General features: G+C 33.4%; 62 protein-coding genes and 2 riboswitches (1 of these 64 running past the window's edge). Of the genes, 4 read left to right on the top strand and 58 right to left on the bottom strand.

The window, feature by feature from the left end; genetic code table 11:
- From AC3WOM_RS04750 to AC3WOM_RS04550, 41 genes are all read right to left on the bottom strand, one after another.
- Positions 1-504 carry the 5' portion of a hypothetical protein gene (locus AC3WOM_RS04750; protein WP_427546160.1) on the bottom strand. The gene continues 258 nt to the left of window position 1, outside the view, so the window shows 504 of its 762 coding nt (coding positions 1-504); the start codon lies at positions 502-504; its stop codon lies off the left edge, out of view.
- Between the two features lie 245 nt (positions 505-749).
- Positions 750-932, bottom strand: a riboswitch (cobalamin riboswitch).
- A 148-nt stretch (positions 933-1080) separates the two neighbouring features.
- Positions 1081-1842, bottom strand: coding sequence for a hypothetical protein (locus tag AC3WOM_RS04745; protein WP_492445298.1), 762 nt, complete (start codon positions 1840-1842; stop codon positions 1081-1083).
- Between the two features lie 330 nt (positions 1843-2172).
- Positions 2173-2568 carry a hypothetical protein gene (locus AC3WOM_RS04740; protein ID WP_492445296.1) on the bottom strand — a complete coding sequence of 132 codons (396 nt, stop codon included), beginning with the start codon at positions 2566-2568 and terminating at the stop codon, positions 2173-2175.
- A 13-nt stretch (positions 2569-2581) separates the two neighbouring features.
- The gene (locus tag AC3WOM_RS04735) at positions 2582-2815 is read right to left on the bottom strand and encodes a hypothetical protein (protein ID WP_492445294.1); all 234 of its coding nucleotides are present in this window, start codon (positions 2813-2815) and stop codon (positions 2582-2584) included.
- A 73-nt stretch (positions 2816-2888) separates the two neighbouring features.
- A complete protein-coding gene (locus AC3WOM_RS04730; protein WP_492445292.1) occupies positions 2889-3989 on the bottom strand; it encodes a siphovirus ReqiPepy6 Gp37-like family protein in 1101 nt (366 codons plus the stop codon).
- Position 3990: 1 nt separating this feature from the next.
- On the bottom strand, positions 3991-4734 hold the full coding sequence (locus AC3WOM_RS04725; protein WP_492445290.1) for a hypothetical protein: 744 nt from the start codon (positions 4732-4734) through the stop codon (positions 3991-3993).
- A gap of 42 nt (positions 4735-4776) precedes the next feature.
- On the bottom strand, positions 4777-6360 hold the full coding sequence (locus AC3WOM_RS04720; protein WP_492445288.1) for a DUF6273 domain-containing protein: 1584 nt from the start codon (positions 6358-6360) through the stop codon (positions 4777-4779).
- 1 nt (position 6361) lies between these two features.
- A complete protein-coding gene (locus AC3WOM_RS04715; protein ID WP_492445286.1) occupies positions 6362-7336 on the bottom strand; it encodes a hypothetical protein in 975 nt (324 codons plus the stop codon).
- Positions 7337-7413: 77 nt separating this feature from the next.
- Positions 7414-8271 (bottom strand): phage tail domain-containing protein, encoded by an 858-nt coding sequence (locus tag AC3WOM_RS04710; RefSeq protein ID WP_492445284.1) that lies wholly within the window; start codon positions 8269-8271, stop codon positions 7414-7416.
- Positions 8272-8284: 13 nt separating this feature from the next.
- Positions 8285-11032, bottom strand: a complete 2748-nt coding sequence (locus AC3WOM_RS04705; RefSeq protein ID WP_492445377.1) for a phage tail tape measure protein — start codon at positions 11030-11032, stop codon at positions 8285-8287.
- A gap of 5 nt (positions 11033-11037) precedes the next feature.
- On the bottom strand, positions 11038-11391 hold the full coding sequence (locus AC3WOM_RS04700; protein WP_492445282.1) for a hypothetical protein: 354 nt from the start codon (positions 11389-11391) through the stop codon (positions 11038-11040).
- 23 nt (positions 11392-11414) lie between these two features.
- Positions 11415-11753: a hypothetical protein gene (locus AC3WOM_RS04695; protein WP_492445280.1), complete on the bottom strand. Its 339-nt coding sequence runs from the start codon at positions 11751-11753 to the stop codon at positions 11415-11417.
- 63 nt (positions 11754-11816) lie between these two features.
- A complete protein-coding gene (locus AC3WOM_RS04690) occupies positions 11817-12413 on the bottom strand; it encodes a hypothetical protein (RefSeq protein WP_492445278.1) in 597 nt (198 codons plus the stop codon).
- Positions 12414-12434: 21 nt separating this feature from the next.
- Positions 12435-12821 (bottom strand): hypothetical protein, encoded by a 387-nt coding sequence (locus AC3WOM_RS04685; protein WP_492445276.1) that lies wholly within the window; start codon positions 12819-12821, stop codon positions 12435-12437.
- 4 nt (positions 12822-12825) lie between these two features.
- Entirely contained in the window at positions 12826-13167 is a 342-nt protein-coding gene (locus tag AC3WOM_RS04680) for an HK97-gp10 family putative phage morphogenesis protein (RefSeq protein WP_492445275.1), read from the bottom strand.
- Positions 13164-13589: a hypothetical protein gene (locus tag AC3WOM_RS04675; protein ID WP_492445273.1), complete on the bottom strand. Its 426-nt coding sequence runs from the start codon at positions 13587-13589 to the stop codon at positions 13164-13166. The genes AC3WOM_RS04680 and AC3WOM_RS04675 overlap by 4 nt, the downstream gene beginning before the upstream one ends.
- A gap of 15 nt (positions 13590-13604) precedes the next feature.
- Complete coding sequence (locus AC3WOM_RS04670) at positions 13605-13928, bottom strand: hypothetical protein (RefSeq protein WP_492445271.1); 324 nt, start codon at positions 13926-13928, stop codon at positions 13605-13607.
- A gap of 6 nt (positions 13929-13934) precedes the next feature.
- A complete protein-coding gene (locus AC3WOM_RS04665; protein ID WP_492445269.1) occupies positions 13935-14282 on the bottom strand; it encodes a phage head-tail connector protein in 348 nt (115 codons plus the stop codon).
- Entirely contained in the window at positions 14282-14416 is a 135-nt protein-coding gene (locus AC3WOM_RS04660) for a hypothetical protein (RefSeq protein WP_492445267.1), read from the bottom strand. Before AC3WOM_RS04660 ends, AC3WOM_RS04665 begins: the two co-directional genes overlap by 1 nt.
- Positions 14417-14521: 105 nt before the next feature.
- On the bottom strand, positions 14522-15325 hold the full coding sequence (locus AC3WOM_RS04655; protein WP_492445265.1) for a N4-gp56 family major capsid protein: 804 nt from the start codon (positions 15323-15325) through the stop codon (positions 14522-14524).
- Between the two features lie 117 nt (positions 15326-15442).
- Entirely contained in the window at positions 15443-16063 is a 621-nt protein-coding gene (locus AC3WOM_RS04650; RefSeq protein WP_492445263.1) for a hypothetical protein, read from the bottom strand.
- 62 nt (positions 16064-16125) lie between these two features.
- Positions 16126-17043, bottom strand: a complete 918-nt coding sequence (locus AC3WOM_RS04645; protein WP_492445261.1) for a phage minor head protein — start codon at positions 17041-17043, stop codon at positions 16126-16128.
- Positions 17030-18493, bottom strand: coding sequence for a phage portal protein (locus AC3WOM_RS04640; RefSeq protein ID WP_492445259.1), 1464 nt, complete (start codon positions 18491-18493; stop codon positions 17030-17032). The genes AC3WOM_RS04645 and AC3WOM_RS04640 overlap by 14 nt, the downstream gene beginning before the upstream one ends.
- Positions 18494-18510: 17 nt before the next feature.
- On the bottom strand, positions 18511-19797 hold the full coding sequence (terL, locus tag AC3WOM_RS04635) for a phage terminase large subunit (protein ID WP_492445257.1): 1287 nt from the start codon (positions 19795-19797) through the stop codon (positions 18511-18513).
- Between the two features lie 246 nt (positions 19798-20043).
- Positions 20044-20679 (bottom strand): recombinase family protein, encoded by a 636-nt coding sequence (locus AC3WOM_RS04630; protein ID WP_492445255.1) that lies wholly within the window; start codon positions 20677-20679, stop codon positions 20044-20046.
- 183 nt (positions 20680-20862) lie between these two features.
- Complete coding sequence (locus tag AC3WOM_RS04625; RefSeq protein WP_492445253.1) at positions 20863-21330, bottom strand: terminase small subunit; 468 nt, start codon at positions 21328-21330, stop codon at positions 20863-20865.
- Between the two features lie 149 nt (positions 21331-21479).
- Positions 21480-21623 carry a hypothetical protein gene (locus AC3WOM_RS04620; protein ID WP_492445251.1) on the bottom strand — a complete coding sequence of 48 codons (144 nt, stop codon included), beginning with the start codon at positions 21621-21623 and terminating at the stop codon, positions 21480-21482.
- A gap of 1 nt (position 21624) precedes the next feature.
- Positions 21625-21837 carry a hypothetical protein gene (locus tag AC3WOM_RS04615; RefSeq protein WP_492445249.1) on the bottom strand — a complete coding sequence of 71 codons (213 nt, stop codon included), beginning with the start codon at positions 21835-21837 and terminating at the stop codon, positions 21625-21627.
- Complete coding sequence (locus AC3WOM_RS04610; RefSeq protein ID WP_492445247.1) at positions 21838-22098, bottom strand: hypothetical protein; 261 nt, start codon at positions 22096-22098, stop codon at positions 21838-21840. It abuts the gene before it with no gap.
- Between the two features lie 282 nt (positions 22099-22380).
- A complete protein-coding gene (locus AC3WOM_RS04605; protein WP_492445245.1) occupies positions 22381-23229 on the bottom strand; it encodes a hypothetical protein in 849 nt (282 codons plus the stop codon).
- A gap of 175 nt (positions 23230-23404) precedes the next feature.
- Positions 23405-23683: a hypothetical protein gene (locus tag AC3WOM_RS04600; protein ID WP_492445243.1), complete on the bottom strand. Its 279-nt coding sequence runs from the start codon at positions 23681-23683 to the stop codon at positions 23405-23407.
- On the bottom strand, positions 23676-23918 hold the full coding sequence (locus AC3WOM_RS04595; protein WP_492445241.1) for a hypothetical protein: 243 nt from the start codon (positions 23916-23918) through the stop codon (positions 23676-23678). The genes AC3WOM_RS04600 and AC3WOM_RS04595 overlap by 8 nt, the downstream gene beginning before the upstream one ends.
- Positions 23919-23985: 67 nt before the next feature.
- Entirely contained in the window at positions 23986-24210 is a 225-nt protein-coding gene (locus tag AC3WOM_RS04590) for a hypothetical protein (RefSeq protein WP_492445239.1), read from the bottom strand.
- Positions 24210-24464, bottom strand: a complete 255-nt coding sequence (locus AC3WOM_RS04585; RefSeq protein WP_492445237.1) for a hypothetical protein — start codon at positions 24462-24464, stop codon at positions 24210-24212. The genes AC3WOM_RS04590 and AC3WOM_RS04585 overlap by 1 nt, the downstream gene beginning before the upstream one ends.
- Positions 24465-24494: 30 nt before the next feature.
- Positions 24495-25454, bottom strand: coding sequence for a hypothetical protein (locus AC3WOM_RS04580; RefSeq protein WP_492445235.1), 960 nt, complete (start codon positions 25452-25454; stop codon positions 24495-24497).
- Positions 25455-25531: 77 nt separating this feature from the next.
- Positions 25532-26041, bottom strand: a complete 510-nt coding sequence (locus AC3WOM_RS04575) for a hypothetical protein (protein WP_492445233.1) — start codon at positions 26039-26041, stop codon at positions 25532-25534.
- A complete protein-coding gene (locus tag AC3WOM_RS04570) occupies positions 26028-26228 on the bottom strand; it encodes a helix-turn-helix domain-containing protein (RefSeq protein ID WP_492445232.1) in 201 nt (66 codons plus the stop codon). The genes AC3WOM_RS04575 and AC3WOM_RS04570 overlap by 14 nt, the downstream gene beginning before the upstream one ends.
- 326 nt (positions 26229-26554) lie before the next feature.
- On the bottom strand, positions 26555-29401 hold the full coding sequence (locus AC3WOM_RS04565) for a hypothetical protein (RefSeq protein WP_492445230.1): 2847 nt from the start codon (positions 29399-29401) through the stop codon (positions 26555-26557).
- Positions 29402-29814: 413 nt separating this feature from the next.
- Complete coding sequence (locus AC3WOM_RS04560) at positions 29815-30609, bottom strand: hypothetical protein (RefSeq protein WP_492445228.1); 795 nt, start codon at positions 30607-30609, stop codon at positions 29815-29817.
- Positions 30610-30940: 331 nt separating this feature from the next.
- Entirely contained in the window at positions 30941-32461 is a 1521-nt protein-coding gene (locus AC3WOM_RS04555) for a DEAD/DEAH box helicase (RefSeq protein WP_492445226.1), read from the bottom strand.
- A gap of 721 nt (positions 32462-33182) precedes the next feature.
- Positions 33183-34061: a hypothetical protein gene (locus AC3WOM_RS04550; RefSeq protein ID WP_492445224.1), complete on the bottom strand. Its 879-nt coding sequence runs from the start codon at positions 34059-34061 to the stop codon at positions 33183-33185.
- Between the two features lie 332 nt (positions 34062-34393).
- Here AC3WOM_RS04550 and AC3WOM_RS04545 point away from each other — a divergent pair, with 332 nt between their 5' ends.
- Positions 34394-34756, top strand: coding sequence for a helix-turn-helix domain-containing protein (locus tag AC3WOM_RS04545; protein ID WP_492445222.1), 363 nt, complete (start codon positions 34394-34396; stop codon positions 34754-34756).
- Positions 34757-34797: 41 nt separating this feature from the next.
- On the opposite strand, the gene AC3WOM_RS04540 is transcribed toward AC3WOM_RS04545, so the two are convergent.
- The 15 genes from AC3WOM_RS04540 to AC3WOM_RS04470 form a co-directional block, all read right to left on the bottom strand.
- Positions 34798-35451: a hypothetical protein gene (locus AC3WOM_RS04540; protein WP_492445220.1), complete on the bottom strand. Its 654-nt coding sequence runs from the start codon at positions 35449-35451 to the stop codon at positions 34798-34800.
- Between the two features lie 85 nt (positions 35452-35536).
- Complete coding sequence (locus AC3WOM_RS04535) at positions 35537-36331, bottom strand: hypothetical protein (RefSeq protein ID WP_492445218.1); 795 nt, start codon at positions 36329-36331, stop codon at positions 35537-35539.
- 170 nt (positions 36332-36501) lie between these two features.
- On the bottom strand, positions 36502-37410 hold the full coding sequence (locus AC3WOM_RS04530; protein WP_492445216.1) for a tyrosine-type recombinase/integrase: 909 nt from the start codon (positions 37408-37410) through the stop codon (positions 36502-36504).
- A gap of 131 nt (positions 37411-37541) precedes the next feature.
- Positions 37542-37724: riboswitch (cobalamin riboswitch) on the bottom strand.
- A gap of 240 nt (positions 37725-37964) precedes the next feature.
- Entirely contained in the window at positions 37965-41162 is a 3198-nt protein-coding gene (locus AC3WOM_RS04525; protein WP_427546158.1) for a hypothetical protein, read from the bottom strand.
- A complete protein-coding gene (locus tag AC3WOM_RS04520) occupies positions 41162-41827 on the bottom strand; it encodes a hypothetical protein (RefSeq protein ID WP_427546156.1) in 666 nt (221 codons plus the stop codon). The genes AC3WOM_RS04525 and AC3WOM_RS04520 overlap by 1 nt, the downstream gene beginning before the upstream one ends.
- The gene (locus AC3WOM_RS04515; RefSeq protein WP_427546154.1) at positions 41781-43190 is read right to left on the bottom strand and encodes a hypothetical protein; all 1410 of its coding nucleotides are present in this window, start codon (positions 43188-43190) and stop codon (positions 41781-41783) included. The genes AC3WOM_RS04520 and AC3WOM_RS04515 overlap by 47 nt, the downstream gene beginning before the upstream one ends.
- On the bottom strand, positions 43172-44377 hold the full coding sequence (locus AC3WOM_RS04510; protein ID WP_427546152.1) for a DUF2399 domain-containing protein: 1206 nt from the start codon (positions 44375-44377) through the stop codon (positions 43172-43174). Before AC3WOM_RS04510 ends, AC3WOM_RS04515 begins: the two co-directional genes overlap by 19 nt.
- A 668-nt stretch (positions 44378-45045) precedes the next feature.
- On the bottom strand, positions 45046-46290 hold the full coding sequence (locus AC3WOM_RS04505) for a methyl-accepting chemotaxis protein (RefSeq protein WP_492445213.1): 1245 nt from the start codon (positions 46288-46290) through the stop codon (positions 45046-45048).
- Between the two features lie 144 nt (positions 46291-46434).
- On the bottom strand, positions 46435-47856 hold the full coding sequence (aspA, locus tag AC3WOM_RS04500) for an aspartate ammonia-lyase (RefSeq protein WP_492445212.1): 1422 nt from the start codon (positions 47854-47856) through the stop codon (positions 46435-46437).
- Positions 47857-48089: 233 nt separating this feature from the next.
- Positions 48090-48719, bottom strand: a complete 630-nt coding sequence (locus AC3WOM_RS04495) for an NAD(P)-dependent oxidoreductase (RefSeq protein WP_427546146.1) — start codon at positions 48717-48719, stop codon at positions 48090-48092.
- A 69-nt stretch (positions 48720-48788) separates the two neighbouring features.
- Positions 48789-49202 (bottom strand): Rrf2 family transcriptional regulator, encoded by a 414-nt coding sequence (locus tag AC3WOM_RS04490; protein ID WP_427546144.1) that lies wholly within the window; start codon positions 49200-49202, stop codon positions 48789-48791.
- A gap of 403 nt (positions 49203-49605) precedes the next feature.
- Positions 49606-49812 carry a thymidylate synthase gene (locus tag AC3WOM_RS04485; RefSeq protein WP_427546142.1) on the bottom strand — a complete coding sequence of 69 codons (207 nt, stop codon included), beginning with the start codon at positions 49810-49812 and terminating at the stop codon, positions 49606-49608.
- 44 nt (positions 49813-49856) lie between these two features.
- On the bottom strand, positions 49857-50051 hold the full coding sequence (locus AC3WOM_RS04480) for a hypothetical protein (RefSeq protein WP_492445209.1): 195 nt from the start codon (positions 50049-50051) through the stop codon (positions 49857-49859).
- Between the two features lie 218 nt (positions 50052-50269).
- Positions 50270-51247, bottom strand: a complete 978-nt coding sequence (locus tag AC3WOM_RS04475) for a thymidylate synthase (protein WP_492445208.1) — start codon at positions 51245-51247, stop codon at positions 50270-50272.
- Positions 51248-51336: 89 nt separating this feature from the next.
- A complete protein-coding gene (locus AC3WOM_RS04470; RefSeq protein WP_492445206.1) occupies positions 51337-52257 on the bottom strand; it encodes a hypothetical protein in 921 nt (306 codons plus the stop codon).
- Between the two features lie 207 nt (positions 52258-52464).
- On the opposite strand from AC3WOM_RS04470, the gene AC3WOM_RS04465 reads away from it, so the two are divergent.
- The 3 genes from AC3WOM_RS04465 to AC3WOM_RS04455 all read left to right on the top strand — a co-directional run bounded on the left by AC3WOM_RS04465 (position 52465) and on the right by AC3WOM_RS04455 (position 55715).
- Complete coding sequence (locus AC3WOM_RS04465; RefSeq protein WP_492445204.1) at positions 52465-54657, top strand: ATP-binding protein; 2193 nt, start codon at positions 52465-52467, stop codon at positions 54655-54657.
- Complete coding sequence (locus AC3WOM_RS04460; RefSeq protein ID WP_492445203.1) at positions 54650-55276, top strand: response regulator; 627 nt, start codon at positions 54650-54652, stop codon at positions 55274-55276. Before AC3WOM_RS04465 ends, AC3WOM_RS04460 begins: the two co-directional genes overlap by 8 nt.
- A gap of 238 nt (positions 55277-55514) precedes the next feature.
- Entirely contained in the window at positions 55515-55715 is a 201-nt protein-coding gene (locus tag AC3WOM_RS04455; RefSeq protein WP_054771532.1) for a cold-shock protein, read from the top strand.
- Positions 55716-55785: 70 nt separating this feature from the next.
- Here the strand turns inward: AC3WOM_RS04455 and AC3WOM_RS04450 are convergent, their stop codons facing one another.
- Both AC3WOM_RS04450 and ccsB read right to left on the bottom strand, forming a co-directional pair.
- Complete coding sequence (locus AC3WOM_RS04450; protein WP_427546130.1) at positions 55786-56214, bottom strand: hypothetical protein; 429 nt, start codon at positions 56212-56214, stop codon at positions 55786-55788.
- A gap of 11 nt (positions 56215-56225) precedes the next feature.
- Positions 56226-57395: a c-type cytochrome biogenesis protein CcsB gene (ccsB, locus tag AC3WOM_RS04445; RefSeq protein ID WP_492445201.1), complete on the bottom strand. Its 1170-nt coding sequence runs from the start codon at positions 57393-57395 to the stop codon at positions 56226-56228.
- Positions 57396-57671: the final 276 nt, after the last annotated feature.

Raw genomic sequence — 57671 nt, 5'->3', positions numbered from 1 at the left:
ATCCTGAGCGATTCGTGATAAATCGTCCAAATAAGTTTCATAAAAGCGCATAACAATCGAGCACAATAAATCATTGACACGAGCAGCACTTAATATAGGCTTAGGCTCTATAGAAAGGCGTTCTAGATTTGGTTTGGCACGGGTTGAATCGATACGTGTAATCAAATGATAAAGTTCACCATCTACCTCATACACAATTGGATTCGTGGGCATATACATCTTAAAGCTATTTGTTTTCGTTTTCAGGTTTTCTGTTATCTCTGCCTTTGCGAAAAGATGTCCATTATATTCTTCATTTTGAATCCAAATAATATCCTTGTTATATAAAATTTGTTCAAATAGTCGCTGATTACTTATAAGACTGGTTGCAAGTAATTGATCAATAAGAGATTCCACAACCATTCTTGTCTTTGCTTGCTTGGCAACTTCAGTGCGTGGTTGCTTACAAATTTTCATATCCTCAAAGTGCATTTCCTGTGCTGGCCATACATGAATATTCGTCATATGTGCATCCTCTTTTCGTACATATTTTCAAAACGGAAGTTATCAGTAAAAAAAGGATTTCCTTCAATTCGAGGAAATCCTTCAATTTATTGTTATCGTTCATCACAAAAGGTCAAACAGTACCCAAATCTAAATGTATGGGAATTTATCCACATACCTTTATTTAATTTGGGCGTTTGACGTACTGTGACAAACAGAGCATTCTGTTTTGTCAACATGCCACCTCCTATTCCTCGTAGGGTTATGGTGTGTACTCATAATAGGCAGGTATCCTGACTCATGGTCATCGCTTCTTTTCCCCTTCCCGTTGAAAACAGTGGTATTTGAAAAGTCGCTCACATTTACAGTTGCGGGACAGTGTCGGAATTGCACCGACTTCCCTTTTCAGCAAATTGCACGCAATTTACACCTATTATTACACGCTATTCAGTTGTTAATTTAGTCGTTTTAAAGATGTCAGAAATAGTAGAGTAGCTATTCCTTACTAACTATCAAACTAAATTGTAATATGTATTCTATTTATTGTCAAAATGAAAAACTGCAAATAAAAAAAAGAGGGGAATTATCCCTCAAATTCTAATAGCTATTCATCTCCATTTTCACATAGATACTACCTGCTTCACTAGTCGATATTCCAAACTGCTTACTTGCTAATTCAGCGACTTGTGGATCGTGTATTTCAGGAACATAATTATCACCGAAGTTGGTAATTTGATTATAAGCATCCTTCATATACTGGTACACTTCTTTTTCAAAACGCTCTTTTTCCCATTTTTCATGTTCAACTTGTCTTTTTTCTTCAACTTCTTGGATGGCTGCTAATATGTCATCTGTATAAAGTCGGTTCTCTAAATCTGGATTGAGTAACTCTTTTTTAATAGATAATAATCTTCCTATACTTAATTCTTCTATATGAAAGTTTAATGATTCAGTGGAATAATTACCGTTAATCAAATTTTCATGTTTTAATTCTAAAGAATCACTATACACACGTTTTATTTTTTTCAATTCTTCATTGGAGAAATATTCATTGTAACTCCAATTACCTATATGAGTTTTGTTTTTTTCTTCAGTATATTCATCAACTAGGTAGATTGGATAGTCTCCAACCATTGACCATCCAGCTTCTTTTGTACAATCGCTATAAGTATTATAATTTTTTTCATATTCTTGTATACAATATACTAGTCTTTCTTCGTCATTTAATGATGCTAAATATTCGCTATGTTTCTCTGCTTTTATATCTTTATATTTATCATATAATCCTATTATTATAAATGGAAGCAATATACAAGCAATTATGAATACTGATTTATTGGATTTTTGTTTCTTTTCCACCTTATCTTCCCCCTATGTTAAAAACATTAGTAAAAGAGCAACTAATGCCACATTCCACTAACCCCGAATTTCGAGGTTCGTTCTTAAAAATTTTTAAATCTTCTTTCTTTAGTTCTACTTTCTGTTTACTATTTTGTTTATTTTTATCAAATAAATTAGCAAACCCAATATATCCAAACACTAACAATAATACTATTTGATATTACCACTATTTATTAAGTCATCCCCCAAATTAATGTTCTATAGTATTATTTTACCATAATTACATAGTATAACAATAACGGATTTACACAAAAAAAAAGAGCGTACTCAAAAGTACCCCCTACTTAATTAATCCTCTATTTTATTATCTTTTTTCCACTTATAATAGTAAAGGAACATATTTGCTAATACTTCTTCTAAATTCTTTCTATTTTCCTCTGCTTCTTTTAATTCTTCTTCAGTTATTGGAAATTTATAAACCATTTCACCCAGACTTACCCCATTTCTAACTTTAATGTCACCAACCTGATATATCTTTTTACTTACCACTGGGATTTCCACTAACCTAATGAAACTTTTAACGGTATGACCTGTTTCATTTTTAATTTCTCTCGCTAATATCTTAGCAATCATATTTGGATTGGATGAATTATCATATTGCTTAGGTGACTTATATTCAGTTGTCTTGACTTTGTCTTTTTCTTCGTAAGTATAATCACATTTCCAATACGCCTTATCCTCCATACAAACATCCTTTTTATTTTTTAAAGTACCCTCTCTTTTTCATTTCATCGTAAAGGAACTTAGCTAATATATCTAAATTTGGCTCTCCTGATGTATAGTAAATTTCTCCATGGTCATTTAAATGTGCTCGAAAAACTTGACCATTTTCTTCTGCTTGCTTTTTACTTTTTTCGTAAAACCATATAGCAGTCGCATCTGTTAACTCTCTTTCAATATCTGTATTATGAATCTTTATAGTTATACTCATTCATCCATCCTTTCAACTAGTGTTATCATTAAATAAATTAAACTGAAACATACCCACGTTTGTGGGCTATGTATTATATTTCATATACTCTATTTTTACGTTTTAACTTATCGATAATGCTTAAGATTCTACTTCCAAAACGTGCATTTATAGTACGTCCGTTGTTGTCATATGTCTCTGCAATACTGATAATACGCATGTTTTCTTTCATATTCCAATACTCATTACAAACTGTTACCTCATCACCAAGATCATAGTCTTCTTCAAACTTAAACATTTTACAATTACGTATTTCAGCATCTACAGTGTTAATTTTGCTATATTCTTTTAGCAAAGCATCCGTTCTTTCGGGTACGTCTATATACTCTTCATCTTCTTGTGAAGCAACTTGTAACGTAATTTCTTTTCTATCAAATCCACTCACTCTATTAGATTCATATAATTTACGTCCTGCACCTGTACCATCTGATAAAGTATAAGCAAATGTTCGTTCATCATTATTATCTTGTATGTATTCCATGCTAAAAATATTCTCAAATTTTCTAGAAAATATTACAGGACTATTACCTTCTTCATTGTCTATGGTTAGATTTCTACCTTTGTAAACGTCATAAATTAGTTCACCACTATCAATATCTACTTTAATTTGCCAACCATATTGATAAATTTCAGATATGATTTTAATAGTATCTAACAATGTAGAACTTTTAGTTGTCCATCTTATACTTTTGCCTGTTTTATTGTCTTCTGATGCTTTCAATAGTGGAAATTTACGTGCATTGTCAAAAGGATTAATACAGTGATTATTGACGTAATAATACAAAATTGACTCAACATTAGATGTATAAGTAATAGCAGTTTCATTTTCGTGTAGAATTATCTCTCGCCAATCAAATAGCATTCCTAATGTTTTACCAGTGAATACGATCTTGCTAGTACCGTCTGTATTATCTCTCATTTTTTTATTAGTTATTAATCCAATTTTACGTTCGTCTGTTCCGAGCATAATAAAAACGCCCATACCAAGCGAATGAGCTTGATTGGACGTTATATCAGCAGTTAATACGAATTCCCCTACATCATTATATTTACGTTCAAAGTACAATGACTCGTACTCGTCTAATACTGTTAATCGGCTTAAATCATGATTTAAAACGTTAATCTTTACTTTCATATTACACCTCGTCAGGCTTCAACGCATATTGTACGTCATTTATATTTACAAATTTACTTGAATCATCTCGAATAGCTTCAATTTTTGTATGTAAAATATCACCGATACCATTCTTCACTTCATACATTTCCTCCACTTTTCCATCTACAAATACAGATTTAACAAAATTCATTGGAAGCATTGTTGGTGTTTCATTGTAAAAGGAAAGGCTTGCGTATGGAATAGTCGTAAATGAAGGTGTTTCAACGAATGATGAGATCGGAACGTCACTTAATAACGGATTATCTAAAGTAACAGAATCACCATTGCTTGATGTCACTTGATATTTCTTACCTTTAATATGTATAGTTGCGTTATTTTTTATTGAATTAGTAGATAAATTCTTGTTCACCTTAAACATCTTCAAATGCTCTATTTCATCACTATCTACGACAATAATTCGTAATAAATTCTCACCTATATTTAACATGGCAGGATTAAGATAATAAATGCATTCATGCTCTGTAATACTCATTTCACTAATTTCAATGTCATTTAGGATGAACTTAGCTTTATACATAAGCTGATTGAATACTAGCTTCAGATGAAAGTCATCTAATGCAGTTACTACCAGTGCAGGTACTTCACCAGATTCAAATTCCACCGTACTATGTGCACTAATCGATTTCATTTTAAAGTGAGATGATTCGGTTACAGTGTAATCAAGTGAGACATCAAAAATGCTTTGCACCTTGATATTAGGCATTTTTATAGTCACATTTTGAACATAAGATACCAATTACCTCACCTACATTTCATCTTTGAATTTATAATTTTGTGCAATTGATTTCAGTACAATTTCATCATGTGCTGATTTCCTCTTGATATCTACTTTTGTCTTACTGTATACTCCGTCACCTTCAAATACCCACGTTTCTCTGACTGTTCCATCTAAATTAGAAGACATACTTTTAAATTTCATTTCTTGATATGACGGTGCAGAGTGATAATTTTCTGTGAAATGTACTCTAGGTTGATAGTTGAATGTTAAAAGTTCAATTTTCTTATCATCTTCTATTCGATATTTTAAATTACGATCAACAATTAATGTTACTGTACCGTCATTATTATTATGGATATCAGCTACATCAAACGTTTCATTGTGACCACTGACCTTATCCCCTACTTTTACAAGATCAGTTTTAATGTCTAATTTAAAAGTTTGGTGTCCCTGTAAATTACCATCATCTTTTGTAATGAAGATTATTTCATTTTGTAACGGCTTAACAGAATCGAATGGAATAGTAGTGATTAAAGTTTCATCTAGGTTAGATGTAAATGTGTCCAATAGGATTCCATTGAAATACGTTTCAACGCTAACGGGTTTCCCCTGCATATCTTGTACGTTGAAATGAACATCTAGTACATCAACTTTCTTCACTTCGACTACAGGAGGGACATCTGCAACAATCGTATAAAACCCTTCTTCATCTGGATTCATACTAATTAATGTCTCGCCATCGATATTACACATAGGACGTAAACCAAATATGTTGTATGGGCTTCCTGCTACTTCTAATTTCCCACTACTCAAATGGAACTGGACAGGAGAATCTAAACGTGAAGAACGAGTCATGTAATAATAAATCAATGCATCATGTGTGTAATTAGATTGAACATTGTTATATTTAGAGTTAATGAAACAATTTTCATCCATCGCTGATTTTCGATTTCCCTCTACTTCAAAGTAAGGAATTGGTACACCTTCTGCAATCCCTTTACCATCTGGTGTATTGTATTGATTTTCTCCATACCCTAACTCTGTAACAGAAGGTAAATAGAACTTATCATCTAATAAATCATATCGTTCTAAACCGTCTACTGTTGGTGCATAGTCGTATGTTTCATTTACACCAACTTTAATTTTTGTTGGTAAGATAGAATCTAACTCATAGTCTCTAAACATGGTAGCAAAGCCATTTAAATTATCGTATGGTTCATGTCGCCAATCTTGTTTAATGAATTCTAATGAAGGTGGAGTATCTCTGTCGTTGTAGTGATATGCTCCAATAATGTTTTGTGGCTCATACCAGTGACCATCTCCAAGAGTAGAATTTAACCATTGACGGACATTAGATAAACGATAACGGTTATTTCCTAGCTTAGAACGTGATTCATTTGCGTTTTCTGGCTCTTTAGCATCATAAGACATTGTATAAATTACTTTATCAGCAATTAGAGTAACTGCATTAACAGGGTAATTAGGATCTAAAGCGTGGTGATTAGTTGAGATAACTCGCCAAATGATAGGATAATCTTTTTTATGAGATTGAAATTTACCCATTTTGATCTTTGCATCTAATGGCAAATCCTTAATACGTTGTACATTCAAACTAAATCACCTCCGTTAGTGTCACTTCAACATTTTTAACCTTAATTTCATTTGATCCACCATAAGCCGTTTCAACAACCTCTAGTAGCTGTCCAATAGGTCTTGTGTGGAAATGTTCAACTTTACTAGCCACAAAGCCAATAGGATGTGTTTTCCATGTCACATGTCCATTTAAAGCTGTTGGATTTAAATTAATACTCATGTTTTTCGTATCAATGATTGCTGTTGTATTTGTTGTATCAATCTTTTTACTGTCTGCTAAATTATCATAAAAGAACCCTCGTTCTCCTGCTCCAACTTTGTCTTCTAAATTCCGTTGCATAATTAATTCAGTATAATTACGCTTCAGTAATTCGAAGTCTTTTCGTAAGTCTGGTACATCTAATCCTTGCTCAATATCTTGAATCCAATCATTAAACTGAGTATTTAATTGATCCTTAAAACCTGCAAAATCACCCTTCATTTCATCAAGTGGAATACTGAAACGAGAATGAGATAATCCACATACAGATTCGTCAAAACGTTCATCAATAATATCTACTGTATTATTAGTTTTTACGCTAATTTGACATAATGAAATCTCATAAATTTCATCTGAACGTGTTAATGTTGGTGGAGTTGGATTAATCGAAGGTATACCCTCAATAATGAAAGCATTAATAGATTTAAACTCTTGTCGTTCATCACAACGCAAGACTAGACGGTCAATACGAGTAAATGAAGTTTCTAATGGTTTGATATCGAAAAATAAATCATCAGTATTCTTATACATATGACCATTAATCATTGCGATTCCTTTTGATAAAACCACCTTTAAAGCATCTTGAGTATCTTGTATTACATTCAGTATTGGAATGTTGTTTGCATGTACTAAACCAGTTGAGACAAATGTAGAAAACATCTCACTGAAATCTTCAGCAGAATACTCACGAATATGATATTCCGATGAGTTGAAGAAACTAGATATTTCAGTCATATTAAACCTCCTTATATTTATAATTACGAATATGTTTACATATACTTAAACGTATACATAATACTTAATAATTCTACTTATACACCTAAGTAATTAGTTTCCCATTTAATTTTAACTAATCCTTTTACAGAATCGGATTCAGCAGTAAACTGTATAATATTGCTTCCTTTTTCAAGATGTATATATGTTGAACAATCAAATGATATTAAACCATATCCATTTTTATTTTCACCTTTAGTGTTAATAATACTTATCTCTTTTTGTCCTGTTGTTGAATTGATGATTAACTTTTCATTACTATTCAATTTCTTTTTGAATTCAATCCATTCACCGTTTGTTTTATTAATAAACTTTACGTTTTTAACTCCACCTTCAAATTCCAATATTAACGGTGTGCGTTCATTCCCTTTATTGATAAATGTTTGAGTATCAGTATGGAATCCCATTTGAGAGGTGGACGTTTGAGGGAATCTAAATAAAGATTGAAAAGGAGTCGTAAACGTATGTTCATATAATTCTAGATCATGCCAAAACGGATTATGAGAAACCATATTAATAATAAAATTAACTGAATTCCCTATGTAATCACTGAAGATGGGAAGTTCTTCAGCAATAGCGTATACAAATTTAATACCTGCCCCTGCATCGTATGTAAGCTTCCCATCCTTTAAAGATGGATTAAATATTTCACTCAATTTCTCTTTATGTAAGGCTAATTCACTTCTATTGGCACCGATTAATGAACCACGCAAAACCATATATCTAGGATTAAGTGTAGATGATGTGCGTTGTGATCCATGAGTCAAAGGGATATCCGATGTACGATGATTAGCTGATACGCTACCAGTACCTTCAATTCCACTTAAAATGAATGGTGAATGAATATTAAAATCAATTACTTCATTCAATTCATTTGTAAATGTTACAAGTTGCAATTATCTCACTCCCTTACCAAGCAAATCCTAGTTGTTCTAGCGATTTCTTTGTTAGTCTTACAATCTCTACTTCATTTGGTTGCTTATTCACATAGAAATTTTGTTCTATATTGACGTTGCCTTTACCTTTTTGACCCATTACATCAGTTACAGCTTCTTTAACATATCCAGTTAATGTGTCAATCGGTGCAACTGCTTCTGCTCCTGCTTCCCCTACTCCTTGTAGACCTTGGTTGGCTGTATTAAAGATAGTAGGACTATTAAATATCGCACCCTTCTTATTCCATTTGATGGATGGCATATCTATTTCTTTACCGAAAATAGTCTTTTTAGTAGTTCCTAGTTCAATTTTAGGTAGCTTAGGTAATTTGATTTCTGGTAGCTTCAACTCTAAACCAGTGAAGAAACCTTTAATTTTATCAATTCCATCACCAACCCATTTAACTGCACCATCGATACTATCTGTAATTGAATCGGAAATATCACCCCACCATTTATCAGCAGACTTCCACATATTCTCCCATTCTGTACCTACATCATTTTTGAAAACTTGCCACTTACTAAGGACTTCACCAGTTTCCCAATCAACCTGTTCAACATGCTCACCGGCTTGAGTTTTCGCTTCACCGACAACTTTTTCATGCATCTCTTCAGCATTTCTAATCGATTCATCACGCTTAAATTTAGCATCATCAATGACTTTCTGTGCTTCTTCAGCAGACATAGCTCCTGTCTCATCTCTTTGACGAATTGCCCATTCAACAGTTTTGTCATACTGTTCATTAGCTTCTTTTACAACTTCATCTTTTTGTTTTAATGAATTTTGAACGACTTCTGAAGCTTGCTCTGCTGTAATCTTAGATGCTTCATTTTTAAGATTCTCAAGAATAACTCTTTGCTCTGCTTCACTTTCAGTCATATGCTTAATAGCGTTATTCTTCATAGTCTCTTGAATCATATTAATTTCTGATTGTTCATTTTCCGTAATAGCTCTATTTTCTGCTGAGGCATTAGCAAATATTTCTTTAATTCTATCTGTACCTGCTTTAGTAGCTTTTTCACGTTCCGCATGATGAGCCTGAGCACGTTGAATGATAGCTTGCTCCTCTGCTTGACTTAATGCAGATGTATCAGCAAAGTGTTGTTTCATTGTTTCTATCTCAGCATCATGATCAGCTTTCATTTCATTTAAAACTTGATTGCCCATCTGACTATATATTTCAGTCATCTTAGTAGCCATATCTTTAGTAATGGCTTGACCAGACCAAGATAGTTGATTCAATGAAGTAGTTGCTTTATCCGATAAATCCATAAAGCTACCTAATGCTTTTGCAGTTGATTCAGAAACTTTATCTTTCCATGATTCTATTTCAATTGAAGATCCACTCAACTCTTTAGTAATTGCATAGACACCAACACCTAATCCTGCTAATGCGGCAATAGTTAACCCTACGGGACCCGTTAAGACAGCTAATGCACCTGCGAATATCCCTGCTCCTGCACCTGCTCCTGCGAATAGTGGGATTATCGAACCGATTGCTCCAATTACAGGAGATAAAACAAGTAATAATCCACCTAATGCACCGACAACTGCACCTACTGTTACAACTGTCTTCTGCGTTTCTGGTGACATGCCCGACATAAAACTAGTTAGTTTTTCTATCCCAGATGAAACATACGGCAATATCTGCATACCTAATTTCATCATCTCAGTTGCTAATGGCACTAAAGAGTCTTTCATTGTATTCCACGCTGAAGCCATTTGTTGTGCAGGTGTCTGTGAAATAGTATCAGTTAGTGCTTGCGCTTTACCTGTTGTATCACCTATTGAGTCACCTGCACTTCGCATAGCTTCCATTACCTTTTTACCTACGTCCTCTGATTGAGTACCGTAAAGAGCAGTAGTGATGGCAGTACGTTCAGTTTCACTTTTTAGACCTCCAATTGCCATATTGACCATTGAATATGCCTTTGATGCACCTTCTCCGCCACTGTTAATCATGTCCATAATTTCTTGAGAATTTAATCCTAGTGCTTTGATGGCATCAGCTTCACCTTTACCCATATCCGATAAACGCAGGAAATTTTCCTTAATAGCATCCCCAATTTTATCTAGTTGGAAAGCTCCATTATCCATCCCTGCAACCATGACATTTAGCATATCATCAGCACTTAAATTCATATTATCAAAGTAGATTGAATATTCAGCGAGAGAGTCAATAAATTCACCAGAATAGTTCAATCCTTTTTGGAAACCTACTGTGACTTTATCCATTGCTTCTTCGGCAGTTATCCCAAAAACTTTCATAAGCGTATCTGCACCACGAGCAACTTGACTACTATCTTCATCAAAGGTTTTCGCAATAGACGTGGCTTGTTGAGTGATCTTTGATAAATCAGCATCATTTAATTGCGACATCTGTTGTTTTACTGCTAAAACGGCATCAGATGCTTCTTCCATCGATCCTGTAAATCCTGCTTTCCAAACCGCACGTGCTTGGTCTGCTACTACCTTTGTTTCTTCTGCTGTTGCACCTAATGTAGCTTGAATCTTGCGGTTGGCATTATCAGCGTCTGACGCTATAGAATACATTGCAGTACCAATTGCACCTACTCCTAACGCAACTGCACCACCAACTAAAGCCATACTTTTACCCACTGATTTAAATTTATCCCCTGCCTGTTGCGCATGATTCTGCAACTCGTTTAAAGAGTTCCTAGCTTCCTCATCTTGAAGTACAACAGACATAAATAGGCTCATTAAATTCAATTAATTTTCACCTCAACTTGGTGTACCTTTCCAATATCCATACTCAAAATACTTCTAGCGTCCTGTAACAGTTCTTCTTCAGTCTTATTGCTGTATTGAATACTATTGTCAGTCTTACTACTATTTGTATTTGAATTATTGGAAGGATTAGCATAAATTTTTCTTTTATATTCGTTAAATGAGATGTAACTTTCATTAGACATATGAGGTACTAAGTTAGTCCATAAATGATAAAGTCTATCGTCATCTTTTTCTTCATTTGCTTTTTCGTAGTATATAAAAACCTCACGAACACTACCTTTTATAATTCTGTCAGCATTACTACCATAAGTTTTGAACAGTACATGCATGACATCATATTTGTTAGGTAACTCTATTCGGTTGGTTTTTGTGTAAAAACCGTAGACAGGGACTCATTAAAGTTAGCGTCTTTTAGCAAGTCATTAAAAACATCGATAATAAATTTGATTCCTTTTTTCTTAGTATCATCTACTGATAATCCAGTTAAATCAGCAATCAAACTTAATATTTCATTTTTAGCTTTATGAAATTTGCGTAAAAGAGTATTAACTAAAAGAGTCTTAACTGCTTCAGCATCCATTCCTTCTGTTTCCTTTGGATTAAAGTTAATATCTAATTTGTCGTAAATTTCCGATAAGGTAAAGAAATCCTCTAATTCAAATCCACGTACAGTTACTTTATTTTCAGCCATAATAATTCCTCTTTTCATATTTATTTAATTTAAAAAAGCCTAGAGGTTATCTAGGCATGATAGTTAAGGTGTTACTGTTTTTTCTTTTGGATAGTAAATTTTATATGGTTGAGTACCATTTAAAACTTGTTGCTCTGAATAGTGCCCAGTGAAATTAAGTGCTAATACTACTTCACCTTTATTAGTCGTTTTGATAGAAACTGGATCTAATTGAAGAACGTTTTCGATTACGATAATTACAGGTTTATTTTCACCAGTAGTTCCTAATCGACCTACGAAAGCAATGTTATCCAGATACTCTTCTAATTTAATTGAGTCGTTACCTGTTAGAATGTCATAAGCTTCATCTGAAGTCGTATCTAAATTACTTCCTGCGATTGCCATAGCTAAATTACGAGCAGTGATTTCAAGTAAATTTACTTTCAATTTTGGATTTGCTGATTCGAGTACGTTTAAACCCTTTGCTCTACCTTTTACGCCATCAACTGCAATTTGTCGGATTTCTGATTCAATCGTAAATTCATTACCGCCCTGTGTACCACCTAACTCCGTACCTGTGAATTCACCGTTTTCTAATTTTAAATTCAAATAAATAGCTCCTGCATCTAACATGATACGATCAACAATTTTATCTGAATAATTACGTGTATTTAATGTCATTTATGTATGTCCTCCAATTCGTTAATAGCGATTGTACGCTTTAACGTAATATTTTAATTTTCTGTGTTGTATTTTTTTGTCTTCGTCTGGAACACGTATACGATTCATTTGATTAATTACATAGCCATGCTCTAAATCATTGTCACGCAAATATTTCAACCTATTTTCAACCTCATCAGCGATTACTTCAGTATCGTAAAATACGTCACCATTGATCATTTTTGTCTTATTCCATACGTCAACATCGAGAAATAACTCATCCTTCAGATAATCCAACTCGTTTTGAGTTGTAAAATCTATAATTATGTATGGATACTTAGCACTTGTAGGCGCTTGAACAATGTAGACAGGTGCAATATCTGATAACTTATCCATAATGAAATCATATTTAGATACCATACTACCCATTTAATCAACCTCCCTCGTAAATACTCATAGCTATTTGTTTTAGCTTTTGAGTGTTTCCTTGGAGTGCAGGTGCTAAAAATGGTTGTGCTTCCATTTTTGAAGTACCTAGTTCAACATGAGGTGCATATGGTGCTAATTCTTTATTGCATCCAATATCAACTTTACTTTCTGGAAGATCAACATGATACTGAATTGATCTTCTCAGGTCGCCTGTATCAACTGGTGTACGAACTTTAGCTTCAGATGTACCGAACTGACCAAATGCTTCAAGACATGTCTCTTTCTTGTTGCTTAATTCACCAAGAATGGTATCTAAATTATTCTCGATTCTGATTGTAATGCTCATAAAGTTTCACCGATATCAAGGTTCATTGTGTAGGTTAATATGTCTGAAGCCGTTGCTATATCGACAATAGTATCTAGGTTTTTCTTGATTCGAGCATTCTTATCATGTGAATTTGTATTAATCAATTCGACTGTAGCAATCTTAGTAGGAATCGTTAATTCACTACCTAGCACTTGAACACGTAAAATCATGTTAGGATTAGTCTGCACATTGATAAATCCTGTGATTGGTTTACCGTTTAAGTCTGTACCAATTACTACTTCAGTTCTTGTTGTCGTATGCATCCATTTAATTCTTGTACCGTTGGGGATCGGCTTAGAATAGACTTCCTCACCCAAATCATTTAAGAGCCGTACCCTGTTCCAGTTTTCAACTACATATTGCCGAAAATCTATATATGCCAAATCTTGTAGTTCTGACAATTCATCACCTTCTTATCATTCCTCAATTGCTTTATCTGGAAGGAATTTTAATTCAACTTCAAGATGATGATTTCTATTCATGGGATTATCTACGAATACAACCTCATAAACACGTTTATTATTTTGATTGCATGTAACATAATCACCAATTTGAATATCGACTACACCACAAATTAAAATGTGTGTAGATTCCTCAACCATCTTCATAGTTTTCAAACTAACTCCACCAGACAACAAATCAATTACTCCACTTGTTGGACAACTTTTATTGAACTCATAACGAGGTCTACCACTAACCACCGTTTCTGTAGCACGATAAATTTCTATTAAATCATTCATCTTTAATTACCGTAATGGAATAAAGTTAATGGATTTTCCAGAACTATTACTGTCCACTACATAAGGTTCAAGAAGTGATAATAAATACTTTGGAATTTCATCAGAATATGTACTTGATTCTCTTGATAAACTGTAGCTTTTTAGACCTGCATTTAGCATGAAATATTCAATGAATTTAGAAACAACAAAAGCTATTCCTTCATCTAAATTGAATAAATCTAACTCTAAACTGGTCTTCTTTTCTACAAATTTAACTGTGGCAGGAATAAGCATACTAATCTGTTCATCTTTCTCGTTGCCTTTTATGTTTAAAAAGGATTTAACGGATTCTTTAGTAAATAAAGTATCTGTCATTACTTATCACCCTTTTCAGTTTTCTTAACCTGTTTTGGTGTTTCAGTAATTTTTTTAGTAGTACTTGTTTGATTCTTTGAATCTTCTACTTTTACATCTTCAATTTTTGTTTTACGATGTCTATTTAATAACATAAATACACCTCCATGTTAATATTAAATAGAAGGGATACGAATACCCCTTCTATTACTTTTTATGTATTACTATTTGTTTACATATATGCTTACGTAAACGTTTAATTATTTAGTTGTAATTAATTTAACTGCTTTTGATTCATTTTTAAGTGCTACTACATAATGCTGATTAGCAACAAGTACATCTGTGCCAGAAAGGATGTCACGATCTTTCTCTACATTTGCGTCACGTTTAAGGTAAATTCCTAAAGCACCTTCTTTGATAATAAAGTTAGTGTAATTAGTTCCGTCAAAAGGCACTTTATTTGATGTAACTACTTGCGCTCCTGCAATCTCTCCAATTACACCAGTCATAAACGCTTTTTCTACACCTTTGATATATTCTGGACTTTTGCGAATGATTGTCTTTTGATTTGGGTGAATGAATAATACTTTTACTTCATCATCTTCTTCGCCAAATTTGTCAATTGCATCAACAATTGCATCATATGAAATTTGCGTACTTGCGGTATGTTCTAAAGTTGCATTTTTAAGAGCAGTTACACAGTCAGAGTCCACTTTATCTGCAAGTGATTTTTCTAATTGCGTATATGTTTCATCTACAGGATTACCGTGTGCTGAAAGCATTGCTTCATCTGTCAATTCTACTGCCTTAACTGCCTTTTTAACTTTTACCTCTTTTGAATCAGTAGTTAGTTTTGTAGGTGTAGCAGCTACACCTTCTGCAACGTCTTCAGCTTCACCGATGTATACGAATGAAGGAATTGTAATAGTATCCCCTGCATTGTTTACTAAAGTTTGGTCAACTGTTGCAAAAGGTGCGAACTTTAATTTAGATGGTAATTCAGCCGATAACATGTCAGCCATTACCTGTGGATTAATTTGATCTGCTAATTTTGTTTGTGTCATATTGAATATGCACTCCATTTCTTTTTGTTTTTTAGTATTTTTATCTTTAATGTCTTAAAATCCAAAACAAGACAAAATAAAAAGGATAGGTAAATTACCTGTCCTAAAATTCTGTAATTATATATTTAGCTCGTTGTACAACTCTGGGTTTGAGTTATATAGCTCTGTACGCTCTTTTAAACCTAATGCTTTAAATTCTTCTTTAGTCATAGCACCGACCTTTTCCGAACCTTGCTTATGCTCAGTTCCTTTATTGCGGTACAGTTCACTTGCTTTAGCTGCTATAGCATTATCAATAATAAGCTTTAACGTTGATACTTTCTTTACAATTTCCTCTTCATTCTCACCATTAATTAATTCTGAGGCTTCTAATGGTAGTGATTGTTTAGCCAATTCAGTTTGAGCAATAAAACCTAACTTCTCTTGTTTGAGCAATTCATTCTCTTGTTTAATCTTCTCAATTTCATGTGCCTTTTGTTCTTCTTCAGACATCGTATCGAGCTTAAATTTCTCTAGTTCTTTATCTTTGTCTTTTAACTTCTTATTGTAATCATTAGTTAGTTTGTCTGTTTCAGACTGAATCATTTTTTGAACATCTTCCATAGTAAGCGCTTTGGTTTCTTGTTCCTTTTCATCAGTAGTATCCGTACTTGTTTCGGTATTTGTTTCAGTAGTTTGTGTTTCTTCTGCAAAAAATTGTAAGTCTAAATCTAGTAAATTTTTAAATGGTTTTTTCATATTAATAATTACTCCTTTTTATTTACATATTTGTAATACTATATTGTTTACGTTTACGTATACTATTTCAAATTCTGTTTCCATTTATCAAAATTAGTATACGTAATTATTTCACCTTTATTTTGAGCATCCCTTGCTCTACGCACTTCTGGTTCTAATCCTTTAAAGATAGCAAGAGTTGTACATCTACAACCCATATCTTCTTTTGGATCGCCAAACTTCTTTGGTGCTTGTGCTTTACGACCACTTTTTGAAATAAAATAATCATCAATTCCAACAGTTTGACCATCTAAATGTTGATGCGTTTTTCTGGTCTTACTATCTAAAGTTGAGAGCCATCTTTTTTCCATGATGACACCTTTATCTCTAGCATCTTGCATGACCTTTAAATTAGCATCTTCACTCGCTCGATGTGTCTCTTCTTGTACAATTTGTAACGCTTTATTTTTACCAACATTTACACGCTCTTTAACATTGTCTATTGTCGTTTTGTAATCGTCACCTTGAATAAGAGCAGTCCTAATTGTATTTTTTACGCTTTTAATTAGAACATTATTATCATCATTAATAGACTCATTCCACTTAGTAGCTAACAAATCATTATAGACAAATGAATTAACCACCTGTGGCGAAAGTAATGTAAAGATACTCATAGTTGCTACTGCTTCAATCGCAAAGCCTCTATAATAATACGATTCAGTAAATGTATTTGTTATAGCTTCTTTTGTAATTGTTTCCTGTTGCCTTGAAAGTACCTTAATACGTTCTACAAATGCATCCTCTAATGATTTCAAATAACCAAACTTCTCTACAGCTTCTATAGTTACAGAACCGTCTTCACCATAGTCTTCATACATTTTGGAAATTTGTTGACGTAACGCATCCAATTCATTCAGATACAACTCAGCTATTCTACGCTCATTTTCATTTTGAATGGTACGGATCATTTTGATAAATTCTTTATACCTACTTTGATTCATCTGCATTACCTTCTTCTAAATTTCCAACATTATATAATTCCTCTACTGGTGTATTGGGATTAGTTAGTTGAACATAAGATGCTTGCTCTTCTCTTTCTAATTCCAGTAATTCATATTCAGGATCATCAACAGATGTCATCATATTTAAGATTGTACGATGAGACACTATTCCTTTTAACTTTTGTGCAAATCCTGCTTCGTAATCGATATCAGGAGGCACGTTCCGTTTAAATTTAAAGAAGATATCAAGATAGTCAATATTGATATTAATTTTATTCCACGCACTAGTAACAATTTTAAATTGTTCTGTTAGGGAACGTTTGAATTTAGCTTCTAAAGAAATACACTTATCATTTAAGTTCTGCAATTTGTATTTCAATGCGATACCACTAAGGTTTCCAAACTTCTCATCATTAAAATTTACACTTTGTGAAAATTGGAAAATGTTATCTTCTACCCTATCCAAGAATGAATCACCAAACTCTGGACTTAATGTTTTTGTTAGGAACTTAACAGTATCTTCTTTACCTAAGTCTAATGCACCTAACTCTTTCATCTTCTTAACAGTATCTTCGTTAAGTGTTTTTTCAGAGTTAAATAATAATAAAGACAATGCGAATCCATTCAATTCATTATTGTTATTCGATACTACTCCATCATACGAATCAATAAGAGAAAATACCTTTTCCCCATCAGACATGGATTCTTCGTTATTTTGGAAATATACGAATGGACAGAAATTAAACACATGCTCTTCTGGATTAACCATATATTCTTGATTCAATACGAATCGCTTTTTACTCTTATGTTTCTTATCAGCATTTTCAATAAAGTATGTAATTCCAAATTCGTCATAAAACTCTACGTATGTAACTAATTCATCATCATCGTTGTAATCCTTAAAGAATCGTAAAGCATATTCAACTTCTTTATGCTCATTGAGAAGCACAATTACTTCATTCATTTTAAGGTTTACAACCCTTGTATAGCCTTGTTTATCGGTATAATACTTGCGTACACCATCACCTGCAATAGCTAAGATTTTAGTCATTTCACTGTCTAAATCATGCATGTTATTACGTAGTAAAAAATCAGAAAGAATATTACTATGTGCTTTATGCTTCATTTTAGCCATTTCTGAAATGTCTTTCACACCTTCACTGTATGAATTCTTATCAATACTGTAGTTTACAGGTATCCCCGAGAAATATCCGACTTTCGAATTAACTATTAATGAAAAGAAATCATTTGCAAGCTTCTCATTTGAAAATGAATATTCTGGTAGCTTACGCTTCTTAATTGGAACTTCGCCCTGATACCTATTGAAGAGATTATCGACTTCTGTAATTCTTTTTTTATGATCGTGTAATAACTCATCAATCATTTCAGAATTGATTGGGATGCCTTTTCTAAGCTTCCTTAAAATTTTATTTTGAATCCTTGTATTCAATTGTTCACCTTCTTTTTTTAATATGAAAATATTGATTTAATAGCTGTAATTGGTTTGCTTGTGTTGTCAATTAGTTCGACCAACCCAGTAATACAATCGGCTGAATCGTCATAGCGATTCTTCTTCATGTCAGATTGAAAAGTAATAATTGATAAATAAAATTCACTCCACCGACTATTCCAATTTGAAGGGAAATAAACCAATCGCTCAACTGTGCTACTCATAGATAAAATACGAGATGATTTGTTTTTAGACTGGTGGAATGTTTTTATATTGATAAAATTATTATTCTTTTCTTCACGTAAAATTCGTGTTACCGAACGAGCGTATCCTTCTCCGCCATTATTTGACTCAATAGTTACATCATTTACTTTATTGTCATGAAGCATATCTGCTAATTTCTTTTCAGTAATAGACATACCGTCTTTCGTGTAAAGTACATCTAATACGTACAGCTCTTTCTCATATAACCCTGCGATAATTGAACATAAAAAATCATTTCCTTTATCGGCTGTATCTGTGTAGCAAATAATTTTTTCGAATATAGGTACACCATTTTCATTACGTGGAATACGTGAATAGGTTTTAAAGTCACCATATAGTCTTCCGAACGAATCAAGGGGGATTTGTAGCCAGTTGGCTGAGAAGATAAGAGGGGATTGTGTTTCTCTTAAATCAACATAAGTTTCCCAATTACAATTTTCATCACACAACATTTCTTTTGTTTCTTCATTTAAACAGGCAGGCATTGTAAGAACGTACCAATCGTCGGGTTTCTTTTCGATTAAGCGACCACATACATCGTTGGTTGCCCACCTAGTCGAAATCATAATCGTTAGTCCCCCTTGAAGCTTACGAGAATAAAAAGTATTAACGTACCAGTTATAAAGTTTCTCTAGTTCTTTTTCGTTGAATGCTACTTCTGCTGATTTAATGAGATCATCGATAATGTGAATATTTCCTCTTTTACCTGTTGAAGATCCGTTTGGAGAAGTAGCGACAAAGTTCATATAATTCCCTTCTAATGCCCAATCAGATGAACGATTGCTACCCTTCTTAAATTTCACATTATCGAATATGTCATTGAATCCTATTCCTAATCCATCTTCTGATTTATTAATAAATTCACGAACATGATTAGAAAACTCTGATGCAAAATCCTCATTATACGATGCAACCATAAATTGATTCTTTACATCTTTAGCTAATGCCCATGATGTAAATAACTTTGCAATAAAGCTTTTACCGAATGAAGGAGGTAGGTTAATGGATATATTTTTATAAGGCTCACCATTCTCTTTCAATAACTTACCTTCATAAATATTCTGCAACGTATTACACAATTTAATGGTGTATGCTTCCCTTCCTTTGGTGAAAAATTCTGGGAACATTACTTTACAAAAGGTATAGAATGATTCCTGAGCTTCCTTAATTTTGATAATCCTATTCAGCTTGATTTTGTCTAATTCAATTTGCTTTAATTCTTCCTCTGTCATTTTCTTCAGTTAATATTCACCTCAATACACACAAAATAAAAAAGCCATATCGGTTTAGATAGGCTTTAAAGTTTCTTCATATTCTTTTACTATTTTATAAAACGTTGTCTTTGTCATTTCCAATTCAGTAAACGTCTGTACGGCTGTTTTATTACCTTGTTTCCATTCATTGTAATGTTGGATAAAGGATTCACGCTCAACGTCTGACATTGTACTGTACGACTTCTTAGGTCTACCAAACTTAGTACCACGTTTCATTGCCGACTCAATACCTTCTACTTGTCTGGTTTTAATACGTGTTCTTTCATCCTCTGCTATCCATGACAGAACTTGTAAAACTAAATCAGCAACAAATGATCCGACTGAATCTTTATACTTTCTTGTGTCTAATAAAGGCATATCCAGTACCACAATATCAGCACCCTTAACCTTAGTAATGTAATGCCATTCTTCCATGATACCGTCTTTATTGCGTCCTAAACGGTCTAGCGAGTGAATAAAAAGCGTATCACCTTCACGAATGTCATACTTTAATGCTTGCCATGCAGGACGGTCAAAGTCTTTACCACTTGCTTTATCAATTTTTATATCACGCTCATCTATTCCTAATTCTAACAATGAATCTAATTGTCTAGCTTCATTTTGATCTTTAAACGATACACGTATATATCCATAGTTACGCACTCCCATACCTAATCCCTCCAACTGGTTTAATTGTTAGATTAAGTATATCAATAGAGTTCGTAAAAGTCAATGTATATATACGAACGTTCATATTGATTATAAACACTTTTACGAACAAAATAATCAACGTAGAATTAAGGATAACGAGTCTATCAAAAAGCGTTCCAGAAAGTATACTTTTATGAACTGCTATTGTTCAATATCTAAGCCGTATTGTTGACGATATGCTTTTAATTCATCTAATGACATATCCTTTGTACGTTCTGCTAATTCATCCATTGTATGATGAACCTCTTGCTTACTTGGTGCATTCCATCCAGTCATATTGTTTAGAATCTTAATAGCTTCCATCTGTTGCCCTACTGGATGCTCACCACCGAATGCAATCTGAGTAAGTTTATTAATAACGTCCTCACGATTAACTTCAAAATGATTAGATGCTAATTGCTGAAGAATGCTTATGTATTTTTTAATCTTATCATCCTTTAAGAGTCGGCTCGCTTGGCTATAACTTGACTTCTCACTATACCCTGCTAATTTAGCCGATAATGTACCATTTCCACCACTTTTATGATACTCTTCAGCAAATTTAATATGGTTAGGTTTCATTTTATCCCTTAGCATATCTAACTCTAATCGTAACTCTTTTTCTTCCATTATGTATCACCGCCTTAACACTTTTTCAACATATTATTTATCTGTATTTACTTCACCAACAACCTGTACGATTCCATATTTATCAACTGTATACTTCATATCCTCACCCCTTTATGCATAATAAAAAGGCATTGCATAAGCAACACCCTTTAATGTTTTAATGATATCCCTATAGGTTTTGAGGAAATCACTATACCTTTAGAATTTTTAGTAATGATTGAATCACCTTGTCTTTCAACTGTAAATAAAATTACACCATGATATTCAAATTCAATTGCTTGACCAAAATTCATACTATGCTCTCTCCCTCATTACCTTAATCATCTCTGGAAAGCTAAGTCCAGATTCCTTAAAATAACTGCTGTATTCCATTAAATCTTCTAACATAGTCCCTTTACGATTCAATCCAATTTCAGAAGCTTTGTTAAGTCCTTCAAATACTTCTGTTTCTTCAATATCAAAAACCTCTACAATATAATCCACAACATTACTCGCTGTATATTTCATTCAATAATTCACCTTCTCAAATTTGATTTCATCACCTGTTATCGATACTTTGTATTCGTTAGGTTGACATCCTTCTTCTACCACGTCAAATAATGGTGAAATAGCATGATATTCAAAATGATTGTTATAAAAATGATGAGTACATTCCACTACAACTACATTGTTCAATATTCGATTCACAATATCATAATTATCAAATAATAATTTGTTTGAAATATAAAACTTCCCAATACGTTTATTTAAATTTATATAGTTATTCATTTCTATTCCCTTTCTTTCTTCCGAAGTTTTTTTGAAAATCCTACTCGTTTTGTACATATTCATTAGTGATATACCAATCCATACTGTATATAAACCCAATGCTATATAAGCAGGATTAGTACTGACCACCAAGACCACGCAATTAAACCTGTTAGCTTCAATACTACGAATATAAGCGTTAATAATTCGAGTAACCCCATTGTGCTACCCCCTGTATGAATAAGAAAGAACCACACCTATTTCAGATGCAGTTCCTTAAATATTCATTATGTATTTTATTCATTAATCTTCTTTACTTGAAAATAAATCGATAAAAGACTCACTAAAAGACGATTCTACAACTTCTTTAATTCGATCATTTACATCAAGAATGCCTGTAACAATATCGTATGCTTGATATGATGCTTCAATAAAATTATCATCTCCCCAATGCTCATGACCTTCACTATAAAAATAGTCCTTACATTTAGTTAGATTAACAAGACAAACATCTTCAGCTTCGTGATTATAAAGTACACCATGCACTGCTCTTAGTCCATCAACTACATCATCTACAAACGTAATCAGTTTATTGATGTCCGAATCATGATATTTAAATATACTCATAGCTTCATTTTCACTATTAGTAATTGCTTTTAAAATATCGATAGTCTCGCTCATCTTATCTAATGTTATTACACTTCGTTCGACCTGTTCTTTTACATTTAAAAGTGCTTTTTTGTATGCTTCAGATGTATAAATTGACTCTTTACTTTTACCGTCCGTAATATGCTCAAACTCTTCTCCAAACAACACAGCGCAAAAATCTTTTAATGCAGTCTTATCAAACTTTTCTTTGTTCAGATAGCTGAATATTTCAACAAACGAAACTGGAAAAATTGGATCATCATAATAATTACTGCAACACACTGCTATATTATCTAAATAGACGTTTTTGAAATTATCAATATCAAATGCTTTACAATGTAATTCTAATATTCTATCTAAATACTCATCCAATTTTTCAGTAAGTAACTCATATTCACCTTTATATTGTTGCATAAAAACTGAATGCTCATTTGCCGAACTAACAAAATTCCATAAATAATCTGAAGCTTCTTGATACTGCTCTGCTAATGTTTTTGTACTCATAATTATTTCCCCTTTTATCCTTATAATTTATCTAATTGGCAATTAAACCTTTAATGTTAACTAAGTAGGTAACTAAACCAAAATTATGTAATTATTACTTTTTCTCATTCATTTAATTTTTATTGCTATATTTATGTATTACAAATATGTTTACATATACGTTTACTTAAACATATTATTTTAACTTGTCATTATCCTTATTAATAAAACATTCTATTGCTAAGTATTCAAAATAGTCTTGTACTTTTTCAAACCCTTGTCCATAACCTGTAATATAAAATAATACATTATCTTTTTCGTATTCATCTAAAATCCCTTCATACTCCCAAGGATCAATTAATGCACGTCCTACTTGCACCTTATTAATCCCTTCATGTAATGTACCGAATTTTAACTGAATAGATTTACCACTTTTAATTCGCTTTATTAATTCTTCTGTACTCAATTTAACCATGCAAATTCACTCTATCAATTTCTCTTTCAAGATAATCAACTAAATTACCATCTCGCCATTTTAAATCATCCAATGAATGTGCAATTTCATCATTCATTGCTCGTATTGCGATATTTGTAACAACATAATTGGAATCAATATGCTTATCAATCTCAACAGATACGACTCTATTATTCTCTTTATTATTACAAGCGAAATTCTCTAATTTATGCATAATATTTTCTTCATCTTTCATAAGTGCTACTCACTTTCTCTGTGTAATTTACCTTACCTCTTTATTAATCCCTTTTCTTTGCCTATATTCACTTCTCATTATTGAATTCTTCAACAATCAATAACTTATTTACTTCTGCCTTCTTCATGTCGTAATGCTTTGATATTTCATTTACCAGTGCCGTTTTAACTTCTTTAATATCTAAAAACTCTGTTTTAACTCCTGCATATAGTGGTTCACCGTTTAATTCATCCAGACCGTCAAATGTATCTTTCAACATTTCCATATAGTTACTAACGTATCTTTCTAACATCAATAGACCCCTTCCCAATTAAAATTGATGTTCGCATCTTTAATTACAATGCTTTTTATCTTCTCACCGAATGTAGATGCGGTAATAATGTAATTTGAAACAATATCCTCTATTGCGGAATTATTTACGATGATCCTACAAGGTTTATCTACATAGAGGCTACACTTTTCAAATCCTTCATTACTGTCACTTACAACAACTTCTACAAATCCATTTTTACTATTTTCACATTTATCGTTCCAAACATATTTCATTTAACCAACCTTCTCTCACTTATATAACTTTCACACACCAAATTTAACGATATCTGGTTTTACTGTCGAGAAAAAGTTGTATAAATTATTATCATTATTCAAAAATACGTCTGCCAAACCTGCTCCTAATCGAGTAACAATCTCTTCCTCCATTAATTTATCTTTATCTACTTCTTCTCCTTCTTGTAGTTGTGTGCGTTTGTAGATTTCAGAGACATTAATATCCCACTCTTTAAAGATAGCATGTATGATTTCATGCAAGATTGTACTTAGCTGTACAGCACTACTGTTTTTACGGTTCAAATCAATACTTTTACGTTGTTTATAGATTTCTCCCATAGAGCCATCGTCTAAATCTCTAAAATTCATTTCATAACTATTTAATCCGATATTAATTTTACTGATTCCTACTTCGTCAGATGTTTCGAAAAACTCTTTATCAATGCCATTTTGAACAAAGATAGAAAGAATGGAGTATCCATTAAACTTGTGTACATATTTGGGTATATGACAATATGCCGTCTCGTACATAAGGATGTCATGTATTGCCCTACTGATATCCTTAATGAGTAAGCTGATATGCTCCATGCTTGAAGATTTTACATTTAATTTAGCCCTATTCTCATCTAACTCAAAAGAGTCAGTATCATCACTTACAATTGAATACTCAATTCCTAAAAATTTAAATTTCTTATTTTCGAAAATAGATTCGAACGACTCGTTTTCCTTAAAAAATTTTAAATAACCAATTTTAAGCTGATTAATCCAGTGCAATAGAGCCATTCCTTTAGCTTCTTTGCGCTTCTTACTTCTATCATTATCATCTTCATACATGATATTATTTTCGATAATTATTGAAACGATTTCCTTTTTAAAGGACTCAACTTCCCTTTCATAAGACACAATATCTGCATATTGTTCTTGACTCCAATTTAGAGGAATCACTTTATTATCCATTTTAATTTCTTTTAAATCTTCTAATTTAACCATAATATTTCCGTCTCCCTTTCCACTTGCATATTATTCATTTTGTTGATATGATATTAATGGATTGCTATATGCATTATCTAATTTTGTGTATACATATTTCGTAATTTAATCTGCATTCCTTCATATTTATCAACATCTTCTAACTTAGCAGCAGTCATAAATTTAACAGCGCCAACTCCACCAACATGCACCTGATTGAATAAAGCTAGTAATCGATCAACAATTTTAGCTAATGCAAATCCTGTATTCTGATATTCCTCATGGACATAAGCATCTAAATTGACGTATTGATAAAAACTCGTAGGATTTACTGTCCCTGTATTTACCATTACAGAGTTTTCAAATTCACCTAGATAAATGTATAAGACACATTGAGCATTATCTGGTAACAAATCACCTTTGTTTGGTCTACGCATCTTAACAACTTGATTGATCATATCAAAGTTACCAACAATATTAGGTCTCGCATCCGTTTTGATAGTTACGTCATCGTCCCTATGCTCTGCAACATAAAATAACAACCTCATTAGTTTCTCATCTGTGACCGCATGTTTATACATTTTGTTAAAAATATCATACACACTCATTATCTTCACCAAACCCATTTATGTATCTTTTTAAATTATTTTCATTTTCAATATTCATGTTCGCCTTTCCGCTGAAGAACTGGCTTAATAATGAAGCAGATACTCCGATCTCTTCCGCAATCGTGCGAGCCTTCAATTTCTTCTTCCTCATAAGTAGATATAACTCATTTCGACTATCAATTGACACTTTAATCATCTCCTTTCTGTATTGTGTATTTATTTTATTAATTGAATTTATTTAACGAAAGAAAGTGGGACTTATCGCTAAATCCCAAAGTGGAGAAATTAAATAATAAGAGGTAAACTATACACAAAAAGCATATAGCAACTAAAGCATTTAAAATCATTTACATAAACAATATTAATGAAATGAGAAATTAAAAGTTTTAGAATTATATTAGTAAAAGAGTGAATAAATTCATTTCCTCTACTATATAGCAAAAAAAGAAAAATCTACAAACCTAGTGATACCAACTGTTTAATGGCTTTAAATTTAATTAATCATGAAAAAAATTAACTTTTTTCACAAAAAACCTTGCGAAATTCACCATAATGAGTGTATAATATAATGTTTAATAATGCACTACTTTCTGGGATACTTAAATCAGAATCTTTATCCTCAATATACATTCGATTAATCAAACTCATAATAGTCGGTGCATATATCACTAACTTTGACAATTCCTCCTTATACTTACTCGTTAATTCATTTGCTTTCAATAACCGTTCTTGCACTTCTTCTTTTGGCGTTTCCTTTTTAATAGTAATAAATTCAGAATTCAAGTTTAATGCCATTTCTTGCAGTCTTGGAAGTTGGTGATTATTCGCATCATTCAATTTTAATTCCTTGTTTAATAAATCTTTCATAGGAATAGTGATTGTTCTATCTGAATTTCCTATTTTTCTTATTTCTTTTTGAAGATAATCCATCGGAGTCTCAAAATCTTTATAAATCACAGGTATTTTGCGTTCTATTCCCTTTTTGCGTTCATCTTCATTCTTCTTCTTTTCAATTTCACTAAAGAACTTTGGTTTATGAATTGCCGTTACTACTGTTTTCTTTACGCCATCTTCATAGTACGTGTCTTTCTCTTGGATATATGTATTTAAGGTCTTTCTTATTGAGGAAATTTCAGATTCAATTTTTACTTTAAATGATTTTTTAGCTACATCTATGCAAACGGTTGATAATGCACAAACCAATGACACAAGATCATGAACCTTCTCCGCATCCTCATTTTTACCTTTTGCTTTTAAATCTTGATAGATGGATTGAGCGAGTTGCCCGAGATTTGCTACCATCCCAATTGTTTTGGAACTTCTCGATATTTTTTCATCTGCTGAAGCCATTTGTTCTGGCATATATGTATATGTATTTGCTTTATCTGGCTTAATACCACTCACAACAGGAGCAAAGTGTTTTTTTATGTCTTTAGTTGTATAACGAATACATTTATTAATTGATAATACTTGGCTGTCACTATCATAGTCACAACCACTTAATGTCTCCATGATTAACGTTTCAATAGAATTTACAATTACGACATTTTTACTTATTTCCCCCATATACTTTTCAATTAACGGATGATGAGTGTTCCTAGATTTATAATAATTAGATGTTGCTGTATGCGGATTTCTCCATCCTACAACACTTTCGTCAAACGGGAAAAGCTTTGTGTAAATTTGATCATCTTTTAATGTAATTGTTTTTAGATTTTCAGAAGTAAAATGCTCCACCACTGAATGCATCATCTCTATTGGGTTACTGCACATGACACAATACTCAATATCCTTTATTCTAATGTTCCCACGCTTCATTTTAGATTTGTATTTGTTTATCTTGGTTGATTTAAATTCTTTAAACATGGTAGTGTACTGGAAATCATTATTGATATTGTAAAGGTTCACATATAAATGATTGGCGTTTAAATCACTACTTGTTTTCTCAAGATAATCAATGAATGCGTTATTTTCATTATCTTGTAGCTTTTTAACATAGTTACGTTCATCATTCATCAGTATTGAGATAGACTTTTTATCAGCAGGTAAGGTATTTATAATTTGATAGGACAATCTATGTACTGAGTCTTCTTCATCTTCAAAGAATCCATGAGTGGACTCTTTTTCATGCTTACATACTCCAAAAACTTGACCATCCTTAATTACTTTTTCTCTCCAATGTTTGTACATGGCTTTTTCAGCCTTGAATTTCTCTTCATCTGAAATTTCTTCATAGTCTGTATAAGATTCACCTTTAGTCATCAAGTATGCAAATTTAAGGAATTTACATGAATTAGGAGTAGTTACAACCAATATATTTTTGGCTAACATAGGATTCCCAAACATGTCCTTTAGTTGCCAATCATCATAATGTTCCGTAGGCTTATTTTCTTTGTGATAGTCACGTAAATAGCCTTGAATATCGAATGAAAACCCTGCACTTTTAAACATATGATTTCTAAGTAACATGAACGAATAATCCTTACCTTTAAAGAAAGTTTCATGATTCATCAACGATTGTCCATCAAAAATATCGTTTGTGATTTTATGATTTTTTTCTTTTATAACTTCCAATTTCCCTTTATTATCAGTTCGTACAACTTTTATTTCATCTTTTACTTTGAACTTAGATTCTAAATCATTCGTGATAAAAATGTTCTCAACATCAATATCAACAGTAAATTCAATTTCACTACCTATTAGTGATTCGTAGGCTCGTAAACTTACAAGATCGACTGGCGCACCTTCTTTAATCGAAAAGCCCATTCGTATCCATTTTTGAATTTTCTCCAATAGTGTTTTTTTGATGAAAAGTACCTCACCTTTACGGCTTTTTGATGATGATCTTGAAAATTGAAAATATTCCACTCCATTAAGTGTAAATCCGTTAGTGTATAAGTATGTACGTAAGTATCCAGTGGATTTCTCTTCCCATTCTTTATTTTTAGATATGTCTATATCCTTTATTTTTTCATACCGTTCATTCTTTGTTTCTAGTATTGTTGTTAGTTTTTTCAACTTCTTTTCATTAGTCACAACAGATATACGTTTTTCAATTCCTTCAATATCCGATAGTAATTGTTCAATAACCATTTCCAATTTCAATACCTTATTATCAAATTTAACATTTATTAAATCGTCACTTAGATATTTCCATTTTATTGGATTCTTCTTTGTACCTTCTAAAATAACAGTACGCTTTTTAAACTCACGCATAGTGTCTAATTTCATTGATAATAATGAGTATGGCATCATACCAGTGTAATCTGATTTTACATATTCTCCTCTCTCTGAATGTTCAAATGCTTTACTTGCTTGAATACTTCTAATATGAATCCCTTTGTTTTCCTCTTTTACCATGTAATACTCCCTTTCTATATTTATTTTTGGAAGGGACATAGTGTCACTTCTAAATCATCTTTATTTTTAAGTGTGAGATTATGTCACTGTTAAAACTAAAATACCCCTGCTTAAAATTTTAAGTGCCCTTTTGTTTGGTTTCTGTTTTTTCTGAAACCAATTTAGTGTTCCCATTTTCGGGATTGCTAGTGACCTGCTCTTAGTTGGTTTGTCTTTTTTGACTAACCAATACAACATGTCATTCTCAGCGACACGTCTGTTGTACCAGACATATTTTATTTCGCAATCATGGACGGTGACCGCAATTATGCTCATTTAACTCCGACATAATGCCTGAGTTAAACATGTGTCATCATAAACAGTTCTAATTGGACGGTTAACAATTGTAGTTACTTTATTAAAATGAGCAGTACCTACAATCCCCATTGCTCCTTTAACTTCGTAAGAAACTTCATTTTCCCACCATTATCACCTGTTATATCTGGATGAAACTTCTTCGATGCCATACGATAGATTTCATGCAGCATCTTTTTTTCTTCTTCAGTGTAGTTACTTTGTGAAGTAAATGAGTAACTACTGCTACCTCCACTTGAATAATTACTGTAGGTACGCTTGAAACTTTCCTCGTAACTACGTCTTGCATATTCCTCTTGAGCTTTCTTCTTAATTGTTAATTCTTCCAAGTACTCAGGATTGCGAAGCTTTCCAAATACGTCATAACAATACTTATATTCTCCATGACCATACTCTTCATCAAATTCTTTCTCTTTCCTTCTGTGTTTGTCTAATATAACTTTTTGTAGTATTTTGGCTTTATACTCCTCAGTTTGCTTAAACTCCTTTTCAATTTGTTGTGTTAATGGATTGATTTTTTTATTTAAAATCTCATAAAATTCATCTTCAGTAATTTCCATTTCCTTTAACCACTTATCCAATTTATCTTGCATATAGTAGTCACCGTACCAACTATTAAGAAAATCATAGTAGCCCATTGTACAGATAACCCATTGTTTCTTTTTGACCTTTCCATTCTCTCGATAGCTGTGATGAATACTAATTTTATAAGCATCTAAAACAGGACGTTCAAAGCGTTCATCACTATATGTATAACCATATGATGTTTTACTCTCACCATTAAATGACCAAGTTGTCTCTGTAACTTTGATTTCTTTTCGTTCGCCATATTGGTTAGGCTTCTTCTTTTTCACTTTTTGAATCACACAATAAATAAAAATTCCTCCTTTTGTAGTTACCTCTTCTATTTGTCTAGTAACTACGTTTTGTTATTATGGTGAAAATCTAAGTTCAAAACATGGATAATACTTTTGATTTGTAAGTATCGCTAAATTCGCTATTCGCAAATTTGCTCTACTAACAACTAAAAACTATTATCTTCGACTATTTAATTTCCCAATGTTCCCTATTCGGTCACATAGTAAAATTAAATAGTCGTATATGTATTTATTCTTTTATTTGGGTAATCCTCGTCAAATTATGTAATTATCTATATATAAGAAAAATGTATGTTTTGACGAGATTTTAATGTTCTATGTTATTAACGATTTCCCAATATCGTACAGTTACAGTTTTACCATCCAACCATTTATCACTTCTTTTTGAAAGGATATTATAAGGTAATTTCCGGTCTTTTAAATTACCATTTAATGTATTTATCCCTAATGTACGAGCATTCAAGCCATTCTTTTTAAAGACTTCTTTTAATTTTGCTTGCTGCTCTTTCAATAACCTTTCACCAACAACAGATTCCAAGTACTGATCTAGAGTTTGTTCTTGCGTTTCCTGTTTGATAACTTCATATTCCTTTACCTTTTCAACTGGAAGTTTTAATTTATCTACCACAAAACGTTTATAACCTATACCTTTAATTTCATTTTTATTTCTATTTATTCCGATCACCTTCTCTTTCATCTCAAACAAATCCATTTGTAATTGTTTGGCTGTCATGTAGCCCAGTTCATTTAATTCCCATTTCTTTTTATCAAAGTCGTAAAATATGTATTTATTAATGTGTTCCCGATTGGAGCCATATTTAATAACGTATTGGTTATGATCGTATTGAAATAAATCCATTTCCTTCAAATCTTTAGATTTATCAATTAGATTCATCTCACGTCTGTTAAATTTTCTAATATAATATGTACAAGTGTCATTTAAACCTTCTATGTATTGCTTATCTGATTTAGTTATTTTTCTTTTTCTTCCCAAACATTGAGCTAGTTGATTATGATTAAAGATTGAAGCTACTATATATTTTATCGAGTAATCTTTCAATGTGATTCCAACATCTAGTGCTGAGGTTGAGATTAACAGTCTTGTTGTAAATGTTTCATTTTCTATTTTGCAGGACTGGCTATTTAATATATCTATCGCCTCTTTATCTTTACTAAATTTAGAGCAATAAAATACGGCATCATCTTTATATTTGAAATAGAGTTTTTTACATGCATCCAATGAATTAATAAAGACTATAATTTTATCGTTTGTGTTTTGCATCAAGTCATCTACTATGTATTCTATGTCAGCTTTCTTATTAAAAAAGTAAATATCATAAACATAGTCATACGACTTTGGAATGTAGTAGTAGTTATCTAAAGACACATGCTTTTCTTCGATTAAATGTCTAAATAGAGTTTTAGCTGTTGCACTCATAAATACCTTCTGTGCAGAGTGTTGCATAATCCACTTAAAACTTAAATCTGTGTATTTACTAATGCCTTCAGTGAAATGTTGGCATTCATCCAAAACAATGTAATCGTATTTATTAGCAAAAACAGGACTCAAATCCGTTACCTTATTTTTAATACATGACTCAATATGTTGATATGAGTTGACAGTTACATTAAATAATATTTCGTCATCTACTTTCTTCCTTATTTCTTTTGTTAATGCATCACGACTAGATAAAATCAATATTGTCTTAAATGGATCTAAGCATACGTGCGCTAGTTTATCTAAAATCAAACTCGTTTTGGCTGTCCCGGTACCTGCATCTAAAATTATATTCCCTTTCCAATTTTTAATTTCTTGCTCTGAAATCACATCAGTTAAAAAGGCATTACTGTTAAATTTTTTGACTATGAAACTTCTCCTCCTCTGGTCATATTCCTTTTCTTGGTATTTCCAAGGGATATAATCTACATTATTTTACCCAAATCTATTTACATACTTTTTTTAAGATGCTATACTGAGTACATCTTAATCCTATATGTATAAATTTATCCTCTATACTATATATAGGTAAATTTTAATCTATCACCTTGCATATTAAAAAGCAAGGTTATTTCCCATTTCCATACTGTTCATTGTCTTACATTCTAATAATAATAGCTTCACCATCAAGTAGCTAGTCAGGTTACTAAAAAAAATTAATAAATCACCTTTCCCCACGTGTGGAGAATTTTCCCCCATTTTTGGTGGAAGACCTAGATATTGATTTACTCTATCCCTGATAATACTGCAAAACTATCCAATCAGCTAGTCGATTCCAAATACTCAATTTGCTTAAACTAGTAAATAATGTTAATATATTAATTGGATAAGAAGAGGGGGCGTTAACCCCGACTTCCTTAGTTCGAACCATTCTTCTTGCGCTTTGCTGGCGGTTGAGAAGTTTGGTTCTTTTTAAACGAGAAGGTTATAAGCGTCTAACGACCCCAAATCGTTATACACTTCGTTTATGACTTTCTCAAATTGTTCTTTATTGTCAATTTCCAAATAGCTAGAGTAATATTGTTCAATTTCATTTAATTTATCGTCCATATTACTGTGCCAAATCTTCAACTGTTGTGTCAGTAATTTTGATTACTTCTAGTTTTGAAGCAATGAAATTTTCATCATTAATAAAAGTAAAGTCTTTGATTGTGATGTTGTCTGGAGTAAAAAGACTTTCAAATTGATCAGTAGCGTGGTCTGGACTATACCCGTATACATCAAAATTAAAAGCAAAAATAAATTCTGTTAAGCCATCCTCTTCTAACGTTTTGAAGGAAATCGGCAATAGTTTGTAATCTATCTTTTTTAAGCCATCGATAGATAATTTAAAACCCTCAAATTTGTAATTCAAATTATCTGATTTATATAGGAAGTTCAACTCCCCATCCATACCTTCTATAAATTTTGGAATATCCCCTTTTACAATTACTTTTAATGATGCGAGTTGCTCGTATTTTTTTGGAGTTTCATCGTAATGTGTGATCTCTTTCACCAGATACTCATGATCAAACTCGAATAATATTACGTCACAATCAAAATCCATATTGTAAGTATCCATATCGCTTAATGTAAAGTCTTTGATCACAACGTCACCATCTAAGGTTCTTCGCATTTTATCTGTAGCTTGTTCAGCACTATTTGCAAATATGTCAAATGCGATAAGTGCATCAATGACACCAATGTTGTAATTATCCTTTAACACCGTGTATGATGCTTCTTTCACCTCAAATAGATTGTCGTCCCCATCTACCTTTACTATAATCCTATTAAACTTATTATCACAGATTAATGATGCATCACGATTTAATAACTTAACACCTTGATAATCGGTAAAATTTGATTCAACTACGATTTTAGTAGTGACCAATAAATTATACTTCTTCGTTCCTCTATAATTTGGACTTAAAACGCTAAAATGGCTGCTCATAAATGAACTCTCCTTTTTGTTTATTATTTACTCTCAATTTAAAATTACTTTCAATAATAATTAGCTATTTCGCTAAAATCATTTGACCTAAAATAACTTAAATGCTATTATAAAGACATAGTTAAATAAGACTTTAAAAAAGCCTAGAAACATTGCATTTATTCCGTTCCCCAACGTCAAAATGTATTATATTAGGTTGTATTTTTTATACTTATCTTTAGCAAATAAGTTAGCTTATAAACACAGTTTACTAGCATAAAAGCTATTTGTCAACATGTAGATAGCGAAAAAGTCAGTTCTGTACTTTGTAAGCCTTAGAAAGGTTGATATAAATGAGTTTAGTGGAGCGAATTAAAAATTTGTGTGACGAAAGAAGCACTACTTTTGCAGAAGTAGAAAGGAGAATAGGAATCTCTAATGGTCAAATACGCCGTTGGGACACTTCTTCTCCTAAAGCAGAGAACTTAGAAAGAGTAGCTGATCACTTTGATGTATCAACTGACTATCTTTTAGGACGGAGTAATCATAAAAGATATTATGATTTGAAAGTAAATAATCAGAGTGATGTCGATAAAAAAATTCAAGAAATACTAAGCGAATTAGACGAAGCAGATAAGGGATTATTGATCGCCTCCATAGAAAACACTCTACAATTAGCCAAACAATTATCGAAGAAAGGTAAGCCCGAAATATAAAAAAAGCGCAAACCTATTAATGGTTGCGCTTTAGGTATTTCTTAAATTATAGAGTCTTGATAATATTCAATTATATATTCATATTCTTTATTTAAGTAAGCTTTACCAGTTAATAACCTTTCACAAATACCAGAAATAACATCTTCAAATTCATCAAGAGAATCATATAAAGGGATTTCTTGGTTAAGATCATCCCTCCCATATTTAACTAACCTCTTGAGCTTTACAACCCTCTCTATTTCTTTTAGTAAATCTCTATTAATTCTATAAAAAACTGCGTTTACATTAGCAGATTTTTGTAATACATCTTCTTTAAACTTCAATAAATCCTCACTGACTCCTATTGCATGGTAATACTCTTTCTTTTTCAAGAAGTTTTCAATTAATTCAACCTCTTGCATTTTTTCAAGAACAAAATCCATATTTAAACTAACTTTTGGAAACTCATTCTGTTTTGTTTTCTTTTCCTGATTTTTTATTGTTAAATAAACGCCACCTAATGTTAATGAGCCACTGATAATACCACTAAGAACACTACCAATAAAAGTAGCATAAAACCCTATCCAAGTACTATTGTTAGACACCTGAAATCCCCAATCTGCGCTAGCTATATAATTCACAAATATAGGAAATATGATAATTGAGATAATGAAAATCGTTACACTAATCATTATATACTTTTTCTTTAAATACATTATTATCACCCATAACTTTCTCAAAAAATACACTTATATAACCTACTAACAATGAACCCTTTTACTGTGTTTACTTGAATGAATTTTACTCATTAGACTTATATATCTCATAAGTACTTTTTGATTCGGATATTCGTTTAATTACCCTGTATACTCTATCTTCAGTTGAAAGCACTGCTATTGAATCTGACAAAAAGTATTCTAATTTTAATTCTTTTTCAATATCATTGTTTTCTAATAAGTTGCTCAAGTTATCATTTTCTTCAATAAATATGTAATCAACAGGTTTATTTTCTGATAACAAAGAATAAATGAGTAATATTGCTATCACAAACATAACGACTAGGTATTCTGTTAAACTAGTCAAAATCATCTTAATATCAGCAATATATCCATAAGCTAACATTGTTAGAGTTAGAAGTAAGAAAGTTAATGTTATGTAGTATTTTGCTTTAGTATTAAATTTATAAATCAAAGAAAGCTTCCCTAAAATAATCCTCAACCAATGAAGCCATCTAAGGCTAGCGCTTTTAATAAAAATGTACTCTAAAAACAATACTATATAGCTTAGTATCATTCCTAAAGTAAATATGAAGAATAGAACAACAACTATTCCACCAAAAATAGGAAGTAATATTGCTTCATAGGCTAATATAAATGCTAATGAGCAGTACATAGGAATAATAATTAAAAATACACTTATATTTTTTTTTAATTTAATCACTGCAAATTTATCTCTTGGTAAGAATCTCATATCAAATGAATCGTAAGATAGCGACGTATAAAAAGATATAAATACACTGCGGATACTAATTCCACCAAAGATCAAAGTCAATAAAGGTATTAATGTACCCATCTTTTCTATTATTTCTTTTATCAACAAATATCCCAACTTTCAACAATAAAGTAGTTCAATGAATCTAATTCTATTATACTACAAGAAAATTTTGTATTAATAGGATTATTATGAATATTTGTGTCGACATACTCCTTTCACAATCCCTATCATTAAATAATTAAAGGAGGACTAAATTTAGCCCTCCTTGTTCTTTATATATCCATATTGTTTAGTGGATTAAACTTATTATTCTGTTCATAGAGTGCCGTTCCCCACAACGCTAAATACTTTTCTGTCATCGAAATCGAGGAATGTCTAAGTATCTTTTGAAGCGAAAACACATCTCCACCAGCTATAATATATCGGTGTGCAAATGTATGTCTAAATGTATGAGCAGAAAGTCGTACATCTTTAAAGTTCATCACTTCTTGTAACTTCTTAAATACTCCCTTACAGGATTCATACGACATCTGCTTACCGTCTCTGTGTACGAATACGTAGTCTATTGGAGAATTGAAGTAACGATTATAGTATTGTTTTAATTCCATTAGTTCATTATAGACTTTTTCAGTTAGTGGTACTGTTTCTTGTTTTCGGCTCTTTCCGTATACTACGATATGTTTAGAGTGAATGTCAGTCCATTTAAGTCCTCTCATTTCCCCTAATCGTACGCCTGTTCCAAGTAGCGTCAGAATTATTACCGTATTCCTGTACGCTGTAAACTCATGGTCTTTACGTTTCATACGTCTGTAATATCGGAGCATCTGACGAATATGCAAGTCGTTAAAAACTTCTATACGTTCATCTGTGTGCTGTTTCTTTAATTTGAGACATGGATTGTGCTGTACAAACTCATTCTCTAACAGATGGTTGAAGAACGCTTTAAGACATTTTACCTTATTGTTAATTGTGTTAGGGCTATTGCCTTTCTCGTTCTTACAATACATCAAATATAATCGTAGCGTATTTGTAGAGATGTCTTGAACGTCTTGAATGTTATTCTCTCTCAACCATTCTTGGAACCCTCTAAAAAAACTTCTGTAGTTTATGAGCGTAAATTCGCTCGCATTCATTAGTTCTCTTTCATCCATAAAGTCTTGGACAGCAAATTTAATTAACATAAAAACACCTTCTCCAATTTATTAGATAATCAGAAAAGGTAATCTACTGCTACATATTCCTAAAATTGCTTTAAACGTTAATATATCAACCTTTTTGAAAGTTATATTAGTATGATTCCTCGTAGGGTTATGGTGTGTACTCATAATAGGCAGGTATCCTGACTCATGGTCATCGCTTCTTTTCCCCTTCCCGTTGAAAACAGTGGTATTTGAAAAGTCGCTCACATTTACAGTTGCGGGACAGTGTCGGAATTGCACCGACTTCCCTTTTCAGCAAATTGCACGCAATTTACACCTATTATTACACGCTATTCAGTTGTATAGGAATTGAGTTTCCTATTAGATTATTAAAATCAATTGTAAAGGAGAGTAATTTAGAAGTCAATTATTGTTAGTTTTCAAGAGAATATTTAATCATATCATTAAATCATATTAAGGTATTACCCGAAAATTATGCAAAGTTCATCACCGTTCTTCATTGAGGCAATATCAGCCTTTTTTCACAAGTTTCTTTAATAAGCTCAAATTCCCTTTCTATGCCCAATTTTCCTTCTCTATTTCACCTTCTGAAACCCAACAATCCTGCTTTGCGGAATAGAGGAATTATGCTCAATAACAAATACCTTAGAAAAATGATCATAGTAGGATTTGTCATGTGCTTTTGGAGATAGAATGATTAGCTTTCGATTTAGCTCTTTGGCGTATAAATGAAATACTTTGTCCTTTCGTTCATCATCTAATGCGCTGTCAAATTCATCAAGTACTATATAGCTAGGTGCAATTGATAAATTTTGTAATAATGCAAGGGCAAAAAGCAGCGAACTTAAAGATTCTTCTCCACCAGAAACACCTTTACCCACTTTGCCATTGCGTGCTTTTAAGCTCACATCCTCCATCGTGCCCTGATGACCGATTTTTCGCGCTTTAACATAAAGTAAATATTTTATGCGTCCTGATTTCTCTTCAATTCTCTCCTTGTCAATAAGTCCCTCAAAATGAAAGATGTCCATATATTTTTGGAACAGCAAATTGATTTTTGTTAAATACATATTAATCGTGGTTTCTAGCTTATCCTCTAGCTCTGTCGCACGAATCGCGTTTGTTTCAAGAAGTATTTCTGCACTTGCTAGATCTGCATTTTTACGCTCATAATCTTCTTTCATTTTTTCATAATTTGTTTCAGCATATATATTCACTTTTTCCGAACGTGCTGCTTCGAACGCTGCTACAGCTTTCTCATTATCACTAATTAATTTTGTTTTAGACCAATTCATTGAAATCGTTTCATCCACTACACACGATTCGCCTGGTAAAATATGCTCTAATTCGTTTATTTTAATCATCAAACTTGTTTTATCAGCATCTAATTGCTCCATCTTTTCGTTTGTTTCTTTCATTTTCAATTGATAAGCGGTTAAATCACCACGAATTAATTCAGCTTCCATTCTCTTACTTTGTAAGTTTAAGTTTTGCTGACGTATAATACTGTTTTTCTCTTCAAATTCTGTTGTTAACTGACTGAGCTCTACTTTAAGCTTGCGTATCGATTGCTGCAATTCTCGCAAAGCTGTAGCTAATTGCTGCAACTCAATTTGTTGTTCTGCTACTGCTCCTAACTCTTCATAGACGAGACAGGCCTTCTCCAATTCATTGAGTTCATATAAATTCCCTGCGATATTCTTTCTTATATTCTCTAGATGCGCTTCAACGCTATTTTGCTCGTCATCAATATCCAATAATTGCTTTACAAAATCGTTTATTTGACTTTTAAAAGCATGTAGCTCATTCTCTTTTAGCAATATACTTTCTGCTTGCCTAATTATTCGCAAATAGCCATGTAATTGATTGATTTGCTCTATTGTATCATCGTATTGCCTATTTACTTGTATTTGTCGTTGTTGTAGTGCTTCTAGCCTACCCAGTTGCTCCTGCAATGTTTGCTGAATCGCTACATCACTTAAAATAAATTGCAATGGTTCTTGTGCTCCTCTACGACCGCGCTTATCAACAAGTACCCCTGACTCAATTTGTGGCATTGAAGTGAAAAATTGCTCAATCCACCATAATGCTTTATTGGCATAGTTTTGTAGAGACTCTGCTAGTTCATTACGCATCTGCAAGCCTAAATGAGGGATATTGACAACGATACGATTTGGAATGAGCTGCTTTAACGATACATAATATACATCATTCAATGGTTGATAGCTTGAAGCATTGTAAAATATAGCATATTTAATAGTTTCTATTTTTTCTTCTAGCTTTAAAGGCACACCAGGCATCAATTCAATTAAATCGCGTAATGTATACGCTTCAATGCCCAGCTTCTGTAAATGATTTAAGCCTTGTTGCTGGCGTTCAGACCTTACTCGATTTTGCTGAAGCTGTTGGATTGTTTTTTGAAGTGTATTTATTTCTGACGTTAACAATTGGTTTTGTTCTAATAACTGATGCTGCTTTTTGTTTGCTGCATCTAATTGACCTGTAATATAGTTGCTGTTCTTATATAAATGCACCGCTTTACGTGCGTCTACAATATCCTGCTGTAAATTCTCAAAATGCACAGTTACGCGTGCTTTTTCATCTCTCACTCTTTTGTCGTTTTCTTTTAATTGCTGTTCCTGCGTCTTTAGCTTATTTCGCTCTTCTTCTAATTGGTAGAGCAATTGTTTTGTTGCGTCACGCATTTCAAATGTTGTTTTTTCATCAAAACGTAATTGCTTTGCCTTATCAGAAACCGTCTCTAATTGATTCCCTAGCTGATGATAGTCATTTTGTAAGCTTTTTTCCTGCTCCTGTAATTCTTTGAATTGATTTTTCTTCCATGTAAGCAACTCTTCTATTTTTACTACTTCTTCTCGCAGCTGCTCTAAATTTTTTTGCACCATATGTTGTTCTTGAATGCTCGTTTGCTGCTCTATCAGCATATTTTCATGCTCTTCCTGCAATTGCTGACGGTTGGCCTGTGAAACCTCCCATTCATTTATATATTTTTGTAGTAGTACACTCGTATAAGAATAATGCTGACGACCATAATCAATAAGTCGTTTTTTATTGTTTAAAAAAGCAGTAAGCTCATTTTCTGCTATCGTTAAATTATATTTAGCTGTTTTCACAATAGACATCAAATGCTGAATTTCCCGCTCCACTTCCTTCACATTTTCTAAAGCTACCTCCCAATCTTTTTGCATCTCTGCAATATTAAACATATTGCTAAATTGTCGAAATCGTTCCTCTGGGTTCATCGCAGCAAATTGATTGACTTCTTGTTGATACCAAATGAGATGATATAAATCTGGGTCAATTTTATATTTAATTTGTAAATCTTCCTTATAAGCACTAAAATTGCGCCCTACAGTTTGTCCAGAAGTATAGGTGATACAGTTGGTTAACGTATCCTCAGTTTCTCCTGTTACTATTCGGTATTCTTTTTGTAAAGCACCATTTTTGACAGCTTGATGCACAATGAGTTCAAACGCAATAAACGGAGGTGCATCGATGCGTGTCGCTCCTTCATTTTTAAACAGTAAAGACAATTTTGCGTTCCATGCTTCATTCGTCTGTAAATTACTTGAACGCAAACCCTCTACATCTACTTTTGCAGAATACAAGATAGCACCGATACAAAATGTTAATGTCGATTTTCCAACACCATTCGGTCCTGTTATTAATATGTGTTCATCGCTTTCACCAAGCACAATCCGTGTCGGCGAGTAATCACGTACACCTTGTATTTTTAACACGTAAGGAATCATTAATCCTCCTCCTCAACATGTAAATTATAGCGATTAAAAAATTTCATCACTTCTTCTTTATTTAGCTTTGTCTCCTGCGCAAATTCCACTGTGCGACGTAAAAATGATTCAGAAAATAGATGTACACCAATTGTTGTTAACTGGTATGCCTCTTCTGAAGATGCTTCATAATCTTCGACAGCGCCTACCTTTTTCAATTGATCAATATTGCTCTTCATTTTTCGATTTGCATTTAATGATTCATGCCCAAAATCGACTAAAATTTGATGCAATAATGTAAATGCATGCCCTAACACTTCTTGCTGGTAAAACATATACAGTAAAATCGCCAATGCCTCGCTACTCAATGTAGATTTTGCGTTATTCGCTGTGATGCGCATCATAACAACAATGCGATCACGACGCTCATCATAAACAATTTTGAAATAGCGATTTAAAGCCCCATTTATCCGGTCTATAAAGGATTGAAAAGCACTGTCATCATTTTTAATGCCTAATAATTTTTCTAACTCTTTTCGACGTAATCCATAATTCGCTCCTTTAATGGAGGCAGATGAGGAAAATAGCAGTTGCATAAAGGTCAATTCTTCCTCTGTCGTTAAATAACCCTTAAGATGATCAATCATCGCTAGAGAGTTTATGTACGGTATATCGTTTGTCGTCATCGTCAACCCATTCCCATTCTTTCTCAAAATTTTTCGTTTCAGTTTTAGGTGTTCTGTCTATTTTTTTACTACTCGTCAATGCAGAAACGGCGAGCATTGATAAGATTGCATCATGCCATTTATTCGAGCTAGATTGTACAATCAATTCCTCGATTTCACTCTCTCCATGTTTGTCTAAATAATTATCAATTTGCGTCGTATCAATTTGCGCCTTCGTCATTTGCCATGCTGCTATCTCAAACATTTCCTCAATCGAGTTGCCTACCACTTCAACGTCACTATAGGCTGGATCGTCTAGCTCGACAATATCGCCCTCACGCTTTGGCTCGTAATTTTCTAAATAATGCACAGCATCTTGAATATCCTGCCCCCCAATTGGCGCAGCAAATTTTATCGGCATCCATAAGCCATCGAATGTTTCCCCCTCATACTGATTTTGCTCCATAAAGCTAAATATATCATGTGCTGTCGGAATATTAGCATGTAGCGGTGGATTATACATTGACAAAATAAAATTTCGTACCTTTTCAGGGGAAATAGCCTCTTCCGTTGGCGTTAATTGCATATTAACGAAACGCACATATTTTGTTAGTATACTTAAACTTAATGTTGTGCCCTTTGTAATAGCTGCCGTCCCACGATGCATCAAATTACTCATCACTAGGCTTTCCTCTACAGTTTGGAATTGTGCTAAGCGCTCCGTCATTTTCTCTTCTAGTTCCAGCATCAATTGATTTATTTTTTCTAACTGCGGTAATGCATTTCGGTCAGCCAAAAATTCAAGCTGCCTTTTTTCTAATTGCTCGATTGCTTGATCTACATTATAGATCATCGACGCAATCTTATTGCCACCTGAAATTCCTTTATCATCATACGCTGCACTAATCTCTGCATCTCGCCTCGCTTGGAATAATGAACGTCCAATATCATCTTGTAAATAATAAGCAAGTGCATCGTTACCCATACGAATTAAGCCATCCATCATACGCTTGCCGCGGTCCATTAACTTAATTTGTCGTGTCTGCCTTACAACCCAATTATTGCGCTCTAAAATATGCAGCACACGCTGAATGTATTGAATTGTTGGTGGCTCCAAATCATCTCCATATGTATGGCGATACCGGTAATAAAGGGTATCTTCATTGTCGATAGAGTCACCAATGCCTAATGATGCCTCGTTCAATAATTGTATAATATTTAAAAAGCGAATAATTTCCATTGGTGAATCATACATCTTTTCTGTGCTTAAATCCTTCAACACTGATGACAGTGACGCTAAATCTCGCATTGATTTCATAAATTCAGCGGAAAAATAATCACTATGGAATATCGAAATTGATGCATTTATATCCACATTTTCCATTCTTTCACTCCCCCCAATTGCTGCTCCTGCTCATGTAGGTTTTCATGCTGAAGCCATTGCTCATAAGACACAATATCCGTAAATATTTGCGAATTTCGTCCAATAATTTTATATGAACAAGTAAGAAGATTAATTGCATTTTTGGCAATCGTTAACCCAGCCCCATCATAATCCGTCCAAATCAATACTTGCTGAATCGAACTATTAAGAAGCTGTTTGATAAACTGCTTATGAGCAGAACGAATTTGCCCATCCAAGCAAAGCACAAATGATTGACTCTCTCGTAAAAATGCACTTTCTGTCGCCATTCGTGTTAAAATAGCTCGATTTTCTACAAGCCATAGCGTTGTGCTAGCAGTTGTATATGTTGTCTGTAATATTGCATTATCTGTCGTTGCATGCACTGCTCCCAGTTGATAGGTAGCAATTTCTGATTGTGCATGCCCAGCAAAATAAATCGGCACAATTTTTCCAGAACTAACAAGTCCATATGACGGTGCATCAATACCCAATTGTGCAAGGTGCGCCAAAAACTCCTCTCGTTCCTGGTCAAACATTTTTGAACCACCGATTCGATCCTCATATGTCGCACCAATCTCTTTAAAATCAAATAAGTCCTTTTGCTGTGTAAGTTGATAAAATGCGATACAAAACTGCATAAACTTAAATTGTTTTACACGACTCCACTGGCTAGGCAGTAATTCGATTGATAGTGCAGATCGAAACTGTTTAGTCATTTGCAAAACTTCTGCTTGTCTCCATAACTGCTCTAGTTGTAACTCATATTGCTGCTGTTCTTTATTTTTACATTGTTCAAGTGCGTAGATATAGTTTGGTCCCATTCGATAAACATCATCTTTGACGCTTATGCCGTCTACATGGTAACAAATTTCACGAATAACCCATCCCGCCTGAAGCCAATTATGAATCGTTTCAAATGGTTCATCCAGCTGACGTTTAGCTTTCGGAGAAAATTTGTATTTCATAAGCTCTTGTGGTATGTCTATTTCATAAGATGGCTGCTTTGTCACTTTTATTTGAGAAACTTTTTTGTAAATACGTGCAGATTGTTTCACAACAGTTAATGTTTGAATGCTCCCTTGGTCTTCAACCTTATCAATTTTCTCACCTGCCTTCAAAACTACTTGGTGAATAAAATCAATCACTTTTTTTTCTTCGTATTGCATCAAATATCCTCCTTTTAAAGCTTCCATGATACAATATATTGTTTTATTATACTATTTTGCTGAAATTATTTCTTTGGGAGATTCTGCATTGGGAGTTATTTTATCAAGAGTTGCTTTCTATATTTAACTAGTAATCTAAAACAGACCTTGTCAAGTTGCTAGACTCTCCATTTAAAGTAGAGAATCCCTGTGAACCTTGGTTACCTTCAAATTGATATTTATGAAATAGTCCTGATAAAACGTAACGAATTTCAGATTTTGCCGAAACATAGATCCTTACTGAGATTATAAAAAATTCATGTACTTGAATCTCTTTGTTAATTCTCATTTTTATTTTCTGTGATTTGAACAAATCAACAGCACAATTCTTTACACTCTTCACAAAGGATCTTTCCATTTTTCACCCCTATTTCTTTTGCACAACAAAAAAGCCTCTCATAAATGGAGGGCACTTTAAAACTAAAAAAGTCGATTTGCATCACATTTTTTGTGACAAATCGACTTTTTCAGTGTTCTCGCATAAATACGGGCTTTTCATAATCATAAATTTGTTAAAGGTAATGGACCATTCTATTTATCATTATAAAAACGCTATAAATTTCATTCTTTATCATTTATAGTAGAAGAATCTCAAAATTCACATTTCCTTAGTTTCTTATATTATGTGATTAAGCTTGAAATCGCTGTGTAAGCTTCTGTAAATTTTCTGCTTGCACACATAAATCTTGTGATACTGTATTGACTGCTTGCATGGAGGCGCTTTGCTCATCCACCGATTGTAGAACAACTTCTGTATATTGTGATAACTTATCCATTCCAGTTGCAATTGTCATAACAGATTTTGTCACCTCAACAGCACTGCCTGAAAGCTCCTCAGCCGTAGCAGAAATATCCTCCAGCTGACTCGTCATTTTACTTACATGCTGAGAAATCGTACCAAATGACTTTGTTGCTTCATCAATGACATAGACACCCTGCTGAACATTTTTTAAATCTTCTTCAACTGATGACGCAACCTGTGCTGTATCATTTTCAATTCCAACAACTAGTTCAACAATTTGATGCGCTGAATGTTTGGATTGCTCTGCTAATTTACGAACTTCCTCTGCTACCACTGCAAAGCCCTGACCATGTTCTCCAGCCCGTGCTGCTTCAATCGCTGCATTTAATGCTAGTAAATTCGTTTGATCTGTAATGGTTGTAATCATATCAATCATAGATTTGATATCCATCATTTTATTTGTTAACTGTTGCATTAACTGACTTGTTTTTTCAGTTGAATTCGAGATAAATTGCATCTGATTTTTAGCCACATGTAAAATTTCTGCACCGTTCCCTGCAACATCATTTGCTTCCTTTGCATGATCGAAAACATCTTGCGTTGCTACAGTAATTCGTTCGATGCCATCAGCTGTTTCTTGCATAGCCACCGCACTTTCATTGGCTGATTGAGCCGCATACTTAAGTCCATCTGACGTTTTCTCCATTTGCGAATCGACTTCATCAACAGCCATCGTAATTTCATTTGTACTGGCAGATAGCTCCTCTATACTTGCAGATAGGTCTGAAGAGCTATTGGCAATTTTTTGTGTAATAATTTGTAATTGTTCTTTCATCTCTAAGAATGCTTTTGTTAACGCTGAAATTTCGTCATTGGAATTCACTTCAATAGGAGCAGTATGCAAATTTCCCTCAGCTATTTCCTGAGCAGATGCTGCTAATTGGTTGATAGGCTTAATTATTTTATACTGTACATAGACAATATAGGAAAATGTCATTGTAATTCCTAGTATTGTTAATAATGTGGATAACCAATCCAATGATGTAACATTTGCAAGGTCTATGACTAATATAATAATCATTAGAACATTTAAAGCAGAAAAACCAATTATACTTCTTTTTCGTAAACTCATACTAATTTCCCCCAACTATAATAATATTCCAATGTAGTTATTATAGTTGAATTTTCCTTCGATTCACAGAAAAAAGCCCCACTATTGTAAGATTTAAGTCATATTAAAAGCACTTTACGCTTGGCAAAGTGCTTTCATAATCTATTATTTCAATTTCATAATACTTGACCCTGCAATACCAGGATGTGTCATTTCATATGGATCTAAAATTAAGTCCAATTGTTCAGTTGTTAGTACCCCTGCTTCTAAACATAGTTCACGAATTGAACGACCTGAAAGGATTGCTTCACGTGCAAGACGAGCAGCCACTTCATAACCGATATGTGGATTTACAGCTGTTAGGACACCAACACTTTTCTCCACATATTCTTTCATACGTTCTTCATTTGCTTCAATATCTTTTAAGCAGTTTTCAGTAAATGCACGGAATACATTATTCATAATGCTGATGGATTGAATTAAGTTAAATACTAATACAGGCTCCATCACGTTTAATTCTAATTGCCCTGCTTCAGATGCAAGAGAAATTGTATGATCATTACCGATTACTTGGAAGGCAACTTGATTTAAAACTTCTGGCATCACTGGATTTACCTTACCTGGCATAATCGAAGATCCTGGTTGGCGAGCAGGTAGGATAATTTCTCCTAAGCCAGCACGTGGACCAGAAGCCATTAAGCGAAGATCATTCGCGATTTTAGATATGTTGATCATACAGATTTTTAATGCGCCAGATACTTCAGTATAAGCATCCGTATTTTGTGTAGCGTCTACTAAATGTGTTGCACCTTTTAAAGGTAATCCTGAAATTTCAGCAAGATGCTCATCAACAGACTTAATGTAATCAGGGAATGCATTTAAACCTGTACCAACTGCTGTTGCACCCATATTCACATCATACAGATTAGGGCGAGTTTGACGGATGCGTACAATATCACGGTTGATAACGCGGCAATAAGCTTCAAATTCTTGTCCTAATCGAATTGGCACTGCGTCTTGTAAATGTGTACGTCCCATCTTAATCACATGTGCAAATTGCTCTGCTTTTTGGTGGAATACCGTTTGCATATTATCCATTGTTAGCAGTAATTCATCTATTAAATTTAAAACAGCGATATGAATAGCTGTTGGGAAAGCATCATTAGTTGATTGAGACATATTCACATGGCTATTCGGGCTGATTGATTGATAGTCCCCTTTTTCTTTCCCTAAAATTTCTAGGGCACGGTTTGCAATTACTTCATTGGCATTCATGTTGATCGATGTACCCGCACCGCCCTGGATTGGGTCTACAATAAATTCTGCATCCCAGTTTCCATCAATCACTTCTTGTGCTGCTTCGACAATTGCCTCACCAATTTCTTTTGATAGTAGGTGTACTTCCATATTGCCCAATGCCGCAGCTTTTTTAACAATTCCCATTGCTTTAATTAAAGCAGAGTGAATTGTGTAGCCTGTAATAGGGAAATTTTCAGTCGCACGTAGCGTTTGAATCCCATAATAAGCATTTGCTGGTAATACGCGTTCACCTAAAAAATCTTTTTCTATACGTTGTGTTGACATCATTGTCGTCTCCTTTTATGCAATACTCACACTTGATAGTAGCTAATTAATGGCGGATTGTAAACAGTCATTTTTCAGTAAAATAAAAAAATCCTTTAAAAAAGTAAATTATTCGCTAAAAACCGAGCGCATTCTGTACGCTCGGTCTATTATTCCATATTAAAATGTAAGTGTAATAATAAAAGAAGCAAGTGATCAACTGCCCAACCTTACCGATAAATCCAAGCTTTCTTTTATTATTTATCTGAAGCGACAGTAAAACGACTATTTTTATGTGTTGGATTTTCAATTTCATCTACTACAGCTATCGCATAGTCCGCATAGCTCACATAGCTTTCACCAGCAGAGTTCACCAATAAGTGATCAGCACCCGCTTTGTAGCTTCCTGTTCTTGGACCTTCTGGATCAAAGAATGCAGATGGACTTAAGAAAGTCCAAGTAATTGATGATTGTTGTAAATCATATAGATTTTCACCTTGGTTTTTAGCTGTTGCATAAAACATTTCAGGAAAGTCTTGTGTATCCATTACGCGCACCGTTTTTTCTGGGTCTACATACAAGCTGCCTGCTCCACCGACAACAAATAATGTTGTATCTATGCCAGTCAGAATATCAATTAAATGACGACCTGCTTTTACATGCAATTCTTCCTGACCAAATGGAGCGCCAAACGCATTAATAACAACATCAAAGCCTTTTACATCCTCTTGCGTTAAGGCAAATACATCTTTCTCCATAATAGAAATATTATTTACCACTTTCGATGCAGAGCGTACGATGGCTGTTACATCATGACCACGTTGCAATGCTTCCTCTACTATTCTTTGTCCTGCTTTCCCTGTTGCTCCAATTACACCAATCTTCATTATGTGTTCCTCCTAGTTTATAGTTGTAACCAATTAAGTTACAGGTAGAGTACAAAAGATCGACTTCGTTTATAGACGAAGTTGATCTAGCACATCCTGTAAAGTTTGTGCTTGTAACTGTTCTTCCATTGCATGCCAAATAGATGTATAAACACCCTCCAATGTATGTTGGATTTTTCGACCCACCAAACAAGCTGGATTTGGCTCATCATGAATCGCAAAAAGCTGCTCTGGTCCATCAATTGCCTGGTAGATAGCTAATAATGTTAAATCTTTTGGCTCTACTAATAGCTCATAACCAGCGATGCCTGTTTGTGATGACAGCAATCCTGCTTTTTTGAGAGTACCTATCATGCGTCTTACCACAACTGGGTTTGTATTGACACTCCCTGCCATAAAATCAGATGTTAACTGACTTTTATCAGATGTAGTTGCAATGAGCGAAAGTATATGGATCGCTACCGAAAATCGACTGTTCACCATATGTATCACCACCTGTTGTAACTATTATAGTTACAGGTGTAGATAAAAGCAAGTAAACTGCTTTATATACACCTGCCTTTATTTTTTCCATTTGAATGCTTATTATTCTTTTCACTCGTGTAAACACGAAATCAATTTCGCCTTGGCGTAATTGCGTCCGGATTTTGAATTGTGCCCACACAATTCATCCCTTTGAAAATCCGTGACATCCGCCGGAGGCATTATCTTCATTCAGTAGGTGTTAGGACACCCACTGAAAAGAAACCAATACCTTATTCATCTCACCACCTGCAGAGGTGGGAGTCTACTGCTGAATGAAGATAAAATTTAACCTAAAAATAGAGTAAGACATTTACCGCATGTAAAGGTTCAAGTGAATTGGGCTACAAATTGAAATTCAACTTTAAATTTTCTTTACGTAAATAACTAGCTCTTGCCGGATTTCTCCATTGTCCTCATAAAAATCTAAGTTATGAAAATCATACTTAAAGTGACCTAATGGGAATGTTACACTCTCCCCTTGTGCTGCTGCTAATATGCCAGCCACATCCTGTGACACAATATGTAAAAGCTCTGTACCTGTAAACGTTTCTACAAATATCACGTTCATCTAAAACACCTCCTAGGCAATTATAACTTAGAAGGCGCTTACATTTATAATATATCCTCATGTCTTCTAAGACGAATTTCATCAATCACCCGCATCATTTTTTTAATTTGCTCCTGTGTTAATTTTGTAGAGATATAGGATTGCTCATGTTGTCGAATAGCATTTATTTCTGGTTGAGGCGAATGGATAGGCAACTTCCTTCTACATGGTTTTTCTCCTCTTCCATCTATTTGAAACATCATTAATCTCCTCACACTATTCACCTCTACATTTTTATTTGAGTCCTAAAGAGTACTCAACATTCCTAACTATTATTAGTATATATCCTATAATTGCCATATTCAATATAATGGAAAATTCTCTTCCAAAACTTTTGTCAACTTTTTCTACTAATGTCATTACTATTTTCCGGAAAGTTCAGTTAAAAAAACAGCAACCAAATCGGCTGCTGTTACAGTTAAACGGCGATGGGTGCTTTAATTGCTGGATGTGGATCATAGCCCTCAATTGTTAAATCTTCAAGCTCCATATCAAAAATTGACGTTTTATTCGGATTAATTTTCAAGGTTGGTAGGTCCTTTGGTTCACGAGAAAGCTGTTCTTTTACCTGCTCCACGTGATTTATATATATATGAGCATCCCCAATGCTATGAATAAACTCGCCAACTTCTAATCCACACTCATGAGCAATTAAATGTGTCAATAATGCATAGGAAGCAATATTAAATGGACAGCCTAATAGCGTATCCAGACTTCTTTGCATCAATTGACAGCTCAGCTTACCATCTGCAACATAAAATTGGAACATCACATGACATGGAGGTAATGCCGCTTTACTGCCTTTTGCTCCAGCGTCAATCACATCTTCTGGATTCCATGCATTGACAATGATTCGTCTTGATTCAGGATTATGTTTAATTTGATGGATTACATCCTGCAATTGATCAAGGCTCTCCCCTGTCGATGTTGTCCAATTGCGCCATTGCTTGCCATAAACATTCCCTAGTTCTCCATATTTACGTGCAAATTCATCGTCTGATAATACACGCTCGCAAAATGATGCTAGCTCTTTTTGATAAATCGCGTTAAACGATTCATCTATTAAACAACGTCTACCAAAATCGGTCATATCAGGACCTAAATAGTCGTCAGATTCAATCCACTTTTTAAAGGCCCATTCGTCCCAAATATGATTATTATTCTGTAATAAATATCGAATATTAGTATCACCTTTAATAAACCAAAGGAGTTCACTGGCTACAAGTTTAAACGGGATACGTTTTGTCGTTAAAATCGGGAAGCCTTTACTAAGGTCAAATCGCATTTGATAGCCAAATACACTATATGTTCCTGTACCTGTACGATCTTCCTTTTTAATGCCATTCTCTAATATATGTTGTAATAAATGTAAGTACGCAGTTTCTGGATGCGTCATCGTTTCTCAACAGCTCCTTCATGTTTGCTGTTGACCATTATAACATCTAATGAGCAAAAGGAAAAAACACCTTCAAAATAATCGTACTATTACATACCTGAATCAAAGGAATTATTGTTTAATTCTTTAGAAATTTCACTCTCTGTCGTGACGAAAAACGTAGGTAGCAAAATAATATTCAACAAAACTGGTCCAACAATAAATAATAAATCAATGCCTGGATTAAAATAAAGACCAAATGCAGTCAACAGCCCAGACATAATTAGAAAAACAATTTGTGCAGTGATTACCATTAACGGAACTATTTGATACAGATAGTTTAACTTTCGGAACTGATGCATATTTTCTGGATCACTAACGATTCTCTTTTTCAAGCGTCTTGACATTACTATACAAGTCATTAATTGCACTAAAGTAAAGCTAAAATAGATAACACTATTCAGCACCAATTGACCTTTCATGACGGTGCCATCAAAATGACCTACCCGCTGCTGTAAAAGCTCGTAGACAGCTCCCTCATAGACATATTCCTGGTCGCTTAAAAGCGTGAGAGGTGCTACGAAGCCGAATGCTGCCCATTCATTTGCATTGACTTTCCAATTCGTTAATTTACTAGCTAAAATACGTAATTGAATAGCTTCATCTTCACCAAACATTCCTACTAGGATGCTATATGGAATCGATACTTTCATTTGTCCGCTTTGCTTTTCTTGAAATAAATCCTTAATGAAGAAAGTATACGCAACATCTGATTGGTTCGCTTCATAACGAGCATCCTCTACCTTCCAATGACTTGCTAACGAGGATTCAATTTTATTCCTCATCTCAACATAAGGCTTATCTTTATGTAAACGCTTAGGAATTTTATAGACAAAATGATTATCACTCCCGATAATACAAATATCAACTTCAACCTTATCTTTTTCAAAGGCATTAGCAATTGCTGTCATTGGATACAACATTATGGCGACTAGGAAAAACAGGATTAGTGACAATCCGCACTTTTTCACGCAATGCTCCCCCTTTCCGTCATATATGCTAGATTTACACTATCATAGCTTTTACCGAAAAGACTATTTCGTTATTCCGAAAAAGCAATAGTGGTTTTCCGAAAGACCTGATTTCGGTATTCCATAATTGCCATTAATTATGGATAATGTATAGCATACTATTTAATGAAACGGGGTTTATTCGATGAAAATAAATGAGAGAAAAAGATGAATAGATGGATATATAGTATTTTCATCGCATATTTAGTACTAGGAATTTATGTACTCGCAGTAACAATAAAGGTTCCTTTTATCGGCATTTTGGTGGACGCATCTAGCGGGCAATTAGTTATAGAAAATCTCTATTATCCTGATTGGGCACAGCAGCAAAATCTTGAAACAGGTGATATTTTACTGACAATCGATGGAGAACCCGCACAAGATAATAGATCCATTCAATTACACTCAGTCGCAAAAAGTGGCAGAGAGTTAACGATTATCAAGCCTAGTGGCGTTGTTCATTCCATAACAGTCCAGCATCAGGATATACCTGAGGAATTATTTTTGCAAATTATTTTTCCAATATTTTATTTCGTGTTATCTTTTGGGATTGCACTATATTTGTGGAGAAAAAATAAAGACAATCAACAAACAAGGCTACTAATACTATTTCTATTAACCTGCTCTCTAGCCTATATTAGTTCAGGCGCTTCCTCTAGAGAGAATCTTCTCGGTATGTTAGTTATAGGAATAGGCATCATTTTATGCTTGGTGCTTTTTATTCACTTTTTGCAACTATATTTCCGCTACTTACATATAGAATGGCGATATCTTAATACGAAATGGCTTTATGTTGTTCCATTTGCAGTTCTATGTAGTTATGTCATTGTATTCTTTGATCAAGGTTTGAGAGGATTAACTGCCTCTTTTATTTTAGGCTTATTTACAGTACTTGTCCTTTATGCTATCTATATATTACTTACAAGTTATTTACGCACAAAATTGGCAAAAATCCGTCTAATTGCTATGGCCTTCATCACACCGTTTTTACCATTTTTACTTTTTTTTGTTATACCTGAAATTTTAGATCACAAACCTATTTTACATGCGGAGTTAGCCGCTCTGTTTTTATTATTTATTCCATTTTCCTTTATCTTCATTCAAGTGAATGAGCGGCTATTCGATATTGAATACCAATTATCTCGATTTCGTTATTATTCTACCCTTGCTTTTTTTAGTGCTGTAATACTGACTTCAAGTATATTTTTCGTATTTTTAAGGGAAATTTCGCTTTTTAAAATGACGAGTATCTTTATTCTTATTTTTATCGTTATCATAGCGAGTTTCTATATAAAAGAGCAGCTTGATTTTAAGTATCGAAAAATTATTTTTTCATCCACTGGCAATTATGTACATAATTTATATGCAGCGGTTAACAGAATGGGAAAAGCAATAAATCAACAAGAATTATTGCAACTATTCAAATATGAAATTACCGAAAAACTCGGCACCACAGCCTTTACGATTACAACTGTAACAGAAATTGTACCATTCGTTCGCGGTGAGATTATTGAAAAAATGGGCACGATTCAACTGCTGCTACACGATACAGGTGAAGAAAAAGTTGTTTTAAAGATAAGACACTCCCTACAGAAAGAAGAACTTCTTTGGTTAGAGTTATTATCACTTTATGTCTCTATGTTTATAGATAATTTAAAGCTCATCGAAGATTTAGTGCAAGAAATCCAACATATGAAGGATTCCAATGATACGCAGCTACCTTGGCTTGATAAATTATTGTGGAATATTATCGAAAAAGAAAAAAGTATTTTAGCGCAAGAATTACATGACACCATTTTACAGGAACAGCTTCATTTAGCGAGAGAGCTAGACGTGCTTGCTGGATCACCGATTATAAAAAAAGAAAAGGTATTAGATATTCGAGAGCAATTGCTGAATGCCACAAAAGATTTACGAGAATATTGCGAAAATCTAAGCCCTCCTTTACTTGACACATTTGGATTACAAATGGCTTTAAAAAAATTAATACAAAAGGTCAAAATACGGGCAGATTTTCTGTTAAGTGCTCATATAGAACGTGTCCAATTTCAGGATGTCACCTTACATTTAGTCGTTTATCGCCTAGTACAAGAACTGTTAAATAATGCAATAAAGCATGCTGAGGCAACTGAAGTATCATTAAAGTTACAAGCTATTCCACATGGTTTTATCCTACAATACGATGATAATGGCATTGGCTGTAATATTGAAGATTTAATGCAATCCTCAGCTTCAATGGGTATAAACGGAATTCGTGAGCGTGTACGCGCATTTAATGGTGAGATCAACATAGCATCCAGCCATAATGAAGGAATGCATATATTTATACAAATACAAGAGGACGGAGATTCGTATGATTAATATTCTTATTGTAGATGACCATCCTGTAGTTTTAGATGGTACCAAAACGCTATTACAGGATTTAACAGATGTTAATATCGAAACAGAGCAGAATTGTGAGGCAGTATTATCTAGAATGGATGCTCAAGCTTTCCAATTATTTTTAATCGATATAAATATGAAACCAACTAATGGCATTCAACTTTCTGAGATGATTAAGAAAAAACACCCTGAAGGCATTATCTTACTGTATACAGGATACGAGCTATCCGATTATTACGAATTACTAGTGGAAAAAAAAATTGACGGACTACTCTCAAAGCTAGCCACCAAAGAACAAGTGATTCAAACCATTCTAGCTGCATTAAGAGGTGAAATCCTACTGTCAGCAGATTTTTTAGATTTCGTTCAGCAGCGCACAAATATGCCAAATAGGCAGCAGGAAGTTTTACTCAGTGACAAAGAACAAGAAATTTTACAGCTGGTTGCACAAGGCTGTACGAATAAAGCCATTGCATCTGCCATTGGCGTAACACAGAGAACTGTAGAAAACTATTTAACTAAGTTATTTGTTAAGCTCAATGTAGAATCGAGAGCTGAGGCAGTAATTGTAGCGAAAGAGAAAGCATGGATTGATTAAACGAGAATCAACTTCGTAAAATTTTAAATAGAACAAAAGTAAATTTTCCCTTTCTAAAAACGGAATATACTGGATAAATGTATAAAACTGTTATATAATTAAAAATAATAATTACATTACTTCTTTTATGTCATTAAAATCACGTATTCAAAAGGTAATACGAGCTTTTGAATATGTGATTCTTTGCAAGTGATAGAAGGAATATGATTGTTGAATTTTTTTGGGAGGGTGTTCACTCATGACACAAGGTACAGTAAAATGGTTTAACGCAGAAAAAGGTTTTGGCTTTATCGCAGTTGAAGGTGGAAATGATGTATTTGTACATTTTTCTGCTATTCAATCAGATGGCTTTAAAACTTTAGAAGAAGGCCAAAAAGTGGAATTCGGCGTAGAAGAAGGTAACCGTGGACCACAAGCAACTAATGTTGTAAAGATTTAATGTTAGCCTTAGCATTTATAGTGCAAAATTCAAGAGACATCCTTTATTTGGATGTCTCTTTTTCTAGTTATTACTCCTGTGCATGATCAACGTTTAAAAAACGACACAGAAAATTCAAAATAGCAATATAGAACGGAAATAAAAAGATCATTGCAAAAAGGGTTAATCCTTGCACAGGTGCTGGTGAATCACCTTGATTGGTGATTGGAAAAATACTTGCAAATAGAAAAGTAAAGATGATTGTATAAGGCAGCCAAAGTATGGTTGTTACATAAACTAATCGGCGACGGGCAATCCATTTAGCTGTTAATTTATACATAACAATACTCGCTACTATCCAACTGATTGAGTGCACCAGTAATAAAAAAATATCAATCTGCTGCCCCTCCCAGCCAGTAAGTCTTAGCATTCGATAATAATTCAAATTTAATTCCATCGAAATAAAGAACATCTGTCCATATAGTATACTCACTAGATTCAGCTTAAGAAAATAACTCATTTCTTAGCTCCTTATGCATACGAATGTAAACCAGCAATCACTAAATTTACAAATACTTGATTAAAGATGATAATGCCAAAGCCAATAATCGCTAACCAAGCTGTTTTTTCACCCTCCCACCCCTTTGATAGTCGAAAATGAAGGAAAGCTGCATAAAATAAAAATGTTATGAGTGCCCATACTTCTTTAGGGTCCCAGCCCCAATATCTACTCCAAGCAATTTGTGCCCAAATCATGGCAAATAATAGTCCTCCTAGAGCAAACAACGGAAAACCTATGACCACAGCCCGATATGTAATTTCATCCATTAAAGCTGGTTGTACTCGATTTGTTAATGGCTTTAATAAAACAATTAATGGTCTTCTTGTAATCAGCATCAGTACCGCATATAATATCGTTCCAATTAGAAATGCCCACACAATTGAGTTTAATTTCTTTGCATCTACCTTGTTAGTAATCTGTAAAACACCTATTTGTTCTCCATCAGTGGTTTGAGCAGCATCATTGACAATAAGAGGCTTCATTGTATAAACTGCTGTTTCTTCTTTTCCTTGCGAATTTTCAAAATGTACCTTCACATCATCTGTTGTGAGATTAAAGTACGTAGACACACCAATAAAGCCAATTACGACAATTAGACAATACATGACAAATTCCAAAGCAAAGGTAGTGATTGATTTCTTTGTAACGTCTAATGTTCTTAATAAATAGATAATGCCTGTTGCAAACGAAATCGATAAGATAGCACTTGAAAAAGCCACGGTCATTACATGGATTGTTAGCCAATGACTTTGTAGAGATGGTACTAGTGGTGAAACCTCCTTTGTAAAAACGCTTCCATACCCAAGAATAATTAAGGATACAGGAATAGTAAACAAGCCCACTACGATTTGTTTATAGAGGAAATGAATAATTAAATAGCTACCTGTAAGCATAATTCCAAAAAATGTCATGAACTCATACATATTACTTACCGGTGCATGATCAACAGCTATCCACCTTAAAATGAAATATACTAATTGTAAAGTAAAGGCACTGTAGGTTAGTAATATCCCTACTATGCCAAACAATTTTCTTTTCGCTTTTACAGCCAGCCCAATCGGTAAAATGGCGATTAGCAATAAAATAAAAGCGATGAACAATGAATTACTACTTAGATTTAACAATGCTTCTGTACTCACTTTAAAAATCCCCCAACGTCTTTTTTTAGGAAACGGTAATATTGCTTCCACTAAAAAGAACGTCGCACATAAAAAGAAGTGCCAACATATGCCATTAAATATTTTAATTTTTGCAATTTGTTACAAACTTATGGCGTAAAAGGTCAAAGTTTAGAAAAATAGGGAAAAATTAAACCATCTATTTATATGTAAATAGATGGTCATAGTGTTGAAAAACTAAATGGTCAAGGGACTCTTTGTGAACACTACTAAGTCAAATGAAGGTGATTTCCGTTC

The organism is Lysinibacillus sp. FW301-JW8 (assembly GCF_058788755.1).
This window is presented reverse-complemented; position numbering and strand designations above follow the sequence as displayed.

Excerpts from the sequence above, each read along its gene's own strand:
- AC3WOM_RS04740 (WP_492445296.1), bottom strand. The coding sequence starts at position 2,568 with ATGGAGGATAAGGCGTATTGGAAATGTGATTATACTTACGAAGAAAAA.
- AC3WOM_RS04735 (WP_492445294.1), bottom strand. The coding sequence starts at position 2,815 with ATGAGTATAACTATAAAGATTCATAATACAGATATTGAAAGAGAGTTA.
- AC3WOM_RS04730 (WP_492445292.1), bottom strand. The coding sequence starts at position 3,989 with ATGAAAGTAAAGATTAACGTTTTAAATCATGATTTAAGCCGATTAACA.
- AC3WOM_RS04725 (WP_492445290.1), bottom strand. The coding sequence starts at position 4,734 with ATGCCTAATATCAAGGTGCAAAGCATTTTTGATGTCTCACTTGATTAC.
- AC3WOM_RS04715 (WP_492445286.1), bottom strand. The coding sequence starts at position 7,336 with ATGACTGAAATATCTAGTTTCTTCAACTCATCGGAATATCATATTCGT.
- AC3WOM_RS04705 (WP_492445377.1), bottom strand. The coding sequence starts at position 11,032 with ATGAGCCTATTTATGTCTGTTGTACTTCAAGATGAGGAAGCTAGGAAC.
- AC3WOM_RS04700 (WP_492445282.1), bottom strand. The coding sequence starts at position 11,391 with ATGCATGTACTGTTCAAAACTTATGGTAGTAATGCTGACAGAATTATA.
- AC3WOM_RS04695 (WP_492445280.1), bottom strand. The coding sequence starts at position 11,753 with ATGGCTGAAAATAAAGTAACTGTACGTGGATTTGAATTAGAGGATTTC.
- AC3WOM_RS04690 (WP_492445278.1), bottom strand. The coding sequence starts at position 12,413 with ATGACATTAAATACACGTAATTATTCAGATAAAATTGTTGATCGTATC.
- AC3WOM_RS04685 (WP_492445276.1), bottom strand. The coding sequence starts at position 12,821 with ATGGGTAGTATGGTATCTAAATATGATTTCATTATGGATAAGTTATCA.
- AC3WOM_RS04680 (WP_492445275.1), bottom strand. The coding sequence starts at position 13,167 with ATGAGCATTACAATCAGAATCGAGAATAATTTAGATACCATTCTTGGT.
- AC3WOM_RS04670 (WP_492445271.1), bottom strand. The coding sequence starts at position 13,928 with ATGAATGATTTAATAGAAATTTATCGTGCTACAGAAACGGTGGTTAGT.
- AC3WOM_RS04665 (WP_492445269.1), bottom strand. The coding sequence starts at position 14,282 with ATGACAGATACTTTATTTACTAAAGAATCCGTTAAATCCTTTTTAAAC.
- AC3WOM_RS04660 (WP_492445267.1), bottom strand. The coding sequence starts at position 14,416 with ATGTTATTAAATAGACATCGTAAAACAAAAATTGAAGATGTAAAAGTA.
- AC3WOM_RS04655 (WP_492445265.1), bottom strand. The coding sequence starts at position 15,325 with ATGACACAAACAAAATTAGCAGATCAAATTAATCCACAGGTAATGGCT.
- AC3WOM_RS04650 (WP_492445263.1), bottom strand. The coding sequence starts at position 16,063 with ATGAAAAAACCATTTAAAAATTTACTAGATTTAGACTTACAATTTTTT.
- AC3WOM_RS04645 (WP_492445261.1), bottom strand. The coding sequence starts at position 17,043 with ATGAATCAAAGTAGGTATAAAGAATTTATCAAAATGATCCGTACCATT.
- AC3WOM_RS04630 (WP_492445255.1), bottom strand. The coding sequence starts at position 20,679 with ATGGGAGTGCGTAACTATGGATATATACGTGTATCGTTTAAAGATCAA.
- AC3WOM_RS04625 (WP_492445253.1), bottom strand. The coding sequence starts at position 21,330 with ATGGAAGAAAAAGAGTTACGATTAGAGTTAGATATGCTAAGGGATAAA.
- AC3WOM_RS04620 (WP_492445251.1), bottom strand. The coding sequence starts at position 21,623 with ATGAATTTTGGTCAAGCAATTGAATTTGAATATCATGGTGTAATTTTA.
- AC3WOM_RS04615 (WP_492445249.1), bottom strand. The coding sequence starts at position 21,837 with ATGAAATATACAGCGAGTAATGTTGTGGATTATATTGTAGAGGTTTTT.
- AC3WOM_RS04610 (WP_492445247.1), bottom strand. The coding sequence starts at position 22,098 with ATGAATAACTATATAAATTTAAATAAACGTATTGGGAAGTTTTATATT.
- AC3WOM_RS04605 (WP_492445245.1), bottom strand. The coding sequence starts at position 23,229 with ATGAGTACAAAAACATTAGCAGAGCAGTATCAAGAAGCTTCAGATTAT.
- AC3WOM_RS04600 (WP_492445243.1), bottom strand. The coding sequence starts at position 23,683 with ATGGTTAAATTGAGTACAGAAGAATTAATAAAGCGAATTAAAAGTGGT.
- AC3WOM_RS04595 (WP_492445241.1), bottom strand. The coding sequence starts at position 23,918 with ATGAAAGATGAAGAAAATATTATGCATAAATTAGAGAATTTCGCTTGT.
- AC3WOM_RS04590 (WP_492445239.1), bottom strand. The coding sequence starts at position 24,210 with ATGTTAGAAAGATACGTTAGTAACTATATGGAAATGTTGAAAGATACA.
- AC3WOM_RS04585 (WP_492445237.1), bottom strand. The coding sequence starts at position 24,464 with ATGAAATATGTTTGGAACGATAAATGTGAAAATAGTAAAAATGGATTT.
- AC3WOM_RS04580 (WP_492445235.1), bottom strand. The coding sequence starts at position 25,454 with ATGGTTAAATTAGAAGATTTAAAAGAAATTAAAATGGATAATAAAGTG.
- AC3WOM_RS04575 (WP_492445233.1), bottom strand. The coding sequence starts at position 26,041 with ATGAGTGTGTATGATATTTTTAACAAAATGTATAAACATGCGGTCACA.
- AC3WOM_RS04565 (WP_492445230.1), bottom strand. The coding sequence starts at position 29,401 with ATGGTAAAAGAGGAAAACAAAGGGATTCATATTAGAAGTATTCAAGCA.
- AC3WOM_RS04550 (WP_492445224.1), bottom strand. The coding sequence starts at position 34,061 with ATGAGCAGCCATTTTAGCGTTTTAAGTCCAAATTATAGAGGAACGAAG.
- AC3WOM_RS04545 (WP_492445222.1), top strand. The coding sequence starts at position 34,394 with ATGAGTTTAGTGGAGCGAATTAAAAATTTGTGTGACGAAAGAAGCACT.
- AC3WOM_RS04540 (WP_492445220.1), bottom strand. The coding sequence starts at position 35,451 with ATGTATTTAAAGAAAAAGTATATAATGATTAGTGTAACGATTTTCATT.
- AC3WOM_RS04530 (WP_492445216.1), bottom strand. The coding sequence starts at position 37,410 with ATGTTAATTAAATTTGCTGTCCAAGACTTTATGGATGAAAGAGAACTA.
- AC3WOM_RS04525 (WP_427546158.1), bottom strand. The coding sequence starts at position 41,162 with ATGATTCCTTACGTGTTAAAAATACAAGGTGTACGTGATTACTCGCCG.
- AC3WOM_RS04520 (WP_427546156.1), bottom strand. The coding sequence starts at position 41,827 with ATGACGACAAACGATATACCGTACATAAACTCTCTAGCGATGATTGAT.
- AC3WOM_RS04515 (WP_427546154.1), bottom strand. The coding sequence starts at position 43,190 with ATGGAAAATGTGGATATAAATGCATCAATTTCGATATTCCATAGTGAT.
- AC3WOM_RS04510 (WP_427546152.1), bottom strand. The coding sequence starts at position 44,377 with ATGCAATACGAAGAAAAAAAAGTGATTGATTTTATTCACCAAGTAGTT.
- AC3WOM_RS04505 (WP_492445213.1), bottom strand. The coding sequence starts at position 46,290 with ATGAGTTTACGAAAAAGAAGTATAATTGGTTTTTCTGCTTTAAATGTT.
- aspA (WP_492445212.1), bottom strand. The coding sequence starts at position 47,856 with ATGATGTCAACACAACGTATAGAAAAAGATTTTTTAGGTGAACGCGTA.
- AC3WOM_RS04495 (WP_427546146.1), bottom strand. The coding sequence starts at position 48,719 with ATGAAGATTGGTGTAATTGGAGCAACAGGGAAAGCAGGACAAAGAATA.
- AC3WOM_RS04490 (WP_427546144.1), bottom strand. The coding sequence starts at position 49,202 with ATGGTGAACAGTCGATTTTCGGTAGCGATCCATATACTTTCGCTCATT.
- AC3WOM_RS04485 (WP_427546142.1), bottom strand. The coding sequence starts at position 49,812 with ATGAACGTGATATTTGTAGAAACGTTTACAGGTACAGAGCTTTTACAT.
- AC3WOM_RS04480 (WP_492445209.1), bottom strand. The coding sequence starts at position 50,051 with ATGTTTCAAATAGATGGAAGAGGAGAAAAACCATGTAGAAGGAAGTTG.
- AC3WOM_RS04475 (WP_492445208.1), bottom strand. The coding sequence starts at position 51,247 with ATGACGCATCCAGAAACTGCGTACTTACATTTATTACAACATATATTA.
- AC3WOM_RS04465 (WP_492445204.1), top strand. The coding sequence starts at position 52,465 with ATGAATAGATGGATATATAGTATTTTCATCGCATATTTAGTACTAGGA.
- AC3WOM_RS04460 (WP_492445203.1), top strand. The coding sequence starts at position 54,650 with ATGATTAATATTCTTATTGTAGATGACCATCCTGTAGTTTTAGATGGT.
- AC3WOM_RS04455 (WP_054771532.1), top strand. The coding sequence starts at position 55,515 with ATGACACAAGGTACAGTAAAATGGTTTAACGCAGAAAAAGGTTTTGGC.
- AC3WOM_RS04450 (WP_427546130.1), bottom strand. The coding sequence starts at position 56,214 with ATGAGTTATTTTCTTAAGCTGAATCTAGTGAGTATACTATATGGACAG.